Raw genomic sequence first — 57,671 nt, 5'->3', positions numbered from 1 at the left:
GCCCGGCACCATCGCCGCCAGCGGCGACAGAAATATTGCCAGCAGGAACAGCAGCCCGGTGATGACCGCCATCAGCCCGGTACGGCCGCCAATGGCAACGCCAGACGAACTCTCAATATAGGCTGTCACCGATGACGTACCCGCCAGCGCACCCGTGACGGAGCTGATGCTGTCCACATACAGCGCCTGCTTCATACGGGGAAAGGTGCCCTTTTCATCGGTCAGACCCGCTTTATCCGTTACGCCAATCAGCGTACCGGAGGAGTCAAACAGATTGACCAGCATAAAGGAGAAGATCACGCCTGCCATACCGATATTGAATGCGCCTTTGATATCCACCGCACCCGCCACCGCAGAGATTGACGGCGGCGGCGCAAAGAAACCGGTGAACCTGACATCTCCCAGCGCAAGCCCGATGCTGGTCGTGATCACAATCGAGACCAGCACCGCCGCGTGAATATTACGCGATGCCAGAATAGCGATAATGAAGAAGCCCAGCGCGCCCAGCAGCACACTGTGCGACGTTAAATCGCCGACGGCCACCAGCGTCTCCGCGTTTGGCACAATAATGCCGGCATTTTTCAGCCCCATCATCGCGATGAACAGGCCGATACCGGCGGTGATCCCGGTGCGCAGGCAGAGCGGAATATTGGCTATCATCCAGTAGCGCACGCGCAGCAACGTCAGGATCAGCAGCCCCAGCGCACCCCAGAAAATGGCGCCCATGCCTATCTGCCAGGAGTAGCCCATTGCACCCACCACCACAAATGCGAAAAAGGCGTTCAGGCCCATCGCGGGTGCCAGCGCAACCGGCAGGTTCGCTATCAGCCCCATCAGGATGCTGCCAAAGGCGGCAATCAGACAGGTAGTGACAAACACCGCCTGGGTATCCATACCGGCAGCGCCGAGGATCTGCGGGTTAACAAAGACGATATAAACCATCGTCAGAAAAGTGGTGAACCCGGCAATCACTTCGGTGCGTACCGTAGTCCCGTGTTCCTGCAGTTTAAACGTGCGCTGCAGCAGGCCCTGAGTCTTCATTTCGCTGTTCCGCTGAAAAATTTATCGCCGCGTATCCTATAGGCTTTATTGCGGTAAAACACGGAATTTTCGCAACCGGTTGCCTGCTGCTGCCTGTGGCAATCCAGGCTAGAGTAAAAGCTGAAGAGTTATCAGAAGGATAGTGGGCGATGACAGTGGAGTGTGTGTTCTTTGATTGTGACGGCACGCTGGTCGACAGCGAAATGATCTGCACGCAGGGCTATGTGAATACGTTTGCGCGCTACGGCATCACGCTGTCGCTGCAGCAAATGTTTGAGCGGTACAAAGGCGTGAAGCTTTACGACATTATTCGCGACATCAGCGAAGAGTATCATCAGGCGCTGCCGGTAGCAGAGGTGGAGCACGCCTATCGTATTGAAGTCGCGCGCCTGTTTGAGCAGGAGCTGCAGCCGATCGGCGGTGCACCGGAGCTGGTGGCGCGGATCCGCGTTCCGGTATGCGTGGTTTCTAACGGACCGGTAAAGAAAATGCAGCATTCGCTGGGTCTTACCGGCATGCTGCCGTGGTTTACCGAGCGCCTGTACAGCGGCTATGACATTCAGGCATGGAAACCCGATCCGCAGCTGATGTTCCACGCCGCAGAGCAGATGCAAGTGCCGATTGAACGCTGCATTCTGGTGGATGATTCCGAAGCGGGCGTTCGCGCCGGCATTGCTGCAGGTATTCCGGTGTTTTACTACTGCGCCGATGCGCATAATCCCGCAATTGATCATCCGCTGGTGACGCGGTTTGATGATATGGCGCAGCTGCCTGCGCTGTGGCAGGCGCGCGGCTGGGCGCTGTTATCAACCAACGAGGTTCTGTAGGGGGCGCCCCTGATATGCGGCGGCATTGCCTGATGAACCGGGGGCAGCGCCTGATACCAGGGCGGCATGAATGCCGCCCTGCAATGCCCCAGAAGAAGTTCGGCAGGGGGCGCATTTATGCGCCCCTGGTGTACGGCGGGCTATCAGCCTATCGCGCCCAGCGAATCCTCATTGCTTTGCTTCTTGGGCAGCAGAAACAGCGTGGCGAAAATATCCAGCAGATAAATCAGCGCCAGCAGCGTAATAGCGGCGGTGAAGGAAATTTGCGTAGCCAGCGCGCCAATCACCAGCGGACCAAAACCGCCGACGCCGCGCCCGAGATTAAACAGTACATTTTGCGCGGTAGCACGCGCCTGCGGCGGAAACGTATCGGAGATCAGCGCGCCATAGCCGCCAATCATGCCGTTAACAAACATGCCCATGATGGCGCCGGTAAACAGCATGACCGTCGGATCGCGCAGCTGCGCATAGACCACCACCATCACCACGGCACCGAACTGGTACAACAGAAAAATTTTCCAGCGCGCGAAGCGATCGGCCAGTACGCCAAACAGCCAGATACCCAGGGTCATGCCCACTACTGTCACCGCGGTCCACAGCCCCGATTTTGTCAGGCTGAAACCAAAGCTGGAGGAGAGATAGCTCGGCATCCAGATCATCAGACCGTAATAACCAAAGTTCTGTACCGAACAGAGGATAAAGATACCCAGGCTCGCTTTACGGGTGGCGCGGTCAGCAAACAGCAGCCTTATGCGGGCGGTAAACGAGAGGGCCGGTACGTTTTTCACCTCTCGTGTGAAGCTCTCCGGCTCTCCCATACTGCGCCGCAGCACGAATGAGAGCAGTGCCGGCAGCATACCCACCAGAAACATGCCGCGCCAGCCAATCACGCTGAGCAGCGGCGGCGTAATAAAGGCGGCCAGCAGCACGCCGAGCTGCCAGCCGATGCCGACCCAGGCCGATGCCCGGTTGCGCTTCTCCTGTGGCCAGGCTTCGGCGATCAGCGCCATACCGATACCAAACTCGCCGCCCAGTCCCACTCCGGCCAGCGTCCGGTACGCCAGCAGATCCCAGTAGCCCTGCGCCACCGCGCACAGGCCGGTAAACAGTGAAAACATCAGTATCGTTACGGTCAGGATACGGATCCGGCCAAAGCGATCGCTGAGGTGACCAAACAGAATACCGCCGATCACTGCACCAATCAGTGTCCAGGTCACCAGCGAGCCCGCCTGAGACGGGTCAAGCACCAGCGATACGCTGATGGCCGGCAGCATAAAACCGAGGATCAGCAGATCAAATCCATCCATGGCGTAGCCGCTGATTGCGGCCAGCATCGCTTTAGCCGGCGTGACGGCAGGTTTAGCAGAGCGGGAAAGGGACATAAAAGAGCACCTGGCGAAAAAAAGTGCGCCAAGTATAAAGAGCGGGCGGCGGAGTGACCAATCAGAAATGGTAATGGCTGCCGCACAGGCAGCCGGAGGAGAGGATCAGGCAGGGCGATTGCTGCCGTCGTCGCCGGAGAGCAGTTCATCCAGCCGGTCACCGCCAACGTGACGGAAATCCTGCCCTTTAACAAAATAGAAGATAATTTCGCAGATGTTCTGACAGCGATCGCCGATACGCTCGATCGCGCGCGCGCAGAACAGGGCGGTCAGCACGCTGGGGATCGTGCGCGGATCTTCCATCATGTAGGTCATCAGCTGGCGCACGATGCCTTCATACTCTTTATCCACTTTTTTATCTTCACGGTAGATGGTGATGGCAGCGCTGAGATCCATGCGCGCAAACGCATCCAGCACGTCATGCAGCATCTGCACCGTATGATGACCCAGCGACTCCAGACTGACCAGCAGCGGCAGATGCTGCTGACCAAACTTCTCCAGCGCGGTGCGGCTGATTTTTTCCGCCACGTCACCAATACGCTCCAGTTCAGAGATCGCTTTGATAATGGCCATTACCAGCCGCAGGTCGCTGGCGGTAGGCTGACGCTTGGCGATAATACGCACGCACGCCTCATCAATCTCTACCTCCATCATATTGACCTTCTGATCGCCTTCAATCACCCGGCGTGCCAGTTCCGCATCCTGATTATGCATGGCGGTAATGGCGTCGGTGAGCTGCTGCTCCACCATGCCGCCCATGATCATCACCTGCGTGCGAATATGCTCCAGCTCGGCATTAAACTGACCGGAGATATGTTTATTAAGATTTAAATTATCCATGAGTCTCTCCTGAATCAGCCGTAACGACCGGTGATGTAATCTTCAGTCTGCTTCTGTGCGGGTTTGGTAAACAGCGTATCGGTGTCGCTGAACTCAATCAGCTCGCCAAGATACATAAACGCCGTATGATCGGAGCAGCGGGCGGCCTGCTGCATATTGTGCGTCACTATCACCACGGTGTAATCCTGCTTAAGCTCGGTGATCAGCTCCTCAATGCGGCCGGTGGAGATCGGGTCCAGCGCCGAGCAGGGCTCATCCAGCAGCAGCACTTCCGGCCGGATAGCGATACCGCGCGCGATGCAGAGACGCTGCTGCTGCCCGCCGGAAAGACTGTAACCACTCTGATGAAGCTTGTCTTTGGTTTCGTTCCACAGCGCGGCTTTGGTCAGCGCCCACTGCACGCGCTCATCCATATCCGCGCGCGACAGCTTCTCAAACAGGCGCACGCCGAAGGCGATATTGTCATAAATTGACATCGGAAACGGCGTTGGCTTCTGAAATACCATGCCGACGCGCGCGCGCAGCAGGGCGATATCCTGGTGCGACGCGAGAATATTGTCGCCATCCAGCAGGATCTCACCTTCTGCGCGCTGCTCCGGGTAGAGCGAATACATTTTATTGAACGTACGCAGCAGCGTGGATTTACCGCAGCCCGACGGGCCGATAAACGCGGTGACCTGATTGCGGGCAATATCCAGGTTGATATCTTTCAGCGCGTGGAACTTACCATAATGAAAGTTCAGATTACGCACCTGGATTTTACCGGCAGAAGGGGTTGCCATACTCATTGCTCATCTCTCTTATACAGCGCCGCCAGAGCCGCGCCGGAAAATTAGTGTTTGCCTTTGGCGAAGATCATGCGGGCAACAATGTTCAGCAGCAGCACGCACAGCGTAATGATCAGCACGCCTGCCCACGCCAGGCTTTGCCATTCGGCAAACGGGCTCATGGCGAACTTGAAGATAGTGACCGGCAGGTTGGCCACCGGCTGCATCATGTCAGTGCTCCAGAACTGGTTGGAGAGCGCGGTAAACAGCAGCGGAGCGGTTTCACCTGCGATACGCGCAATCGCCAGCAGTACGCCGGTAATGATGCCGGAAACAGACGCTTTCAGCGTGATGGCTGAGATCATCTTCCACTTCGGTGTGCCCAGCGCGTATGCCGCTTCGCGCATGCTGTCCGGCACCAGCCGCAGCATATTCTCGGTGGTACGGATCACAATCGGGATCTGCAGCAGCGCCAGCGCCGCAACGCCTGCCCAGCCGGAGAAGTGCTGCATCTGTGATACCACAATGGTGTAGACAAACAGTCCGACCACGATAGAGGGCGCGGAGAGCAGAATGTCGTTGATAAAGCGGATCACCTCTGCCAGCCAGTTCTTACGGCCATACTCCGCCAGCCAGATCCCGGCCATAATGCCCAGCGGCGTACCGAAAAAGGTGGACCAGAAAATCAGCAGGCCGCTGCCCGCCAGCGCATTTGCCAGCCCGCCGCCGGCGGTGTTGGGCGGCGGCGTTGATTCGGTAAACAGCGACCAGCTCAGCCCGTCGATGCCTTTAGTCACCGTGGTGAACAGGATCCAGATCAGCCAGAAGAGGCCAAACGCCATGGTCAGCAGCGACAGCGTCAGGGCGATTTTATTTTTTGTACTGCGCCACGCCTGCATTTTGCGGCGCGAGGCTTCCAGCTCAGTACGGCTCTGCATTTCAATTGCGGTCATGAACGGGCCCCTTCACTTTTTGCCAGCCGCAGGATCATCAGCTTCGAGATCGCCAGGACGATAAAGGTGATCACAAACAGGATCAGACCCAGCTCCATCAGCGCAGCGACATGCACGCCCGATTCCGCTTCAGCAAACTCGTTAGCCAGCGCTGAGGTGATACTGTTGCCAGGCATAAACAGCGAAGCGCTGTCGAGCTGGTAGGTGTTACCGATAATAAAGGTCACCGCCATGGTCTCTCCCAGCGCCCGCCCCAGTCCCAGCATCACGCCACCGATGACGCCGTTTTTGGTAAACGGCAGCACGATACGCCAGATCACTTCCCAGGTTGTGCAGCCGATGCCATACGCGGACTCTTTCATCATCACCGGCGTCTGTTCAAAGACGTCGCGCATTACCGAGGCGATATAAGGAATGATCATAATCGCCAGGATGACGCCTGCGGCCAGGATACCGATACCAAACGCCGGGCCGGAGAACAGCGTGCCGACGATGGGAATGTTAGCGAGGACGTTGCCAACCGGCGTCTGAAAATATTCGGCAAACAGCGGCGCGAAGATAAACAGGCCCCACATGCCATAAACAATGCTCGGGATGGCCGCCAGCAGTTCAATGGCGGTGCCCAGCGGACGACGCAGCCAGCCGGGTGCCAGCTCGGTCAGAAACAGTGCGATCCCGAAGCTTACCGGTACCGCGATGATTAATGCGATCAGTGAGGTCACCAGCGTGCCGTAAATCGGCACCAGTGCGCCAAACTCTTCGTTTGGTGCATCCCAGGTTTTGGTCCAGAGAAAGGCGAAGCCAAACTTCTGAATGCTGGGCCAGGAGGAGACGATCAGGGAGACAATAATGCCACCCAGCAGCAGCAGGACAATCAGCGCAGAGAGTTTAACCAGCGCGCCAAAAATCATGTCGCCTTGCTTACCCGGTGCTTTGAATGCCGGCTTGGTAGCAGCCATAAAATTCTCGGTTCTCAGAGGATATGCAGGGCGACCAGGCGGCCGCCCCCGGGATACTCAGCCAGTAGCCGAGCCTGACAATGGCTTACTGCCAGAGCGCTTTGCCGCTGCTGTCTTTGATATTCGCTTTCCATGCCGCACGGATCTGCGTCACTACGCTCTCCGGCAGCGCTGCGTAATCCAGCGCCGTGGCGGTTTTGCTGCCGCCTTTATAGGCCCAGTCAAAGAACTTCAGCACTTCTGCGCCCTTCTCCGCATTAGCCTGATCTTTGTAAATCAGGATAAAGGTGGTGGAGGCGATCGGCCACGCGTCGTCACCTTTCTGGAACGTCAGGTCCTGAGCAAACGAGCTGCTCCAGTCAGCGCCTTTGGCGGCGTTGGCAAAGCTGCTTTCACTCGGGGCCACCGGCTTGCCATCCGCATCCAGCAGTTTGGTGTAGGTCAGGTTGTTCTGTTTCGCGTAGGCGTATTCGACATAGCCAATTGAACCCGGCAGACGCTGCACGAAAGCGGCCACGCCATCGTTGCCTTTACCGCCAAGGCCTGTTGGCCAGTTAACGGTGTTGCCTTTGCCTATTTTGCTTGCCCAGTCCGTGTTCACTTTGGTCAGATAGCTGGTAAACACAAAGGAGGTACCGGAGCCGTCAGCGCGGCGCACGACGTTGATATTGGTGTCAGGCAGTTTCAGGTTCGGGTTCAGCTTAGCGATCGCCGGATCGTTCCATTTTTTGATGGTGCCGAGGTAGATGTCACCTACGGTTTTGCCATCGAGCGTCAGCTCGCCCGACTTCACACCCGGAATGTTAACGGCCAGCACCACGCCACCGATAACGGTCGGGAACTGGAACAGGCCATTTTTCTGCAGATCTTCCTCTTTCATCGGCGCATCAGAAGCACCGAAATCCACGGTTTTTGCGATGATCTGCTTTACGCCACCCGAAGAGCCGATCCCCTGATAGTTGATTTTGCTACCGGTGGCCTGCTGATACTCTGCTGCCCACTTGGCATAAACCGGGGCCGGGAAGGTCCCGCCAGCGCCGGTCAGATCGGTGGCGGCAAACGCAGAAACTGCGCTGACGGCGAAAGTGGCGGCGAGGATTCGGGCTACGGTGCTACGCATCAGTGTCATGTTCCCTCCGGGGGAGTATAAATCAGGCTTAACGCCGTTTTAGTTGGAGTCAGTGATTGCTGCTGGAGGGAAAATAGGACAGTTTGATGACAGCGAAATGTACGAAATATGACAGTTTTATGACGAGGATAAAAACCGGGCGGGCCCGTTGCAGGCCCGCCCGGCTTAGCGATTACTCAACGGTAACCGATTTTGCCAGGTTACGCGGCTGGTCCACGTCGGTGCCTTTGATCAGCGCCACATGATAAGAGAGCATCTGCAGCGGCACGGTGTAGAAGATAGGGGCAATCACTTCCTCAACATGCGGCAGTGAAATGATTTTCATCCCTTCACTGTCGCTGAAACCCGCATCGCCATCGGCGAAGACATAGAGCAGGCCGCCGCGCGCGCGCACCTCTTCAATGTTGGATTTCAGCTTTTCCAGCAGCTCATTGTTAGGTGCGACCACGATCACCGGCATATCGGCATCGATCAGCGCCAGCGGGCCGTGCTTCAGCTCACCGGCCGCGTAGGCTTCGGCATGAATATAGGAGATCTCTTTGAGCTTAAGCGCGCCTTCCATGGCGATCGGGTACTGATCGCCGCGGCCAAGAAACAGCGCATGATGCTTGTCAGAGAAATCTTCTGCCAGGCTCTCGATGATCTTATCCTGCGCCAGCATCTGCTCAATACGGCTTGGCAGCGCCTGCAGCGCGTGCACAATCTCATGCTCCGTTTCCGGCTTCATGCCGTGCAGACGACCCAGTTTTGCCACCAGCATCAGCAGTACCGTCAGCTGCGTGGTAAAGGCTTTGGTGGAAGCCACGCCAATTTCCGTGCCCGCTTTGGTCATCAGCGCCAGATCGGATTCGCGCACCAGCGAAGAGCCGGCGACGTTACAGATAGCCAGTGAGCCAAGATAACCCAGCTCTTTGGAGAGGCGCAGCGCCGCCAGCGTATCGGCGGTTTCACCCGACTGCGACAGGGTGATCAGCAGGCTGTTTTTGCGAACTGCGGATTTGCGGTAGCGGAATTCAGAGGCGATCTCAACGTCACACGGGATATTCGCCAGTGATTCAAACCAGTAGCGCGATACCATACCGGAGTTGTAGGAGGTGCCGCAGGCGATGATCTGGATATGCTCTACTTTGCTCAGCAGCGACTCTGCATGCTCACCCAGTTCGCGCAGATCGACAATCCCGTCGTGGAAGCGGCCCGCCAGCGTATTTTTGATAGCGTTGGGCTGCTCGTAGATCTCTTTCTGCATATAGTGGCGATAGATACCTTTATCGCCCGCGTCATACTGCGCGTTTGATTCGATCTCCGCGCGCTGGACCTGATGGCCTTCGCGATCGATGATAGTGACTTCACGGCGGGTAACCTCGGCAATATCCCCCTCTTCCAGGTAAATAAAGCGGCGGGTAACCGGCAGCAGCGCCAGCTGATCGGATGCGATAAAGTTCTCGCCCACGCCACGGCCAATCACCAGCGGGCTGCCGGAGCGCGCGGCCACCAGCACCGACGGATCACGGCTGTCCATGATGACCATGCCGTAAGCACCGCGCAGCTGAGGGATCACGCGCAGAATAACCTCACGCAGCGTGCCGCCCTGCTTCTGCTCCCAGTGCACCAGATGCGCCACCACTTCGGTGTCCGTCTCGGAGGCAAAATGGTAGCCACGTTCGATCATTTGCGCGCGCAGCGGCTCATGGTTTTCGATAATGCCGTTATGCACCACGATGATCTGCTCTGAGACGTGCGGATGCGCATTTGCCTCAGAAGGTTCACCGTGCGTGGCCCAGCGGGTGTGGGCAATACCGGTACCGCCAATCAGCGGCTGCTGATCTGCGGCCTCCGCCAGATTAGCCACTTTGCCAACGCGACGCAGACGCGTCACGTGCCCCTGACGATCGACGACCGCCAGACCGGCTGAGTCATAACCGCGATACTCCAGACGACGCAGACCTTCCAGCAGGATCTCTGCAATGTCACGCTGCGCTACTGCTCCAACAATTCCACACATATTCGTTTCCTGACTTCATGGCTTTCGGCCATTGCGTTGTCATCTGACCTGATTTCCGGCTGCGCCGGTTCCCCGAGCCTTGTAGAGAGTGGGGATATCGTTATGGCACTGCTAAACGGGCCGATCTTTGCCGGCCCTTAAAATTTATTTTTTCTTCACCGGGCGCTGCCAGCCCGCTTTCTGCTGCTGTTCTTTGCGGTTGTAGACCAGATCGGCGGCGGTAACATCTTTCATCACCGTAGTACCGGCAGCGATAGTGGCGCCTGTGGCAACAGTGACCGGTGCCACCAGCTGCGTATCCGATCCCACAAAGACGTTATCGCCAATGATGGTTTTAAACTTGTTAGCGCCATCATAGTTGCAGGTAATAGTGCCGGCGCCGATGTTAACGCCCGCCCCTATTTCCGCATCACCCAGGTAGGAAAGATGGCCCGCTTTGGAGCCTTTGCCGAGCGTGGCCTTTTTCATTTCCACAAAGTTGCCGACGTGCGCCTGTTCAGCCAGTTCGCTGCCAGGACGCAGCCGGGCAAACGGCCCGACCGTGCAGGCGGCGGCCAGCGTCGCATCTTCGATGACAGAATAAGGGCTGATCTCACAGTCATCGCCCAGAACGCTGTTTTTGATCACGCAGCCGGCGCCAATTTTTACCCGGTTGCCCAGCGTGACATCACCTTCAATGATGACGCCGATATCAATTTCCACGTCGCGCCCGTGCGCCAGCGTACCACGCAGGTCAAAACGCGCCGGATCGCGCAGCATCACGCCCGCCAGCAGCAGTTTTTCCGCCTGCTCCTGCTGAAAAGTGCGCTCCAGCGTAGCCAGCTGCAGACGATTATTTACACCTTCCGTTTCACTGATACGCGCCGGATGAACGGTATTAATTACGCGGCCTTCCTGATGCGCCATCGCGATGATATCGGTGATATAGAACTCACCCTGTGCGTTATTGTTGTCGAGCTGTGCCAGCCAGCGCCGGAGATCGCCGCCGTTGGCTATCAGGATACCGGTATTGATCTCCTGAATAGCCAGCTGCTCAGGAGACGCATCTTTCTGCTCAATAATGCCGGTCACGGTCATATCTTCGCGCACGATGCGGCCGTAGCCGGTGGGGTTATCCAGCACCACGGTCAGCAGCCCGATGCCGCCTTCAGGTTTCGCCGCGCGCAGCTGCTGCAGCGTTGTCTGCGAGATAAGCGGGACATCGCCATACAGCATCAGAATATCTTCGTCATCCGCAAAGAAGGGCGCCGCCTGCTGCATGGCGTGCCCGGTACCGAGCTGTTCCGCCTGCAGCACCCAGTTCAGGGCGTTGTGCGCCAGCTTCTGCTGCAACAGTTCCCCCCCGTGACCATAGACCAGGTGAACCTGCCGGGCACCAAGCCCGGTGGCGGCATCAATAACATGCTGCACCATGGGTTTACCTGCCAGCGTGTGCAGAACTTTAGGCAGATCGGAATACATACGGGTGCCTTTGCCAGCGGCCAGGATCACCACACTCATTGCGCTTACAGACATAATTTTCCAGACTCAATTTAACTTTCGAAAGTGTAAGGTTTACCCCTGAGATTACTACATTTTTCTCATGGCGAAATTAGACAACCAGAGGAAAACGGAAAGGGGAGCCAGGGAGGGTGCATAACAACGGGTATGCCGGACGCCGCGCAAAAAAAATGCCAGCCCCGGAGGGCTGGCATTTCATGACGCATAAAGCCTGATTACATCGCTTTTTTGGTCAGCTCGATGACACGCAGTTTCGCGATAGCTTTCGCCAGCTCTGCAGAGGCCTGAGCATAGTCCACGTCGCCATGGCTGCTGTTCATGTGCTCTTCTGCTTTACGTTTCGCTTCCAGCGCGCGCGCTTCGTCAAGGTCTTCACCACGAATCGCGGTGTCGGCCAGAACGGTCGTGCTGCCCGGCTGTACTTCCAGCACGCCGCCGGAGAGGTAGATATACTCCTCGTCGCCGTGCTGCTTCACGATGCGAATCATGCCAGGCTTGATGGCGGTCAGCAGCGGGGCGTGGCCCGGGTGGATACCCAGCTCGCCTTCGCTACCTGACACCTGGATACGCTGTACCAGACCGGAGAACATCTGCTGCTCCGCGCTGACCACGTCCAGATGATAAGTCATAGCCATACCATTCCTCCCGGGAAACCGTTATTACAGTTTCTTCGCTTTTTCTACGGCTTCTTCGATAGCGCCGACCATGTAGAACGCCTGCTCTGGCAGGTGGTCAAATTCGCCTTCCATGATGCCTTTGAAACCACGAATGGTATCTTTCAGCGTCACGTATTTGCCCGGAGAACCGGTGAAGACTTCAGCAACGAAGAATGGCTGAGACAGGAAGCGCTGGATCTTACGCGCACGTGCCACCAGCAGTTTATCTTCTTCAGACAGCTCGTCCATACCGAGGATGGCGATGATGTCTTTCAGCTCCTGGTAACGCTGCAGCAGTGACTGTACGCCACGTGCGACGTCATAGTGCTCCTGACCCACGATCAGTGGATCCAGCTGACGGCTGGTAGAGTCCAGCGGGTCAACGGCCGGGTAGATACCCAGAGAGGCGATCTGACGGCTCAGCGTAACCGTTGAGTCTAAGTGAGCAAAGGTGGTTGCCGGAGACGGGTCAGTCAGGTCATCCGCAGGAACGTAAACGGCCTGTACGGAGGTGATTGAACCCGTCTTGGTGGAGGTAATACGCTCCTGCAGCACACCCATCTCTTCAGCCAGCGTTGGCTGATAACCTACCGCAGATGGCATACGACCCAGCAGTGCAGATACTTCAGTACCTGCCAGGGTATAACGGTAGATGTTGTCGATGAACAGCAGAACGTCACGACCTTCATCACGGAATTTTTCCGCCATGGTCAGACCGGTCAGTGCTACGCGCAGACGGTTACCCGGCGGCTCGTTCATCTGGCCATACACCAGCGCTACTTTATCGATAACGTTGGAGTCAGTCATTTCATGGTAGAAGTCGTTACCCTCACGAGTACGCTCACCAACACCAGCAAAGACCGAATAACCTGAGTGCTCAGCCGCGATGTTACGGATCAGCTCCATCATGTTTACGGTTTTACCTACGCCCGCACCACCGAACAGACCGACTTTACCGCCCTTAGCGAACGGACACATCAGGTCGATAACCTTGATGCCGGTTTCCAGCAGTTCCTGCGAGTTTGACTGCTCTTCATAAGAAGGCGCGGCGCGGTGAATAGAGGAGACCTCTACTGCGCTGCCATCTTCTTCTGTCAGGTCGCCTTTCATGTCGATAGGCTCGCCCAGCACGTTCATGATACGGCCAAGGGTCGCTTTACCAACCGGAACCTGAATAGGTTTTTTCAGATCGATTACTTCCAGACCGCGCTTCAGGCCGTCAGAAGAACCCATGGCGATAGTACGTACTACGCCACCACCCAGCTGCTGCTGAACTTCCAGCACCAGACGAGTATCACCATTCTTAACCTCGAGAGCGCTGTATACCTGTGGTACCGCGTCCTGAGGGAATTCGACGTCAACTACGGCGCCGATAATCTGGACAATCTTTCCAGCTGCCATCTTGAATCCTCTACCTAATACGAGAATATCCGGCCGCGCTCGGGCGACAGGATATATGCCTGGTTAAACCGCGGAGGCTCCCGAGACGATCTCGGTAAGTTCCTGGGTGATGCTGGCCTGACGAGCTTTGTTGTAGACCAACTGCAGCTCTTTGATCAGGTTTCCGCCGTTATCGGTTGCGGCTTTCATCGCTACCATACGCGCGGCCTGCTCACTGGCCAGGTTTTCCACCACACCCTGATAAACCTGCGATTCGACATAACGACGCAGCAGCGTATCGAGCAGCGCCTTCGGATCGGGTTCGTACAGGTAATCCCAGGTCTTCGCCTTCATCTCTTCTTCACCTTCCGCTGGCGGTAACGGCAGCAGTTGGGTAATGGTCGGAGTCTGAGACATGGTGTTGTTAAACTTGTTGCTGACGATATACAGCTTGTCGATACGGCCTTCATCGTAGGCCTGCAGCATGACTTTTACCGGACCGATCAAATCGGACAGCGCAGGCTTATCGCCCATGCCGGTAACCTGAGCCACGACGTTGCCACCGACTGAGCCGAAGAATGAAACGCCTTTTGAACCGACAATCGCCAGATCGCTCTGAACGCCTTTGTCTGCCCAGCCTTTCATTTCAGCCAGCAATTTTTTGAACAGGTTAATGTTCAAACCACCACAAAGCCCGCGGTCAGTCGAAACGACCAGGTAGCCGACGCGCTTAACGTCGCGCTCATCCAGGTAAGGGTGCTTGTATTCCAGATTGCCCAGTGCAAGGTGACCAATCACTTTGCGCATGGTATCTGCATACGGACGGCTGGCCGCCATGCGTTCCTGCGTTTTACGCATTTTGGAGGCGGCGACCATTTCCATCGCTTTGGTGATCTTCTGCGTATTTTTTACGCTTCCGATCTTGGTACGTATTTCTTTTGCGCCGGCCATTAGCTTCTCCTCAAAGCCTTGCGGCCTGTCTTTTCAGACAAGCCGCCAGACATTACCAGGACTGGGTTGCTTTAAACGTTTCGAGCAGGCCTTTCAGCTTCGCTTCGATATCGTTGTTGTAGTTACCCGCCTGGTTGATTTCAGCCATCAGCTCAGCGTGTTCGCGATCGGCGTACGCCAGCAGAGCGGCTTCAAAGCTGCCGATTTTCGCCAGTTCAACGTCGTTCAGGAAGCCGCGCTCAGCAGCAAACAGCACCAGACCCTGCTGCGCAACGGACATTGGCGCATACTGTTTCTGTTTCAGCAGCTCGGTCACTTTCTGACCGTGGCTCAGCTGTTTACGCGTTGCATCATCCAGATCGGATGCGAACTGAGAGAACGCTGCCAGTTCACGATACTGTGCCAGCGCGGTACGAATACCACCAGACAGTTTCTTGATGATCTTGGTCTGTGCAGCACCACCAACACGGGATACGGAGATACCCGGGTTAACGGCTGGACGGATACCGGAGTTGAACAGGTTCGACTCCAGGAAGATCTGACCATCAGTGATCGAGATAACGTTGGTCGGAACGAACGCAGAAACGTCACCAGCCTGGGTTTCAATGATTGGCAGCGCGGTCAGAGAACCGGTCTGGCCTTTCACAGCACCGTTGGTGAAACGCTCAACGTAGTCAGCGCTTACGCGTGATGCACGCTCCAGCAGACGAGAGTGGAGATAGAACACGTCGCCCGGGAATGCTTCACGGCCTGGTGGGCGGCGCAGCAGCAGGGAGATCTGACGGTAAGCGATAGCCTGCTTAGAGAGGTCATCGTAAACGATCAGCGCATCTTCACCGCGGTCGCGGAAGTATTCGCCCATGGCACAGCCAGCGTATGGAGACAGGTACTGCAGCGCAGCAGACTCCGATGCAGAAGCCACAACCACGATGGTGTTAGCCAGCGCGCCGTGCTCTTCCAGCTTGCGAACCACGTTAGAGATGGTTGACGCTTTCTGACCAATCGCAACGTAGACACACTTGATGCCTGAATCACGCTGGTTGATGATGGCGTCAATAGCCATTGCAGTCTTACCGGTCTGACGGTCACCGATGATCAGCTCACGCTGGCCACGGCCGATTGGAATCATCGCATCGACAGATTTGTAACCAGTCTGAACAGGCTGGTCAACAGACTGACGATCGATAACGCCTGGTGCAATCATTTCAACCGGCGAGAAGCCGTCGTTGTCGATTGCACCTTTACCGTCGATAGGTGCACCCAGGGTGTTCACCACGCGACCCAGCAGGCCACGGCCAACCGGTACTTCCAGAATACGACCGGTGCACTTAACCTTCATGCCTTCGGCAAGGTCAGCGTACGGGCCCATAACGACCGCACCAACCGAGTCGCGCTCGAGGTTCAGTGCGATAGCGTAACGGTTGCCCGGCAGGGCAATCATTTCACCCTGCATAACATCGGCCAGGCCGTGTACGCGGATGATACCGTCACTTACAGAAACAATAGTACCTTCGTTGTGAGCTTCACTCACGACATTGAACTGAGCAATGCGCTGCTTGATCAGTTCGCTGATTTCGGTGGAATTCAGTTGCATATGCTCCAGTCCCCTTAAGACTGCAAGACGTCTGCCAGACGGTCAAGACGGCCGCGCACGCTGCCATCAATCACCAGGTCACCCGCACGGATAACCACACCTGCCAATACAGACTTATCAATTTTGCAATTCAGCTTAACTTTGCGTGACAGACGTTTTTCCATCGCGGTGCTGATTTTGGTCAGCTGGCTGTCACTCAGCGCACTGGCGGAGATTACATCAACTTCGGCTGTCGCTTCATAAGCGTCACGCAGTTGAATAAATTGCTCCAGTACGTCTGGAAGCGCTGTCAAACGTCCGTTCTCCGCCATAACCTTGATCAGGTTCTGAGCGTGTTCATCAAGTTGATCACCACAGACTGCATTGAAAGAGGCAGATAACGCTTCAGGTGCTAAGGCACCGGAGAGTACTTCTGCCATCTGTTCGTTGCGAGCCACTTCTGCGGCAAACGCCAGCATGGTCTGCCAGCGTTCGATACTTTGATGCTCAACAGCAAAGTCAAAAGCTGCTTTGGCGTAGGGGCGAGCTACAGTAATCAGATCAGACATCAGCCCCTCCCTCCTTACAGTTCAGCGACCAGTTTATCAACGATGTCGCTGTTAGCAGCTTCATCCACGGAACGTTCGATGATTTTCTCGGCGCCAGCTAATGCCAGCAACGCGACCTGTTTACGCAGCTCTTCACGTGCACGTGAGCGCTCGGCTTCAATTTCTGCCTGCGCCTGAGTGACGATGCGGTTACGTTCAGTTTCAGCTTCAGTTTTGGCTTCGTCCAGAATCTGGGCACGGCGTTTGTTCGCCTGCTCGATAATGACCTGAGCTTCTTCCTTCGCTTTTTTCAGCTGGTCGGTCGCATTGGCCTGCGCGAGATCCAAATCTTTCTTCGCGCGTTCAGCAGAAGCAAGGCCTTCAGCAATTTCTTTCTGGCGCTTTTCGATGGCAGCCATGATCGGTGGCCATACGTACTTCATGCAGAACGCGACAAACAGGATGAACGCGATGGCCTGGCCGAGGATTGTTGCGTTAATGTTCACAGCACAATGCCTCTTATTAAGTTAACGTGCTCTGCCGCTATCATTGATAAACGGCAGAATCTGTTCCTCATCACACCAGGTGCCATGAGTGAACAATGGCTACAGGCTTTAGGCGACAGCAAACATCACGTAGAGACCCAGACCAACAGCGATCATCGGGATTGCATCCACCAGACCCATTACAACAAAGAACTGCGTACGCAGCAGAGGGATCAGATCCGGCTGACGCGCTGCGCCTTCCAGGAATTTACCTCCGAGGATGCCGATACCGATCGCAGCACCGATTGCCGCCAGACCCATCATCACAGCGGCAGCCATGTACAGCAGATCCATATTCAGGTTTTCCATGACAGTCTCCAGTTTGTTTCAGTTATGCTTAAGTTGTTGAGAAAAAAATCAATGTTCTTCAGATGCCATCGACAGATAGACAATCGTGAGGACCATGAAAATGAAAGCCTGCAGCGAAATAATCAGGATGTGGAAAATGGCCCATGGCACATTCAGCACCCACTGCGACCACCACGGCAGCAGACCGGCAATCAGGATAAAGATCAGCTCACCCGCATACATGTTGCCGAACAGTCGCAGACCGAGTGAAACCGGTTTTGACAGCAGGCTGACACCTTCAAGAATCAGGTTGATGGGGATGAAGATCGGGTGATTAAAAGGCTGCAGAGTCAGCTCTTTAGCAAAGCCGCCTACCCCTTTCATTTTGATGCTGTAGAACAGAATCAAAATAAATACGCCCAGCGCCATAGATAGCGTGATGTTCACGTCTGCTGACGGCACGACGCGCAGCGCCGGCAGGCCCAGATAGTGCTCACCAATAAACGGCAGCAAATCAATAGGCAGCAGATCCATGAAGTTCATCAGGAAGACCCAGACAAAAATTGTCAGAGCCAGCGGGGCGATAACTTTACTTTTACCGTGGTACATGTCGCGAACGTTGCTATCAACAAAGCCGACAACCAGCTCGATAGCCGCCTGCATTTTCCCTGGCACGCCGCTGGTGACGCTTTTCGCCACGCTGCGGAACAGCACAAGGAATAATACTCCCAGTGCAACAGAGAAAAACATGGAGTCCAGGTTTAACGTCCAGAATGTTGCTGGCGCGTCGTGTGCATTCACCAGCTCGAAAGTACGCAGGTCCATCTGAAGATGCGTCAGATGATGTCCTATGTATTCCTGCGGCGTTGAGATTTCTCCTGCGGCCATGATGCCTCTTACCCTTTGTTGTTAATTACAGCCGGTGCGACGATTTGCACCACCAGCACCGATAACCAGGTGATTGCGAGTGGCCAGAAGACCGCTCCGAACCCACCCAACGCCACAGCGAGAAAAATAACGGTGGCGAACACCTTAAGAACTTCACCCAGGGCGAAACTCCAGGCGACACGCCCTTTAGCCGGTGTTTGATCCTGCAGACGCCAGGCTAAAAACGTGAACAGTATGTTTGGCAGCCAGGCTGCCACACCACCCGCAATAGCAGAGGCGCCCCAGGTGACATCTTTCAGGGCAAACAGCGCACCGATTACGACAAACGTCACCAGCTGGACAACCAGAACGGCTCGGGCTAATTTCACACTGTAAAGAGACACTGACATGACGCTTAACTCTCCTGCCCCGAACGGGGTATGTCGCGTGTCGTATAAGACTGCCTTTGCCGTTTTGAGTCAAGCAGCAAAAGCCGTGCAAATTATACGGGCCGCACCTGCGATTTCAATCGCTAAGTAGCGAAAAGGTGAACAATTATTTAAATTTCTTTCTGAAGGGCTATTTTTCCAAAGATTCATAACCCGGAAAGCCATCAGCGACGTTGCCGTTTTCTGGCTAAAGCGTGATATAAAGCGTGCTGCAGATCACATAATAAACAACCAGACGCTGAAAAATTTACCAGAATGCATAATCCGCACTAATAATCAGGGCATGTTAACCATTTAAAATCATGGTGTTATAAATTTAAATCTGCTTCAGCTCACTCTTTTCCGATAAAAACATCCGGTTGACACTGCGGAAAGAATTAAAATCGAAATAATAATATTACGCCCGCCGATTTATTGCCGCGTCATATTTCCCTGCGTGATAATCGAAAGCAAAAAACAGCACTTATCATGTGACATTAGTGGCAATAAAATGTGAATTAATCGTTAAATGTAACAACGCTTTTCGGATAATTACGGCGAAGGATGTTAACGCCTTTCCCCTCCCCTGCCGAATAAAAGCGTTTGTCACCGCGCGTTCAACCGCTGTTTTTTTATTCAGCCCTGACGATAGTTCCGGTGCCAGAAGCTGAATAAAACCCTGCTTTTTGCAGGCTTATTGCTGCGAAATCACCACAAGATGACGCTCGCCTTCCAGTTCCGGAACGTGCAGGGCTTCAATTTTTTCTACGCTAAAGCCTGCTGGCAGCGAAGCGATCTCCTCATCCGGACGCACGCCTTTCAGCGCATAAAAGCGTCCATGAGTTCCGGGCAATGCGCGGCACCAGGTCAGCATATCTTCCAGCGAGGCAAATGCCCGGCTGATGACACCATCAAACGGTGGATCTGCCGGGAACTCTTCAACCCGGCTCTGGACCGGAGTAATGTTAGTGAGTCCTAACTCATGCTGTACCTGACGCAGAAAACGAACCCGCTTACCCAGGCTGTCCAGCAGCGTAAAATGCGCCTGCGGACGGACAATGGCCAGAGGAATGCCCGGCAGTCCTGGTCCGGTCCCTACATCAATAAAGCGCTCCCCCTGCAGATGCGGCTCTACCACCACGCTGTCGAGGATATGGCGTACCAGCATTTGATGCGGATCGCGCACTGAGGTCAGGTTATACGCTTTGTTCCACTTATGCAGCAGCTCCACATAGCCAACCAGCTGCTGTTTTTGTTGATCGGAGAGCGAAATATTTGCTGCGTCAAGCAGCCGGGAGAGTTTGTTAATCACAGCGAGGTTTCCGTTAACAGGGGCAGTCGAAGCTGCCCCGGTGGTCAGTCAGGCGCTTTTACGCAGCAGACCCTGTTTTTTGAGATAGATCAGCAGAATTGAGACCGCAGCTGGCGTGATGCCGGAAATACGCGATGCCTGGCCAATAGAGGTCGGCTTATGGTCGTTGAGCTTGGCGATCACTTCGTTTGACAGGCCATTAACCTGACGGTAATCGAGATCGACAGGCAGCAGCGTGTTCTCATTGCGCAACTGGCGATCTATCTCCTCCTGCTGACGCGCAATATAACCCTCATATTTAACCTGAATTTCAACCTGCTCGGCTGCCTGTTCATCAGGCAGTGCCGGACCATAGTCCGCCAGCGTCATCAGTCGGGCATAGGTTATCTCCGGACGACGCAGCAGATCCTCTGCGCTGGCTTCTTTTGTCAGCGGTGCGCTGATGATGCTGTTTACGTCAGCCACATTCTCTGACTTCGGATGCACCCACAGGCTGCGCAGACGCTGGCGCTCCTGCTCAATCGCCTCCAGCTTCTGGTTATAGCGCGTCCAGCGCGCATCATCGACCAGTCCCAGCTCACGGCCCGTTTCAGTCAGACGCAGATCGGCATTATCTTCGCGCAGCATCAGACGATACTCAGCGCGGGAGGTAAACATGCGGTATGGCTCTTTGGTACCCAGCGTGCAGAGGTCGTCGACCAGCACGCCGAGATAAGCCTGATCGCGGCGCGGTGCCCAGCCCTCTTTGTCCGCAGACTGCCGTGCAGCGTTAAGGCCAGCCAGCAGTCCCTGGGCTGCCGCTTCTTCATAACCGGTGGTGCCGTTGATCTGGCCGGCAAAGAAGAGACCGTGGATAAACTTGCTCTCCAGCGTGGGTTTCAGATCGCGCGGATCGAAGAAATCGTACTCGATAGCATAGCCAGGGCGCACAATGGTGGCGTTCTCCAGCCCTTTCATTGAACGGACAATCTGCATCTGTACATCAAAAGGCAGACTGGTTGAAATTCCGTTCGGGTAAATTTCATTGCTGGTCAGCCCTTCCGGCTCCAGGAAGATCTGGTGGGCGTTGCGATCGGCAAAGCGCATCACTTTATCTTCGATAGATGGGCAGTAACGCGGACCAATCCCCTCAATGACGCCCGCATACATCGGGCTGCGATCGAGATTATTACGGATCACATCATGCGTCTGTTCGTTGGTATAGGTGATCCAGCAGGGAACCTGCTGCGGATGCTGTGCCACGCTGCCCATAAACGAGAACACCGGCATCGGCGTATCACCGTGCTGTGGCGTCAGTACAGAGAAATCGATCGAACGCGCGTCAATGCGCGGTGGCGTACCGGTCTTGAGACGGTTGACGCGCAGCGGCAGCGCCCGCAGCCGTTTTGCCAGCGGAACAGAAGGCGGATCGCCGGCGCGTCCACCGCTGTAATTATCAAGACCGATATGAATTTTGCCATCGAGGAAGGTGCCAACGGTCAGCACCACGGTTTTAGCCCGGAATTTCAGTCCCATCTGCGTGACGGCACCTACCACCCGATCGTTTTCGACGATCAGATCGTCAACCGCCTGCTGGAAGATCATCAGGTTGGGCTGGTTCTCCAGCGCGGTGCGTACCGCCTGGCGGTACAGTACACGGTCTGCCTGAGCACGCGTAGCGCGCACCGCCGGACCTTTGCTGGCGTTTAGTATCCTAAACTGGATACCTGCCTGATCGATTGCCGTGGCCATCAGGCCGCCGAGGGCGTCCACTTCCTTTACCAGGTGTCCTTTCCCGATACCACCGATTGCCGGATTGCAGGACATCTGTCCCAGCGTGTCGATGTTATGCGTGAGTAACAGCGTCTGCTGACCCATTCGGGCGGCCGCCATAGCGGCTTCGGTACCCGCATGACCACCACCGATTACGATGACGTCAAAAGGATCTGGATAAAACATGAAGTGGGTCCTCGTTAAAGTTCAGACAGGGATCGTTGCCCTGGGCGGTGGATTCTACTGAAATTATGGTTCAGGCGAAAGCGGCGGATCCTGCGTGTTTATAGAAAGGATCTTTACTCTTTTATATGATCTTCTTGTTAGATCTCTTATTAGGATCGCCGGTTTCTGTGGATAACGTGGCAAACCCGTTATTTTACATCAGCCTGGGAAGGATCGTTTGCTGTGAAAGATCGGTGATCCTGATCCAAATAAGCTGGGATCAACTTTGCTGGTTATCCACAGATGAAAAAAGCATCAGCGGTTATTCTTGGGATAACTACCGGTTATACGCATGATTCAGGCTGGTTTATCCACAGGAGATCGGAAGGATCCGGAAGAAATACAGTGTAATCGTCTGGGGATCGTCACTATTTCCCGATCCCCTGCCGGTTATGATCCGTCAGATCTGCTCAATCCAGCCAGCGACCCAGGCTTCAGCGGCATCTTCCGGTATTTCATGCTCAAGCATGTCGATTTCCAGCCGTTCCCCGATGCGCGTTGCGCCCAGCGCGATCAGCTGAGCCTCCAGGGTTTTTATTGCGCCACAGAAAAGATCGTATTCGCGGTTGCCGATGCCTGCTGCGCCAAAGCGCACGGCGGAAAGATCGGGCTTTTCAGTCTGCAGCGCCTCATAAAAGGGCAGCAGATTGTCCGGCAATTCACCGGCGCCGTGTGTGGACGTTACCACCAGCCAGATACCCGAATCAGGCACCTCATCAAGCGCCGGGCCGTGCAGTACGCTGGTTTTGAAGCCCGCATCCTGCAGCTTCTCTTCTAAATGTTCTGCGACATATTCGGCACTGCCAAGGGTACTGCCGGTGATTAAGGTAATATCAGCCATGATCGTCTCCCGCACTAAAGGCAGGCATTGTACGCTGTGATCAAGCCGTGATCCACCTGTGGAAAACAGGGTTAATAAAAGAAAGCATCCGCCGACAGACCGGATACCGCGCCGGATCGCTGCTGCATAACTTTATGCACAGGCTGGTGCGGTTCAGGGCTTGATGGTACGCATGATCGGGTTTTGCAGCGAGATCAGCGTCTCAGTGGACTGGATCTCATCAATAGTCTGGATCTTGTTGATCAGCACCTGCTGCAGCGCATCGATAGATCGGCACATGACCTTAATAAAGATGCTGTAGTGACCGGTGGTATACCAGGCTTCAACCACCTCATCCAGCGCTTCAAGCTTGCTGAGCGCTGCCGGATAGTCTCGTGCGCTCTTCAGAATGATGCCAATAAAGCAGCAAACATCGAATCCCAGCTGGCGTGGATCGATTTCCACGCGCGTACCGAGAATAATGCCGGCCTGACGCATTTTCTCAACGCGGACATGAATAGTGCCGGGGCTAACATTGAACTGCTTTGCCAGCTCTGCGTAAGCCGTGCGGGCGTTCTCCAGCAGCGCATTGAGTATGCCGCGGTCGAGATTATCCAGTTGCAGATGTTCTGCCATCATCCTTCCTCTTAAATTCGTCTTCGCTGAACAGAGGTGAATGTGCAGGAATTTAGCGGGGCAGGCAAGATGCAGACTGCGGGCATGCCGCAGTCTGCACGCTTTTAGCGCTTACGCCAGAGCGTAAGCTGCGCCTGAGTATGCTGAAACTTGCGTGCGGTTTCGCGGATCACAAAGGGAACATCCTGCGGCGGCGCGATTTCATCAAACTCGTCGCGCAGAAGGCGCTGCAGTGCCTGGCAGGTGGTCAGCGCTTCGCCGTTTTCACGGATACCGCCCAGCCAGTTCTCTTTCGGCGTGAACTCCTCAAGCCAGGTGTAAGGTGAAGAGATCGCCAGCACGCCGCCCTGACGGATCATCGGTGCGATATCCTGCAGGAAACGCTTTGGCTGACGCAGACGATCAATCAGATTGGCGGCCAGCACCAGATCGTACCGATCCGGCTGCGGCTTCAGGTTGCAGGCGTCACCCTGAACGAATTGGATCCGCTCCGCCTGCTGCCGGTCCGTGCCGATCTCCTTCAGGCGCACCTGGCGATACGCCACCAGCTCGCCCTCCTCCGGTACCACGTAGCGGAAATCCTCACCGGAGGTGAGCTGCAGCGCCACGTCGATAAAGCGTGCGGAGTAGTCCATGCCGGTAACGGCAGCAAAGTGACGCGCCAGAGCAAAGCTGGCGCGACCGGTGGCACAGCCGATATCCAGCGCATGCTCGCGCTGATGGCAGTGCGGCAGCACCAGCTCAATCAGTTTTTCGGCATAATTTTCCACTCCGTAGTAGCCAGGCCCGTACTGGAAATCGAGATACTGCGACACCATGCCGTCGGTTTCATATGGGTTAAGCTGCATACTCTCCTGATGCGCTGACACCACGTAACGGAAGCCGGCATGCTGGAAAAAGTGGCGGCGAAACGCGTAGCGCGACGATTTTAACGCCTCATTACCGGTTGAGATCCAGCTGCCGCCTTTGATGATGGCATGCTTGCCGTCAAAGGTAGGCGTGGAAAAATCGTCATACAGCGGATGTACGCGAAATCCTTCAAAGCCATTGATGGGCGTGGTGGTCCACTGCCAGACGTTCCCCACCAGATCAAAGAACGCGCCCTGGGAAAAATGATCCACCGGACAGGAGGAGGCCCAGTACGCGAGATTGATATTACCGGGTGCCTGCTCCCAGTCTGGCTGATCGCCGCTGACCTGTTCGCGCAGCAGCATATATTCCGCCTCACATGGCAGCTGAATTGTCTTACCGCTTTTGTCTGCCAGCCAGCGGCAGAAGGCGGCCGCTTCCAGCTGATTAACTTCAGCCGGCCAGTCCCACGGCATCGGGACTTCCTGCGTCATCAGGCGCAGGCGCAGCGCGTCAGGTTGGGTGATATCACCGACCCAGAAAGCAGGCATCTGCGCCCCGGCAAATGTCCGCCAGCCCTCTCCCTCTTCATCCCACCAGCGCGCCGTCTGATAGCCACCGGCAGCGACAAACTGATAAAACTCCGCGTTGCTGACCAGCATTTTGCTGGCCTGGAAGGGGCCGAGCTCGGTTTTCTGATGGCCATACTCATTGTCCCAGCCATAAGTCTCATCCGTTTTTCCCTGCAGCACCGATCCACCCGCCAGCGCAATCAGACTGTTTTCCGGCACCGCGGCGCGATCGTGACGCGCCAGCGGGCAGGCAGGCCAGACGGGCTGCGGCTGCACCCACTCCAGCGGCAGCTGGCGGATCAGCACGCTGGAGGTTTCCAGATGGATGCGCTCATGCTCAATGCCCATCAGGATCACCCAGGCCGGACTCTCCCAGCCGATCGGCAGCTCAAGCGGCATCGTACAGATAAAATCAGTCACCAGCGCTTTCACTTTGCCGCGGTAGTCGCGCACTTCTGCCACACCGGGCCAGTCGTAGTGGGCGTCATTGAGATCGTCCCAGCTCATCTCATCCACACCAATCGCCATCATCGCCTCAATGCGCGCGTCAACACGCCGATCGAGATAGCGTCCAGCCATCAGCTTGTTGATATAGAAAGATGCGGTATGGCCAAAATAGAAAATCAGCGGATGGCGCAGCGAAATCGCTTTATTAAACCAGGCGCGCTCATCGCTCAGGCAGTCGAACAGGCTTTCATACAGCGTCCAGGTCTGAGTGAAATAGGCGAGCAGTTCGGCGCGTTTCTCTTCAGCGGTGCCACCGGAAAGGCGCAGGGTGCGGGTCGGAGCAGGCAGCTGGCAGGGCAGATCGGCGATTGTCACAGTGAACTCCATAAAGCTGAATAAACACAGCGGGTCATTCACTATAGCAAACAGGCGTGTCTGTCAGATGAATCAGCGCGTCCAGCGACGCAGCAGGCGGCTTTTCAGCCCGGTATCGAAGCGCCAGATATGATCGAAGATGCGCAGAATGCCGGGTTTGCCATGCGCTGACATCGCCACGGCGTGAAACCGCTGCTGCTGCATCCGCTGTCGCTGCTTTATGGTCTTAATCAGCTCTTCCGGCAGGCGCTGGGCGATAAAGTCCGACACGATCACCGCGTCTGCCTCCTGCCACTGGCTGCCTTCCATGCGCTGCACCACGGCACTCAGGCAGGCCGTCAGATCGGTACCGCCGCGAAAACGCTGGCTGAGGAAACGAATCGCCTGTTCAATGCCGTTATCGGCGGTCAGCTCATAGCCGACCACCTCATGGGCAAACAGCATAATGTAGCAGCGACGCCGATCTGCCAGGGCGATTTTCAGCAGCGCAAGGCAAAAGGCCTTGGCGCAGCGTTCATTAAACCCGCCCATAGAGCCGGACGTATCCACGCAGACAATAAACGGACCGCGCGGCTCTGTTTCATGCTGCTGATGGCTCACCGGCCGCAGCGCGGTTTTTTCGTGCCAGGCATCACCCTGCAGGCGATAGGTCAGCAGGCGTTTTTCTACCAGACGCCGGTAAAATTCCAGCTCCAGTTCACTGATACTGAGCGCGGCCAGTTCCGGCGGCAGCAGGCGCAGCACATCATCGCTCTGATGAATGCCGCTGACCTCTTCCGGCACGTTATCTGGCTCATGCACCAGCTGATGAAACGCTTCCAGCGGCGCATCGCGTGACGGCACCGATTTGGCTTCGCGGCTGCGGCCTAACTGCTGCGCCAGCTGCATCAGCTCCGGCTGCTGCGCCAGAAACGCACCATATTGCACAATTAGTGTGTAGTCGCCTGGCTGCAGCGAGGCTTTGCTGAGATCCCACAGCCGGCCGGCGGCGGCCTCATCTTCATCGCTCAGCACCGGCGCCAGCTGGCCGCTCAGCGCCATACGCTGCTGCAGTTCCGCCAACAGCCGTTCACGCTGCGCCTCCAGCAACGTTTCATTCAGCGTCAGCGTCTGCAGCGTCAGGCTCAGTCGCCAGCGCTGCAGGAACAGCCGGTGCTGCGCGTTGCTCAGTTCCGGGCCTTCATTATGCTGCAGCAGCATCCTGGCTTCGGTGAGAAAAGGGGATGGCAGCTTCTGCAGTTGCTCAAGGAGGTGCGGCAGCTGAGCGCTGAAATCACGGCTGCTGAGCAGCTGTAACCGCTCAAACAGCTGAAACTCCTGCGCCAGCACGGCGGGCACGGGCGTCGATCTCATCTGCCCGGCGATTTCAGCGCGCCAGCGCGGCAGATCGCGCAGCATCGCCTGCTTCATGCGGGGAAATTTTTCGAAAAACAGCGTCAGCTGCGGTGTGGCCAGCAGCGCCAGAATCAGCTCATCAATCAGCTCCGTTTCACCAATTGAGAGCAGTGTGCTGAGCGTCTCCAGCGAGATCATTTCCGCGCCTGTTTCAGCTGCTCGGCGACATCCTGCAGGCTGGTCTCAATGCGTGCCAGCCAGTCATCGCTGATAAACAGGCAGCGCTGATGCTGGCTGAACAGCGCCCGCTGCGCCCGCAGGCGGGCCTCAAGCGCATCATATTCATCAACGATTTCCGGCGGCAGCGCCTGCAGGCTCGCCGCTCCGGGCAGCGTCAGGCGCGCAGACTGCAGGCTGACATCGCGTAGCGTCAGGCAGTGATGGGTATCGACCACCAGATCGAGTGACTGTGCAAAGCCGATGCCGTTCAGCTTGCCGCGTATATCTCCGCCTTTCAGCAGCCACTGTACCAGGGCCTCACGGCTTACCACTATATGGCTGACCTGCATATCGTGCAGCGTCAGCGGCTGCTGCAGCATCAGGGTCAGCTGTTCGCCGGCAACCGACTCCGGCAGCTCATAATGTGGCTTACGGCTGAACATGCCGCTGTGTTTCTCCAGCGTCAGCGCCTGCGCCACGCTCTGCTGCTGCTGCAGTGCCAGACGCTGCGCATTGATCTGCTGCAGCCGGTGCAGCATCGCCTGCTGCTGCCAGGCGTGCTGCGTCATCAGCGCATCCATTTCCCGGTCCAGCAGCGTCATCGAAGCGATGTCGTGCCAGAGGCAATCTTTGAGCAGAACCAGATCGATAGGCGCAATCGCCGTGCGCCCGCTGTAAAAGGCGCTGGCCTGCAGCAGATGAATCGCTTTTTTCCAGCGGCGGTCAGAGATGTAGGGCGCATCCGGCAGGTTTTCCAGCTGCTGACGCAGCTGATAGATAAGCTCAAACACATCGTCAGGCAGCTTTACCTGACTGATGCCCTTTTGCCACTGCAGATACTCTTCATCGCTGATGCAGAGCGACTCCGCGACCGGATTGACGTTCTCATCCTGCTGGTGGGTCAGCATGCTGCGAAAATTTTGCTTCTCATGTACGTTATCGAGCCACAGGCGGATAAGCATGCGGTCATAGAGCGCTTCAAGGCCGCTGTCAGCTTCCGGCAGCTCGTTTGAGGCGGTCACCAGCAGACGCATCGGGATCGCCTCTTCGCAGTCGCCGTTCCGGAAGCGGCGTTCGTTAATGGCGGTCAGCAGCGTGTTCAGAATGGCCGGACCCGCTTTCCAGATCTCATCCAGAAAGACGATCTCCGCATCCGGCAGATAGCCTCTGGTCAGACGCTGATAGCGGCCCTCATCTTTCAGTGCCTGAATCGACAGCGGGCCAAACACCTCTTCCGGCGTGGAGAAACGGGTCATCAGATATTCAAACGCACGGGCGTGCTGGAAAGCATATTTAAGGCGACGGGCAATCAGGCTTTTGGCAATGCCGGGCGGGCCGAGCAGAAAAACGCTTTCGCCGCTTAACGCTGCCAGCAGGCAGAGGCGAATGGCATGGTGCCGTTCATACAGCCCTTTTTCCAGCGCATTACTCAGTCGGGAAATTCTTTCTGCCAACAGATGGGGTTGAGCCATAATCACATCATTGTTCTTCTGAACCTGGTGCCGTTACGGTCTGGCGAGCGCAATACTCTACTGTTTATCATGCTTGAATGCGTTGATAGCCGTCAGCTTTTTTGTTTCAGAAGGTTGTGGCAGCACAACGTGCGGTTTTCAGCCCGTTTTCTGCAGGATTTTCGGCGAAAAAGCAGAGTACGCTGCGTATTATCATCAGCGCTGTCTGTTGGTTTCTGCCAATTATGTGCATACTGTGCGCTTTTTGATGGCCTGAGTCGCAACGGCTCCAACACAAGACACCCTATGAGCTCGGATAAGAAACAGTCTCTTAGCGCCGTCACGCTGGCTGCAATCGGCGTGGTCTATGGCGACATTGGCACCAGCCCGCTGTATACCTTACGTGAATGCCTTTCCGGCCAGTTCGGCTTTGGCGTTGAACGCGAAGCGGTATTCGGCTTTTTATCGCTGATCTTCTGGCTGCTGATTCTGGTGGTTTCGCTGAAATATATCAGTTACGTCATGCGCGCGGACAATGCGGGTGAAGGCGGAATTCTGACGCTGATGTCGCTCGCGGGTCGTCACACCGGCGCGCGTGCCACAGCCGTTCTGGTGATCATGGGGCTGATCGGCGGCAGCTTCTTTTATGGTGAGGTGGTGATCACCCCGGCCGTATCCGTGCTCTCAGCGATTGAGGGACTGGAGATTGCCGCGCCCGGTCTCGACACCTGGATCGTCCCGCTGGCGATCGCCGTGCTGACGCTGCTGTTTATAATCCAGAAACAGGGCACCGGTATCGTAGGCAAGCTGTTTGCGCCGGTTATGCTGGTATGGTTTCTGGTGCTGGCCGTGCTGGGCGCGCGCAGCATCCTGAATAATCCTGATGTACTGCACGCGATGAATCCTTACTGGGCGCTGCACTTCTTTGTTCAGTATAAGTCGGTCTCCTTTTTTGCGCTGGGTGCGGTGGTACTGGCGATCACCGGCGTCGAAGCGCTTTATGCGGACATGGGACACTTCGGCAAATTTCCGATCCGTCTGGCGTGGTTTGTGGTGGTGCTGCCTTCGCTGGTGCTGAACTATTTTGGCCAGGGTGCGCTGCTGCTGGCGCATCCGGAAGCGATAAAGAACCCGTTTTTCCTGCTGGCACCGGACTGGATGCTGATCCCGATGCTGCTGCTCGCTACGCTGGCGACGGTTATCGCCTCACAGGCGGTGATCTCCGGCGTCTTTTCCCTGACGCGTCAGGCGGTGCGGCTCGGTTATCTGCCGCCGATGCGCATTGTTCACACCTCTGAAGAGGAGTCAGGACAGATCTACATTCCGGTCATTAACTGGCTGCTCTACGCCGCGGTGGTGATTGTGATTGTTGGTTTTGAGCACTCCAGTAATCTGGCGGCGGCCTACGGCATTGCCGTAACCGGCACTATGGTGCTGACGGCGATCCTCTGCGCCACGGTGGCGATTCAGAACTGGCACTGGAATCGCTATCTGGTCATGCTGATGCTGGCCGCGATGCTCTGCATTGATGTGTCGCTGTTCTCCGCTAACCTGATCAAAGTCTTCTCCGGCGGCTGGCTGCCGCTGACGCTGGCGCTGATGATGTTCATCATCATGACGACCTGGAAAAGTGAGCGCTTTCGTCTGCTGCGCCGCATGCATGAGCACGGCAATTCGCTCGATGCGATGATCGCTTCACTGGAGAAATCACCGCCGGTACGCGTATCGGGTACGGCGGTATATATGTCGCGTGCGCTGAACGTGATCCCTTTCGCGATGCTGCATAACCTCAAGCACAACAAAGTGCTGCATGAGCGCGTGGTGCTGCTGACGCTGCGTACGGAAGATTCACCCTATGTGCATAACGTACGCCGGGTCACCATTGAACAGCTGTCGCCTACGTTCTGGCGCGTGGTGGCGAGCTACGGCTGGCGCGAGACGCCAAACGTGGAGGAGATTTTTCACCGCTGCGGGCTGGAGGGGCTTAACTGCCGGATGATGGAGACCTCATTCTTTATGTCGCATGAATCGCTGATCATCGGTAAGCGGCCCTGGTATCTGCGCCTGCGCGGCAAACTGTTCCTGACGCTGCAGCGTAACGCGCTGCGCGCGCCGGATCAGTTTGAAATCCCGCCTAACCGTGTTATCGAGCTGGGTACGCAGGTCGAGATTTAGCGCCGCTGCGTTGCCGGATTAGCGTGATGCGCAGCCCCTGCGGCACGGCGTGACTGAAGTGCAGCTGCAGGTCGTGCAGCTGCGCAATATTTTTCACAATTGACAGCCCCAGGCCGCTGCCGCTCTGTGCCTGGCCGGGCGGACGCCAGAAGCGTTCGCCGAGCCGCGCCAGCTGCTCGTCCGATACGCCCGCACCATTGTCTTCAACCACTATGCTGTCCGTCTCCAGCCGCAGCGCTATCCGGCTCTGTGCCGGCGCATAGCGCAGCGCATTATCCAGCAGATTACGTATCATCAGGCCCAGCAGCAGCGGATGACCGTTCATCACCGGCGCGGCATCGCTGGTCAGTGTTATCTCTGTCTGCTGCGCGGCGGCCTGCGGCAGATGTTCAGCGACCAGCGCCTGCAGCAGCGGGAGCAGCGCGACCGGCTGAAATTCACTGCGCAGATCGTCCGCTTCAACGCGCGACAGCGTCAGCAGCTGATCCACCAGCCGGGTCGCACGGATAATACCGCTATCGAGCTGCTGCAGCGCCCGCCGTCGCACCTGCTCATCATCTTCGGCCAGCTGGATCACCTCACTTTGCACGCGCAGGGCAGCCAGCGGGCTGCGCAGTTCATGGGCGGCATCGGAGGTGAAGCGACGCTCGCGCTGTACCAGCTGCGCCGTGCGTCCGAAGAGATCGTTGAGCGCCGCTACCAGCGGCTGTACCTCACGCGGCAGATGCGTAACCGGCAGCGTGGTCGCGTCATCCGGCGCACGCTGCTGCAGCCGGTGCGCCAGCTGCTTCAGCGGCCGCAGTTCATACCACACCAGCAAGAGCAGCAGCAGCAGCATAAACGGCATCGCGACAAGCCACGGCAGCAGGGCGGCGGACGCCAGATCGAGCGTCATATCATCCCGGTACTCCTGCTCCTGCCCCACTACCACGCGATACTGTTTATCGGGTGACGTCAGCCAGAGCAGACGCCAGCGCTCATCGTCGTCACGCAGCTGCCCGTCACGAAAGCCGTCGCGTCGCGTATCGAATGATAACCCGCGCCCGTTCTCGCCGTCGTTGAGCAGCGGCGTACCGTCGGTGCGGAACACCGCAAATGCCAGGGCGTCATCATCCTGATCGCCGCGGTGATGGCGTAAAAGGGTTTTGGTTTTCGGTAATGCTGCGTGATGCAGGCTGGTGGGGTCGAGCGCCAGCAGCCGTTTGGCAAACAGCATCTGCTGGGTATCAAACAGTTCATTAACCGTATCGCGCGTCTGCTGCCACGCGCTCCAGCCGGCGCTGGCACCGCACAGCAGGATCAGCAGCACAAAGCCGATCGCCAGCCGGACAAACAGGCTCATTCTGCCGCTCCCAGCGTATAGCCAATACCGTGCACGGTGCGGATAAACTGACTGCCCAGCTTTTTGCGCAGATGATGAATATGCACCTCAACCGCGTTGCTGGAGACATCGTCATCCCAGCTGTAGAGCTTCTCTTCAAGCTGGCTGCGCGTCAGCACCTGCGCCGGATGACGCAGAAACAGCTCCAGCAGCGCCAGTTCGCGGCTTTTCAGTTCAAGCGGTTCGCCATTGAGCAGAACGCTGTGGCTGGCGGGCTGCATGACAACATTGCCGTGCCGCAGCTCAGGCTGCAGCTGACCATGCCGGCGGCGGATCAGCGCCTGCAGGCGCGCAGCCACTTCGGTAAGGGCGAACGGTTTGCAGAGATAGTCATCGGCGCCCAGCTGTAAACCCTGTACGCGCTGGTCCAGCGCGTCGCGTGCGGTCAGGATCAGCACCGGAATATCCGCGCCTGCAGCGCGCCACTGGCGCAGGATATCCAGCCCGTCGCGTTCCGGCAGCGACAGATCCAGCACCACCGCATCCCAGGGCGCCGCGCTCAGCGCCTGGCAGCCCGCTTCGCCGGATATAAACCAGTCGACGCTGAATCCCAGTTTCGTCAGGCCAACCTTTAGCCCATCACCAATCAGCGTGTCATCTTCAATCAACAGAATGCGCATTGTGCTCTCCCCCGGCTACAGGCGAGTTATACGAAGCCAGCCAGGCCTTGTACAGGGCAGCGGCGCAATTTTCAGCTATTTTTCACGCAACGGCAAAAAACAGCGCGCCTTAAGATCCTGTTAAGAACTCTCTGGTCTACTGCTGATATTCCACCTGTTCACAGAAATGAGGTAACTAATGAAAACACGTGTCGCATTACTGACCCTGATTGCCCTGGCCACCGCACCGGTACTTGCTGCGCCGCAGGGCGGCTTTATGGATCCCGCTGCGCCAGCCGCACAAAGTAATCAGGCGGGCGGTTTTAAAGCGGGCGAAGCCAGCGTCGTGACGGTAAAACAGGCTGAAGAGATGAAAGATGACAGCTGGATCACCGTGCGCGGGACGCTGGAAAAGCAGACTGGCGATGAAGATTATCTGTTCCGCGACAGCAGCGGCACGATGAAAGTGGAAATCGACCACAAGCGCTGGAACGGCGTGACTATTACGCCAAAAGATCGCGTTGAACTGACGGGTGAGCTGGATAAAGATTTCAATGCCACTGAGCTTGATGTGAAACAGGTTCGCAAACTGCCATAACGCTGTTGTGAAGCCACTGTCTGAGTGGCTTCATTCATTCTGATGGGACCATATCATTATGTTCCCTGCCTCTCTGCACTCTCTTACCCAAATTTTTCCGGCTGACAGCGAAACGTTTCGATGGCGATCACACTTCCGTGATGGTGTCGTTGCGTTACTATGCTGCTTTTATACACTGCTCCACAGCGAAACGTTTCGCTGTGGAGTGGATGAAATGAAAAAAGGTCGCCTGTTACACGCTGAACTCTCTCATGTGATTGCCCGCCTCGGGCATACCGATACGCTGACTATTGCGGACGCGGGCCTGCCTGTTCCGCACGGCCCCCGGCGTATTGACCTGGCGTTAACGCCCGGTACGCCCGGATTTTTACAGGTTGTGGAGGTGGTCACACAGGAGATGCAGGTAGAAAGCGCCCTGATTGCGGAGGAGATAAAAGAACATAATCCGCAGCTTCACAGCCAGCTGCTCGCCGTGCTCGAAGCGTTGCAACAGCACCAGGGGAATAGCATCACCGTCCGTTACATCAGTCATGAACAGTTCAAACAACAGACGCAGTGCAGCCAGGCGGTCATTCGCAGCGGAGAGTGTTCTCCGTATGCGAATGTCATCCTGAGCGCCGGCGTCACCTTCTGAGGCCGCTATGCAACCCTTACTGCAACTTAAAGGAATCGAAAAGTCGTTTCCTGGCGTAAAGGCGCTGAATGGTGCCTCGCTGGCGGTCTACCCGGGGCGCGTTATGGCGCTGGTAGGCGAAAACGGGGCCGGTAAATCCACCATGATGAAGGTGCTGACCGGCATCTACACCATGGACGCTGGCTCGCTGCAGTGGCTGGGTGAACCTGTTGCCTTCTCCGGCCCAAAGGCGTCGCAGGAGGCAGGCATCGGCATTATTCATCAGGAGCTTAATCTGATCCCGCAGCTGAGCGTGGCGGAGAATATTTTCCTGGGCCGGGAGTTTATAAACCGGTTTGGCCGTATCGACTGGAAAAAGATGCATCGTGAGGCAGAGGCGCTGCTTAAGCGTCTTAACCTGCGTTTCAGCAGCCACAAACTGGTGGGCGATCTCTCAATTGGCGATCAGCAGATGGTAGAGATTGCCAAAGTACTGAGTTTTGAATCACGCGTCATCATTATGGATGAGCCGACGGATGCGCTGACGGATACCGAAACGCTGTCGCTGTTTCACGTTATTAACGAACTGAAAGCGCAGGGGTGCGGCATTGTCTATATCTCGCACCGTATGAAAGAAATTTTTGAGATCTGCGATGACGTAACCGTATTTCGTGACGGGCAGTTTATTGCCGAACGCGCCGTCAGCGATCTGAGCGAAGAGCAGCTGATTGAGATGATGGTGGGACGCAAGCTGGAAGATCAATATCCCCATCTCGATCAATCGCCCGGTGAAATCCGTCTGCAGGTTGAAAAGCTCTGTGGTTCAGGCGTGGAGGATGTCAGCTTTACCCTGCGCAAAGGTGAAATTCTGGGGATTTCAGGGCTGATGGGGGCCGGGCGAACGGAGCTGATGAAAGTGCTCTATGGCGCCCTGCCGCGCCGCAGCGGCAGCGTCACGCTCAATGGCCGTACCGTGACCGTACGTTCGCCGCAGGAGGGGCTCGCCAGCGGTATCGTTTATATCTCTGAAGATCGTAAGCGCGACGGACTGGTGCTCGGAATGTCGGTAAAAGAGAACATGTCGCTGACGGCGCTGCGCTATTTCAGCCACGCCGGCGGTAACCTGAAACATGCGGAAGAGCAGCTGGCGGTAGGCGATTTTATCCGCCTGTTCAATGTAAAGACGCCCTCAATGATGCAGCCAATTGGCCTGCTCTCCGGCGGTAATCAGCAAAAGGTGGCGATTGCCCGCGGCCTGATGACCCGTCCGGACGTGCTGATCCTGGATGAACCCACGCGCGGTGTCGATGTAGGTGCCAAAAAAGAGATTTATCAGTTAATTAATCAGTTCAAAGCGGAAGGGCTGAGCATCATTCTGGTGTCATCGGAAATGCCGGAAGTGCTGGGCATGAGCGATCGCATTCTGGTGATGCATGAAGGCCATATCAGTGGCGAATTTTCCCGCGAGCAGGCTACCCAGGAATCCCTGATGGCGGCGGCGGTCGGTAAGCAACACAGCGAGGATTTAGTCGTATGAGTACCCAAACCCTACCCGCCAGCCGCCGCTGGTTCAGCAAAAGCTGGCTGCTGGAGCAGAAGTCACTGATTGCGCTGATTGTGCTGATCGCCGTGGTCGCCAGCCAGAGCCCGAACTTCTTTACGCTGGCCAACATGTTCAACATTCTGCAGCAGACCTCGGTCAACGCCATTATGGCGGTGGGGATGACGCTGGTGATCCTGACGTCAGGCATCGACCTGTCAGTGGGATCGCTGCTGGCGCTTACCGGTGCGGTTGCCGCGTCTATTGTCGGCATGGAGGTCAATGCGCTGGTTGCCGTTGCCGCTTCCCTGGCGCTGGGCGCGTTTATTGGCGGCATCACCGGCGTGATAGTTGCGCGCGGCAGGGTGCAGGCGTTTATCGCCACGCTGGTGATGATGCTGCTGCTGCGCGGCGTCACCATGGTTTACACCGACGGCAGTCCGGTGAATACCGGCTTCAGTGAAAACGCCGATCTGTTTGGCTGGTTCGGTATCGGTCGTCCGCTGGGGATCCCGACGCCGGTATGGCTGATGGCGCTGGTGTTTGCGCTGGCGTGGTACATGCTGCACCACACGCGTCTGGGCCGCTATATCTATGCGCTGGGCGGTAATGAGGCCGCTACCCGGCTATCAGGCATCAGCGTTAACCGCGTCAAAATTACCGTTTATGCGCTGAGCGGCCTGCTGGCGGCGCTGGCGGGCACGATTGAAGTCGCCCGCCTCTCATCAGCACAGCCTACGGCTGGCACCGGTTATGAACTGGATGCGATTGCTGCAGTGGTACTGGGCGGCACCAGCCTGGCAGGTGGTAAAGGCCGTATTATGGGTACGCTGATTGGCGCGCTGATTCTGGGCTTCCTGAATAATGGCCTGAACCTGATGGGCGTATCTTCCTACTACCAGATGATTGTTAAAGCCGTCGTGATTTTACTGGCGGTGCTGGTAGATAACAAAAGCAGTAAATAACTCTGACCCTCACACAGGATCCTGTAAATGAAAAAATTAACTGCACTGGCCGTCATTCTTGGTGCCACCCTGAGTGCCGGCGCAATGGCCAAGGATACGATTGCGCTGGTGGTTTCTACCCTCAATAACCCCTTCTTTGTCTCGCTTAAAGATGGCGCTCAGAAAGAAGCGGACAAGCTTGGCTACAACCTGGTGGTGCTGGACTCCCAGAACAACCCGGCAAAAGAGCTGGCTAACGTGCAGGATCTGACCGTTCGCGGCACTAAGCTGCTGCTGATCAACCCGACAGATTCCGACGCTGTTGGCAACGCCGTAAAAATGGCTAACCAGGCAAATATCCCGGTGATCACGCTGGACCGTATGGCAGCACAGGGCAAGGTAGTGAGCCACGTCGCCTCTGACAACCGCTTTGGCGGTAAAATGGCGGGCGATTTTATTGCGAAAAAAGTGGGTGACGGCGCAAAAATCATTGAGCTGCAGGGCATCGCCGGCACATCAGCCGCACGCGAGCGCGGTGAAGGTTTCAAGCAGGCCGCTGATGCGCACAAATTTGCTATTCTTGCCAGTCAGCCGGCTGACTTCGATCGTACTAAAGGGCTGAACGTGATGCAGAACCTGCTGCAGGCGCATCCGGATGTGCAGGCGGTGTTTGCACAAAACGATGAGATGGCGCTGGGTGCGCTGCGTGCGCTGCAGACCGCCGGTAAAACCGATGTGCTGGTGGTTGGATTTGATGGTACGGCTGACGGCGTGAAAGCGGTAGAGTCCGGTAAACTGACCGCAACCGTGGCGCAGATGCCGGATAAGATTGGTATGATTGGCGTGGATACCGCAGACAAAGTGCTGAAAGGTGAAAAAGTGCAGGCGATCAACCCGGTTGACCTGAAACTCGTCACTAAATAAAACCAAAGAAAAGCGTGGCCTCGCGTCACCCTCAGGGTGACGCAACTTCCTGGATCTCTCCCTATGAGTAAATGCGCAAAACTGGCGGTAATGGGCAGCATCAACGCCGATCATATCCTGAACCTGAGTCACTTCCCGCGCCCCGGTGAAACCGTTATCGGTAAGGCGTATCAGATTGAGTTTGGCGGCAAAGGCGCTAATCAGGCGGTGGCAGCCGGACGCGCGGGTGCTGATATCGCCTTTATCGCCTGTGTAGGTGGCGATGACACGGGCGAACGCATCTGTGAACAGCTGCAGCGCGACAATATTGATATCACGCCGGTTGAAGCCATCCCGTCAGAGGCAACCGGCGTGGCGATGATCTTCGTCAACGGTGAAGGTGAAAACAACATCGGCATTTATGCCGGCGCGAACGCCGCGCTGACGCCAGACTCTGTACGGCGTCATCAGCAGGTGATCGCTGACGCTGAGGCGCTGCTGATGCAGCTGGAATCCCCGCTGGAAAGCGTGCTGACGGCAGCGCAGCTTGCGCGACAGCACGGCACGCAGGTGATCCTCAATCCGGCCCCTGCGACCAGGCTGACGGATGAATTGCTGGCACAGATTGACATCATTACGCCTAACGAAACCGAAGCGGAGATCCTGACCGGGATTGCCGTTTCCAGTGACGCTGAGGCCGCACAGGCAGCGCAGGTGCTGCATGCCAAAGGGATCCGCACCGTGCTGATTACGCTGGGGCGGCGCGGCGTATGGCTGAGCGAACAGGGTAACGGCGAGCGCATTCCTGGTTTTAACGTACAGGCCGTTGACACCATTGCCGCAGGTGACACCTTCAACGGTGCTTTTATTACCGCGCGGCTGGAAGGCATGACGATGCATGATGCGGTACGGTTTGCGCATGCGGCAGCGGCGATTGCCGTGACGCGGCCCGGCGCTCAGCCTGCTGTACCGTGGCGCCGCGAAATCGACGCTTTCCTGCAGCAACAGGAATAAGCGCTTGGCTACCATGAAAGATGTTGCCCGTCAGGCGGGCGTCTCCACCTCTACCGTTTCGCATGTGATCAATAACAATCGCTTTGTCAGCGAGCAGGTGCGCGAAAAGGTTGAACAGGCCATCCGTGAGCTGAACTATGCCCCTTCGGCGCTGGCGCGCAGCCTGAAGATCAGGCAGACGCGTACTATCGGTATGTTACTGACGGCCAGCAGCAACCCTTTCTATGCTGAGGTCGTGCGCGGCGTGGAAAACAGCTGTTACGAACGCGGCTATAGCCTGATCCTGTGCAATACCGAAGGGGATGAAGAGCGCATGAATCGCAGCCTGGAAACGCTGATGCAAAAGCGCGTGGATGGCCTGCTGCTGATGTGCACGGAGACGCATCTGCCTTCGGCTGAGATCCTGAATCGTTATCCCTCGGTGCCGATGGTAATGATGGACTGGGCACCGTTTGAGGGACGGGGCGATATCATTCAGGATAATGCCTTACTGGGCGGCGAAATGGCGACCCGCCATCTGATTGAACGAGGCTACCGGCGTATTGCCTGTATTGCGGGACCGCAGGACAAAACGCCGGCGCGACTTCGTCTTGAAGGCTTTCATAAAGCGATGGCGGCGCACGGTTTAACGGTACCTGATGGGTATGTGGTTGACGGCGACTTTGAGTTCCAGGGCGGATTCAATGCCATGACGCAGCTGCTGGCGCTGGAGCCGGTACCGGAGGCGGTGTTTACCAGTAACGATGCGATGGCCGTTGGCGTCTATCACGCGTTGTATCAGGCGGGCCTGCAGGTACCGCAGGATATTGCGGTTATGGGATATGACAACATCGAATTGGCCCGCTATCTGACACCGCCGCTGACCACGGTACATCAGCCAAAAGATGAGCTGGGCGAGCTGGCTATCGATACATTGATTCACCGCATGGGCGCGCCCGACGCCAGTCAGCAAACGCTGGTGCTGACGCCGGAGCTGGTGGAACGCGGTTCTGTTTAAGCCGCTTTCTTTTTCTTTTCCCGGTTGGCGATCAGGTTACGGCCGTCGCCGGGCCGCAGTAACAGAAACGCGGCGGCAGACAGCACGGTAATGACGCCCATCGTCAGAAACGTAGCGTGGAACTGCTGCACGGTCGTACTTTCAAAATCCTGGTAAAAGCGCAGCACCGCCGCGCTGACCGCAACACCAAAGCTGATAGAAACCTGCTGCGTTACCGCCAGTACGCTGTTGCCACCGCTGGCGTTGTCATCATTCAGATCGGCCAGCGTAATCGTGTTCATCGCGGTGAACTGCGTTGACATCGCCATGCCCAGCACAAACAGCGCTATCAGCAGCATAACTGCGCCCTCACCCGGTGACTGTAGCGAGAAGCTGGCGATCAGGATGCCAATAATGATAGTAATGCCCACCAGGGTGCGACGATAGCCAAAACGGCGCAGCACCTGCGTCACCGTCGATTTAGCCAGCAGCGAGCCAATGGCCGTAGGTCCCATCATGCAACCTGCAATAATAGCCGGATAGCCGAAGCCCACCTGGAGCATCAGCGGCATCAGAAAGGGAATACAGCCGGTGCCGAGGCGCGCCGCAATATTGCCGAGAATGCCGACAGAAAAGGTGCGGGTGCGGAACATCGGCAGGCCGATCAGCGGTGCGGGATGGCGCCGCGCATGCAGTATATAAAGAAGCAGCAGTGCAAAGCCGCCAAACAGCACCAGCAGCGCCTGCCATGACGCAACAATGCGCTCGCCGAACAGCTCAATGCCCACTGAGATCAGCACCAGCCCCAGACCGAAAAGAAGAAAGCCGGTAAAATCGAAGCGGCGTTTTGGCGTGGTGAAATCCGGCATATATTTGCGCGCGTAAAAAATGCCGGCAATACCGATGGGAATATTGATCAGGAAAATCCAGTGCCAGCTGGCGTAGGTTACCAGCAGGCCTCCCAGCATTGGTCCGAGGATAGGGCCGACCAGGCCCGGCATTGTCACGAAATTAAGCACCGGCAGCAGTTCACTGCGCGGATAGGCACGCAGCAGAGCCAGACGCGCCACCGGCATCATCATGGCACCGCCCACGCCCTGCACAATGCGTGACACCACCAGAATAGTCAGCGAGCCCGACAGGGCGCAGGCCAGCGATCCCAGCGTAAACAGTGAAACGGCAATAATAAAAATACGGCGCGTGCCAAACCGGTCGGCCAGCCAGCCGCTGACGGGTATCAGCATAGCGACAGTCAGGGTATAGCTGATAACGGCGGACTGCATAGCAAGGGGGGAGCGTTCAAGGCTGGTGGCAATGGCCGGCAGCGCTGTATTAAGAATGGTTGCGTCGAGTGCCTGCATAAAAAACGCCATTGCGGCTATCCACGGCAAGCCAGCCATACTGCGCGCAGAACGAATCATCGAAAATCCTTCTATTGGTGGTGCTGGCAAACAGCATTATCAGAAAAGAATAGCATTGCAGTTACAGGCGATGACGTTGATTTGTGCCTCTTACGAGGCCATTTTGGCCATTAATTGGTCATATAATGCCTGCTTTTAGCGCTTTCGCTCAAAAAAGAGACGCTCAGCTATTTTTTTGCAATAAACACTTGTCACCCGGCGAGAACTCCCTATAATGCGCCACCACTGAGACGGCAAAGCGGCAACGCAGACGGACTCAGCAGGGCGTGAAGCGATTCACCCCGCCGGAGAAAACGCTGAAAAAAGTGGTTGACTCCGGAGGAGGAAAGCGTAATATACGCCACCTCGCAGCAGACGCCTGAGGCGCTGGCTGCACCGCTCTTTAACAATTTATCAGACAATCTGTGTGGGCACTCGCAGGATTGATATCACAAGCCTACGGGCTTTAAAAAATATCAAGTCTTTGCTGAGTGAACACGTAATTCATTACGAAGTTTAATTCACAGAGCACCGCTTAACTTGTTTAAGCAAATCAAACTTAAATTGAAGAGTTTGATCATGGCTCAGATTGAACGCTGGCGGCAGGCCTAACACATGCAAGTCGGACGGTAGCACAGGGGAGCTTGCTCCCCGGGTGACGAGTGGCGGACGGGTGAGTAATGTCTGGGAAACTGCCCGGTGGAGGGGGATAACTACTGGAAACGGTAGCTAATACCGCATAACGTCTTCGGACCAAAGTGGGGGATCTTCGGACCTCACGCCACCGGATGTGCCCAGATGGGATTAGCTAGTAGGTGGGGTAACGGCTCACCTAGGCGACGATCCCTAGCTGGTCTGAGAGGATGACCAGCCACACTGGAACTGAGACACGGTCCAGACTCCTACGGGAGGCAGCAGTGGGGAATATTGCACAATGGGCGCAAGCCTGATGCAGCCATGCCGCGTGTATGAAGAAGGCCTTCGGGTTGTAAAGTACTTTCAGCGGGGAGGAAGGCGGTGAGGTTAATAACCTCGCCGATTGACGTTACCCGCAGAAGAAGCACCGGCTAACTCCGTGCCAGCAGCCGCGGTAATACGGAGGGTGCAAGCGTTAATCGGAATTACTGGGCGTAAAGCGCACGCAGGCGGTCTGTTAAGTCAGATGTGAAATCCCCGGGCTTAACCTGGGAACTGCATTTGAAACTGGCAGGCTTGAGTCTCGTAGAGGGGGGTAGAATTCCAGGTGTAGCGGTGAAATGCGTAGAGATCTGGAGGAATACCGGTGGCGAAGGCGGCCCCCTGGACGAAGACTGACGCTCAGGTGCGAAAGCGTGGGGAGCAAACAGGATTAGATACCCTGGTAGTCCACGCCGTAAACGATGTCGACTTGGAGGCTGTTCCCCTGAGGAGTGGCTTCCGGAGCTAACGCGTTAAGTCGACCGCCTGGGGAGTACGGCCGCAAGGTTAAAACTCAAATGAATTGACGGGGGCCCGCACAAGCGGTGGAGCATGTGGTTTAATTCGATGCAACGCGAAGAACCTTACCTGGCCTTGACATCCAGAGAACTTAGCAGAGATGCTTCGGTGCCTTCGGGAACTCTGAGACAGGTGCTGCATGGCTGTCGTCAGCTCGTGTTGTGAAATGTTGGGTTAAGTCCCGCAACGAGCGCAACCCTTATCCTTTGTTGCCAGCGGGTGATGCCGGGAACTCAAAGGAGACTGCCGGTGATAAACCGGAGGAAGGTGGGGATGACGTCAAGTCATCATGGCCCTTACGGCCAGGGCTACACACGTGCTACAATGGCGCATACAAAGAGAAGCGACCTCGCGAGAGCAAGCGGACCTCATAAAGTGCGTCGTAGTCCGGATCGGAGTCTGCAACTCGACTCCGTGAAGTCGGAATCGCTAGTAATCGTAGATCAGAATGCTACGGTGAATACGTTCCCGGGCCTTGTACACACCGCCCGTCACACCATGGGAGTGGGTTGCAAAAGAAGTAGGTAGCTTAACCTCCGGGAGGGCGCTTACCACTTTGTGATTCATGACTGGGGTGAAGTCGTAACAAGGTAACCGTAGGGGAACCTGCGGTTGGATCACCTCCTTACCTGAAGATACCTTCCCGCGAAGTGCTCACACAGATTGTCTGATAGAAAGTAATGAGCAAGACGGCTGCGAAGTCGCGACACGATGTGTCCCCTTCGTCTAGCGGTTAGGACTCCGCCCTTTCACGGCGGCAACAGGGGTTCGAATCCCCTAGGGGACGCCACTTGCTTGGTGACAGGTGAAAGGTGTCTCCACAGTATCTCAAAACCGGCTTGCGAGTCGCGTTTGAGATATTTGCTCTTTAACAATCCGGAACAAGCTGAAAATTTGAAACGACCGCGTCGTATTCGTTCTCCGTAATAAGAACGATGCGCGATGCGGCCGGGTCTCAAGATTATCGCGATTCACAGCGTTCAAAACGCCTGTGGGTTGTGAGGTTAAGCGACCAAGCGTACACGGTGGATGCCCTGGCAGTCAGAGGCGATGAAGGACGTGCTAATCTGCGAAAAGCGCCGGCAAGGTGATATGAACCGCTACAGCCGGCGATGTCCGAATGGGGAAACCCGGTGCACCCAGTGCATCATCGCAGCATGAATACATAGTGCTGCGAGGCGAACCGGGGGAACTGAAACATCTAAGTACCCCGAGGAAAAGAAATCAACCGAGATTCCCCCAGTAGCGGCGAGCGAACGGGGAGCAGCCCAGAGCCTGAATCAGCTTGTGCGTTAGTGGAAGCGTCTGGAAAGGCGCGCGATACCGGGTGACAGCCCCGTACACGAAAACGCACTTGCTGTGAGCTCGAAGAGTAGGGCGGGACACGTGGTATCCTGTCTGAATATGGGGGGACCATCCTCCAAGGCTAAATACTCCTGACTGACCGATAGTGAACCAGTACCGTGAGGGAAAGGCGAAAAGAACCCCGGCGAGGGGAGTGAAACAGAACCTGAAACCGTGTACGTACAAGCAGTGGGAGCCTTCTTTATGGGGGTGACTGCGTACCTTTTGTATAATGGGTCAGCGACTTATATTCTGTAGCAAGGTTAACCGCATAGGGGAGCCGTAGGGAAACCGAGTCTTAACCGGGCGCTAAGTTGCAGGGTATAGACCCGAAACCCGGTGATCTAGCCATGGGCAGGTTGAAGGTTGGGTAACACTAACTGGAGGACCGAACCGACTAATGTTGAAAAATTAGCGGATGACCTGTGGCTGGGGGTGAAAGGCCAATCAAACCGGGAGATAGCTGGTTCTCCCCGAAAGCTATTTAGGTAGCGCCTCGTGAACTCATCTCCGGGGGTAGAGCACTGTTTCGGCTAGGGGGCCATCCCGGCTTACCAACCCGATGCAAACTGCGAATACCGGAGAATGTTATCACGGGAGACACACGGCGGGTGCTAACGTCCGTCGTGAAGAGGGAAACAACCCAGACCGCCAGCTAAGGTCCCAAAGTCATGGTTAAGTGGGAAACGATGTGGGAAGGCACAGACAGCCAGGATGTTGGCTTAGAAGCAGCCATCATTTAAAGAAAGCGTAATAGCTCACTGGTCGAGTCGGCCTGCGCGGAAGATGTAACGGGGCTAAACCATGCACCGAAGCTGCGGCAGCGACGCTTGCGTCGCTGGGTAGGGGAGCGTTCTGTAAGCCGCAGAAGGTGGCCTGTGAGGGCTGCTGGAGGTATCAGAAGTGCGAATGCTGACATAAGTAACGATAAAGCGGGTGAAAAGCCCGCTCGCCGGAAGACCAAGGGTTCCTGTCCAACGTTAATCGGGGCAGGGTGAGTCGACCCCTAAGGCGAGGCCGAAAGGCGTAGTCGATGGGAAGCAGGTTAATATTCCTGCACTTGGTGTTGCTGCGAAGGGGGGACGGAGAAGGCTAGGTTATCCGGGCGACGGTTGTCCCGGTTTAAGCGTGCAGGTGTGAAGACCAGGCAAATCCGGTCTTCTTTAACACTGAGGCGTGACGACGAGGCTCTACGGAGCCGAAGTAACTGATGCCCTGCTTCCAGGAAAAGCCTCTAAGCTCCAGGCAACACGAAATCGTACCCCAAACCGACACAGGTGGTCAGGTAGAGAATACCAAGGCGCTTGAGAGAACTCGGGTGAAGGAACTAGGCAAAATGGTGCCGTAACTTCGGGAGAAGGCACGCTGGCGCGTAGGTGGAGGGACTTGCTCCCCGAGCCGAGGCCAGTCGAAGATACCAGCTGGCTGCAACTGTTTATTAAAAACACAGCACTGTGCAAACACGAAAGTGGACGTATACGGTGTGACGCCTGCCCGGTGCCGGAAGGTTAATTGATGGGGTTATCCGCAAGGAGAAGCTCTTGATCGAAGCCCCGGTAAACGGCGGCCGTAACTATAACGGTCCTAAGGTAGCGAAATTCCTTGTCGGGTAAGTTCCGACCTGCACGAATGGCGTAATGATGGCCAGGCTGTCTCCACCCGAGACTCAGTGAAATTGAAATCGCTGTGAAGATGCAGTGTACCCGCGGCAAGACGGAAAGACCCCGTGAACCTTTACTACAGCTTGACACTGAACATTGAGCCTTGATGTGTAGGATAGGTGGGAGGCTTTGAAGCGCGGACGCCAGTCCGCGTGGAGCCATCCTTGAAATACCACCCTTTAACGTTTGATGTTCTAACGTGGGCCCGTTATCCGGGCTGCGGACAGTGTCTGGTGGGTAGTTTGACTGGGGCGGTCTCCTCCCAAAGCGTAACGGAGGAGCACGAAGGTTGGCTAATCCTGGTCGGACATCAGGAGGTTAGTGCAATGGCATAAGCCAGCTTGACTGCGAGAGTGACGGCTCGAGCAGGTGCGAAAGCAGGTCATAGTGATCCGGTGGTTCTGAATGGAAGGGCCATCGCTCAACGGATAAAAGGTACTCCGGGGATAACAGGCTGATACCGCCCAAGAGTTCATATCGACGGCGGTGTTTGGCACCTCGATGTCGGCTCATCACATCCTGGGGCTGAAGTAGGTCCCAAGGGTACGGCTGTTCGCCGTTTAAAGTGGTACGCGAGCTGGGTTTAGAACGTCGTGAGACAGTTCGGTCCCTATCTGCCGTGGGCGCTGGAGAATTGAGGGGGGTTGCTCCTAGTACGAGAGGACCGGAGTGAACGCACCGCTGGTGTTCGGGTTGTCACGCCAGTGGCACTGCCCGGTAGCTAAGTGCGGAAAAGATAAGTGCTGAAAGCATCTAAGCACGAAACTTGCCCCGAGATGAGTTCTCCCTGGCTCCCTGAGAGCCCTGAAGGGACGTTGAAGACGACGACGTTGATAGGCCGGGTGTGTAAGCGCAGCGATGCGTTGAGCTAACCGGTACTAATGACCCGTGAGGCTTAACCTTACAACGCCAGAGGCGTTTTGAGAGACCCGATTTTCAGCTTGTTTTGCCGGATAACAGAATTTGCCTGGCGGCCACAGCGCGGCGGTCCCACCTGACCCCATGCCGAACTCAGAAGTGAAACGCCGTAGCGCCGATGGTAGTGTGGGGCCTCCCCATGCGAGAGTAGGGAACTGCCAGGCATCCATCAAGTAAGAGAGCCCTGAACACGCGTTCAGGGCTTTTTTACGTCCGCAGAAAGCTCAGGAATGCGTAAAAGTTAACCTTTTTTCAGCCAGCTGACGATAAAGTCTGCGATGTGATCAGGCTGATTGATATCCAGCAGCGGCAGATCCAGCGCCAGTGCTTCATCGCTGGCTACGGCAATAACATATTCATCCAGCAACTCTTCTGCCTCACCTTTTACACCACGCCGCCACAGTGCAATTTTTGTCACTTTCTCATCCCTGAATCCTTCAACCAGTATCAGATCCAGCGCTGCGCTGTTCATCTGTGCTGCCAGATGTTGCAGAGAGGCGGGTTCATCAGGCGTTTCACACATCAGCGCCCAGCGCCGCTCGCTGGCAACCATCACCTGATCGGCGCCCGCTTTACGTAAAACGTAGCTGTCCTTGCCTGGCGTATCGATCTCCAGCTGATGATGAGAATGTTTGATCAAACCGGTCCGCACACCGCGCTGTTTTAATAGCGGTATCAGCGATTTAAGCAGTGTGGTCTTGCCGGTACCGCTCCACGCGGCAATGGCGAGTAGAGGTACGTCCATTATTCTTCCTGCTCCTGTGCCAGATCGTCTGCTGTATTAATATTGCGAAACACCCTCTCATCCTCCTCAAACAACACTGCATGACCGCCGCTGGCACGCAAAAACTGCATCAGACGCCGTTCGCCGCGAGCGAGATAGGTGGCAAGTTCATCAGCCAGCGCCCGGTTAAGCAGAGCCAGCACCGGATGATCGCGCATGGCTGACCTGACCCAGACCGCCGGCGCTTCTGCGCGCTGTTGCCACAGCCGCAGAACGAAATCCTGAGGTATATAGGGTGTATCACAGGCGCAGAAAACGACCCACTCACTCTGGCTATGGCGTAACCCGCTCAGCATACCTGCCAGCGGTCCGGGCCAGTCAGGTAATGTGTCGGTTATCACCTTACAGCCGCTTAACTGATATTGATCAAGGTGCCGGTTAGCGCTGATCAGCACACTATCTACCTGTGGCTGCAGTCGCTGCAGAACATGCTGATAAAGAGGCTGATTGTGCAGCTGCACCAGCCCCTTATCACGGCCTCCCATACGACTACCCTGGCCGCCTGCCAGAATAACGCCGGTAAATACGGGCATGGTTGTCTCCTTTAATGAACCCGTGCAGTGTAAAGCAGTGTGATGAGGGATCCGCTATGAAAAACCATCGTCTTAACGAACTGATTGCGCTTCTGCAGCCTGCCTGGCAGCAGGAGCCAGAATGTCACCTGCTGGCCTTTTTACACAAGCTGGCGCAGGAGGCGGGCTTTCATGGCCCGTTAAGTGAATTACGCGACGACATATTGATTTACCATCTCAAAATGCGTGATGCCGACAGCACGACAGAAATACCCGGTATCAGAAAAGATTACGAAGCAGACTTTAAAACGGCACTGTTACGCGCACGCGGTGTGATCAAGGCTGACGAGTAGTGCTATCCTTGCGCATCTACTGCAAAGGTAACATACAGGGCCGAAAATGAACGACGCTGCCTTTAATTTTCATACGCTGGATCCGGATGCCATCCTCGATGCTTTATGGGATACCGGGCTGCGGGTGGAGTCAGGCTTAACGGCACTGAACAGCTACGAAAACCGCGTTTACCAGTTCAGCGATGATGAAAACCGGCGCTACGTCGCTAAGTTCTATCGTCCGCAGCGCTGGAGCCGGGAACAGATCCTTGAAGAGCATGCGCTGTCGCTGGATCTGCTGAATGACGACGTGCCGGTAGCGGCACCGCTTACGCTACAGGGCAGCACGCTTAACCAGCATGCCGGATTTATGTTTGCCGTGTTTCCCAGCGTTGGCGGTCGTCAGTATGAAACGGATAACGAAGAACAGATGGAGTGGACAGGACGTTTCCTCGGCCGCATGCATCAGACCGGCTGCCGTAAACCTTTTGTCCGGCGTCCGACGCTGGGTCTTGAGGAGTATATCCTGCAGCCACAGCAGACGCTGGCGCACAGCGAGCTGGTGCCAGCAAGGCTTAAAGAGAGCTTACTGAAGGCGCTGGATAGCCTTTTTATCACGCTGCAGCAGAGCTGGCATACAAAGTGGCAGCCGCTGCGCCTGCACGGTGACTGTCATCCGGGCAATATTTTGTGGCGCGACGGCCCGATGTTTGTTGATCTGGATGACGCGCGCACCGGTCCGGCCGTGCAGGATCTCTGGATGCTGATAAACGGCGACCGGCAGGAGCAGCGCATTCAGTGGGATATCCTGATAGAGGCGTATAACGAGTTCGGTGATTTCGATTTACATGAATTGACACTGATTGAGTCTTTACGCGCCATGCGCATGGTTTATTATCTGGCCTGGGTCGTACGCCGCTGGCAGGATCCCGCTTTTCCGCGTGCGTTTCCCTGGATGACTGACGAGGATTTCTGGCGCCGGCAGATTGCCCTCCTGATTGAGCAGGAGCGACTGTTGCACGAACCCCCATTACGGCTTGGTCCGCAATTTTAATAACGTACTCAGGAGATAGGTTAACAATGAAAAAAATCTGGCTTGCGCTGGCGGGAATGCTGCTGGCATTTAGCGTATCAGCGGCGCAGTTCACCGACGGTAAACAGTATGTCACGCTGCAGAAACCGGTGGCAGGTGAACCGCAGGTCATGGAGTTCTTCTCCTTTTTCTGCCCGCACTGCTATCAGTTTGAACGTGTTTATCACGTCAGCGACGCGGTAAAGAAGAACCTGCCGGCTGAGACCAAAGTAACAAAATATCACGTCGATTTTCTCGGCGGTGATTTAGGCCCGGTGGTCACGCATGCCTGGGCAGTGGCCATGGCGCTGGGCGTGGAAAGCAAAGTTACCGCACCGATTTTTGATGGCATTCAGAAAACGCAAACCATCACCGATCCGGCCAGCCTGAAAGAAACCTTTATTAAAGCAGCAGGGATCTCAGCTGGCGATTATGACGCTGCCTGGAACAGCTTTGCGGTGAAAGCGCTGGTTGCGCAGCAGCAGAAAGCGGCTTCTGATGTTAATCTGCAGGGCGTTCCGGCTATTTTCGTCAACGGCAAATATATGGTTAATAACGGCGGTCTCGACACCAGCTCTATGGAGAATTTTGTCGCCGATTATGCCAACGTGGTTAAGTTCCTGGCTGACAAGCAGTAACGCGCCACCCTTAAACGCTGGCAACGCCAGCGTTTTTTATTTCTTCACCCTCATTTATTCTTTTTCCTGCCTGCGCTCTGTAGTGATATCCACATGGACGATCGCGTTTTCAAAATCGCGTTCTGCGTCACGGCAACTTATTAACCTGTTGTAAATAAATAGTTATTATCTGCTTATTATTTTTCTCATGCTAAAAAAATAGCGCCTTATGAAATTTGCGCACAAAGTTATCCACAGAAAGATCGTTGCGATCCACGTTTGATAACCGTGAAAAAAAGCCCCTCTCTCCCGTGTTCATTCAACATTTTTCTCAGGTTGTGGCATCCTTATAAGCCTGAATCTCGCAACGAAGAAACCTTAACACTATGGCGAAAATCGCAGAAAATCCCCTGATTCTGGTAGACGGATCCTCTTATCTCTACCGTGCATATCATGCCTTTCCGCCACTGACCAACAGCGCGGGCGAACCTACCGGCGCGATGTATGGTGTGCTCAACATGCTGAAAAGTCTGTTGATGCAGTATCAGCCCAGCCATGTGGCTGTGGTCTTCGATGCGAAAGGAAAAACCTTCCGCGACGAACTGTTTGAACACTACAAATCTCATCGTCCGCCGATGCCTGACGATCTGCGTGCGCAGATAGCACCGCTGCATGAGATGGTAAAAGCGATGGGGCTGCCGCTGCTGGCTGTATCGGGCGTGGAGGCAGACGATGTTATCGGTACGCTGGCACTGGAAGCGGGCAAACAGGGGCGCAGCGTACTGATCAGTACCGGTGATAAAGATATGGCGCAGCTGGTCACGCCAGAGATCACACTGATCAATACCATGAGCAATACCGTACTGGGACCGGAAGAGGTTGAAGAGAAATATGGTGTGCCGCCGGCACTGATCATCGATTTTCTGGCGATGATGGGCGACAGCTCCGATAACATTCCCGGCGTACCCGGCGTGGGAGAGAAGACCGCACAGGCGCTGCTGCAGGGGCTGGGTGGTATGCACGCCATTTATGACAATCTCGATAAAGTGTCCGGTCTGTCATTCCGCGGCGCGAAAACCATGGCGGCTAAACTCGAACAGAACCGCGATGTGGCCTTTCTCTCTTACCAGCTGGCGACCATTAAAACCGATGTGCCACTGGAGGTCAGTTACGATCAACTGACGGTAAACCAGCCTGACGTTGAGACGCTGCAGACGCTGTTTGCCCGCTTTGAATTCCGGCGCTGGCAGGCCGATCTGCAGGAAGGTAAGTGGCTGCAGGGTAAAAAGAGTAATGTGCAGGCGCAGAGCGCTCTGGCTGATGAGCCTGAGGCTGCGGAAGCTACCAGCGTGCTCTCCGCGGACGGGTATGTCACTATCCTTGATGAGGCAACCTTTAGCGCCTGGCTCGATAAGCTGAAGCAGGCTGAGGTGTTTGCATTCGATCTCGAAACGGATTCACTCGATACGCTTAGCGCCACCATTGTCGGTATCGCGTTTGCTGTCGCCCCAGGGGAGGCTGCCTACCTGCCGGTTGCGCATGACTATCTGGACGCACCCGATCAGCTCGATCGCACTGACGTGCTGACGAAATTAAAGCCGTTGCTGGAGGATGAACGCGCGGCGAAAGTGGGGCAGAACCTGAAATACGATCGCGGCGTGCTGAAAAATTACGGTATTGAGCTGCGCGGCATCCGGTTTGACACCATGCTGGAGTCCTACTGCCTGAACAGCGTTGGCGGCAAGCATGATATGGATAGCCTCTCTGCGCGCTGGCTGAATCACAAGACGGTCACGTTCACAGAGATCGCCGGCAAAGGTAAAAATCAGCTCACGTTTAACCAAATCGCGCTGGAACAGGCGGCACACTATGCGGCAGAAGATGCCGATGTGACGCTGCAGCTGCATCAGCAGATGTGGCCAAAACTGGAGCAGGAAGCGGGCCCGAAACAGGTCTTTACCGATATCGAAATGCCTCTGGTTACGGTGATTTCGCGCATTGAGCGTAACGGTGTGCTTATCGATCAGAATATCCTCGCCAGACATTCGCAGGAGCTGACGACCCGCCTCTCTGAGCTGGAACTGAAGGCGCATGAACTGGCGGGAGAGCCGTTTAACCTCTCTTCCACCAAACAGCTGCAGACCATCCTGTTTGAAAAGCAGGGCATCAAGCCCACGAAAAAGACGCCGGGCGGCGCGCCCTCAACCAGTGAAGAGGTGCTGGCCGAGCTGGCGCTTGATTATCCGCTGCCAAAAGTCATCCTGGAACATCGCGGGCTGTCGAAGCTGAAATCTACCTACACCGATAAACTGCCGCAGATGATCAATCCGGTCTCAGGACGCGTTCACACCTCTTATCATCAGGCGGTCACGGCGACCGGCCGGCTCTCCTCAACCGATCCGAACCTGCAGAACATTCCGGTTCGCAACGAAGAAGGGCGCCGGATCCGTCAGGCCTTTGTCGCCGGTGCAGATAAACGCATTGTTGCTGCGGACTATTCTCAGATTGAGCTGCGCATCATGGCGCATCTGTCGCAGGATAAAGGTCTGCTGGAGGCCTTTGCGCAGGGAGAAGATATTCACCGCGCCACGGCAGCGGAAGTGTTTGGTGCCCCGCTGGAAAAGGTCTCAGCTGAGCAGCGCCGCAGCGCCAAAGCGATTAACTTCGGCCTGATTTACGGCATGAGTGCGTTTGGCCTCTCGCGTCAGCTGAACATCGGTGCCGGTGAAGCGAAGAAATATATGGATCTCTACTTCGAACGCTATCCGGGCGTACTGCGCTATATGGAAAAGACCCGCGATCAGGCGGCGTCTAAAGGTTACGTAGAGACGCTGGACGGGCGTCGTCTGTGGCTGCCGGATATCAAATCCAGCAACGCTATCCGCCGCAAAGCCGCTGAGCGGGCGGCCATTAATGCGCCGATGCAGGGCACTGCAGCGGATATCATCAAGCGGGCGATGATTGCCGTGGATGGCTGGCTGCAGCAGCAGAACAGTGATGATGTGAAGATGATCATGCAGGTACACGATGAACTGGTATTTGAGATCCATAAAGACGCGGTAGAGAGCGCCAGCGAGAAAATCCGTCAGCTGATGGAGAGCAGTATGTCGCTGGATGTGCCGCTGCTGGTGGAAGTGGGTGTCGGTGATAACTGGGATCAGGCGCACTGATCTAACTCGCTGCCTGTTAAACATTTTTTTGGAAATTAAACTACAGCCGCTGTGCGAAAGTGTGACGGAGCTGGTAAAAATTATGTCAAAAGCTGAAATTGGATCACAAAAAATCCTTTGTCGGTCAGAAAAAATCAGGTAAAGTTCGTCGCGTAGGGTACAGAGGTAAGATGTTCTATCTTTCAGACCTTTTACTTCACGTAATCGGATTTGGCTGAATATTTAGCCGCCCCAGTCAGTTATGACTGGGGCGTTTTTTATTGGGCTTTTTTCACCCGGCAACGCTGCCGTTACTCAGCCGGCTGGTTATCTGCGTCACCTTCACGGGCCGGCTCAAGTTCGCTGAACCAGGTATCCAGTTTCTGACGCACCTTGTCCACGCCCAGCTTTTTCAGCGAAGAGAACATCTCAACCTGCACGTCGCCCATAAAGCCCAGCGCGGCTTCGCGCACCATGTTGAGCTGCGCTTTACGTGCGCCAGAGGCGAGCTTGTCCGCTTTGGTCAGCAGCACCAGTACCGGAATATTGCTGCTTACGGCCCACTCAATCATCTGCTGATCGAGATCTTTAAGCGGATGGCGAATATCCATCAGCACCACCAGCCCTTTCAGCGCCTGCCGCTTCTGCAGATACTCTGCCAGCGCACGCTGCCATTTACGTTTCATCTCCTCAGGCACTTCGGCATAGCCGTAGCCGGGCAGATCCACCAGACGTTTGCCTTCAACCACTTCAAACAGGTTGATAAGCTGAGTGCGCCCCGGCGTTTTACTGGTGCGCGCCAGACTTTTCTGGTTGGTCAGGGTATTAAGCGCACTGGATTTGCCTGCATTTGAGCGCCCGGCAAAGGCTACTTCAATACCCGTGTCGGCCGGCAGATGACGGATATCTGGCGCACTGAGCATGAAGTGAGTGATGTGATAATTCAAAGCAGACAAAATAGACTCCAGCTGATAGATACGGACTAATGGCGCTGATTATACCTGTTATGGCGCAAAAGTACCCGACAGCCGTAGCCCTGACAAATCGTGTAAGAGATCGCCGATTTTTGCTGCCAGTTTTAGCTTAAAAATAAAAAGTTCAATATTTTTTTATTATTATAATACAATGAATTGCGCATTATTTTGCTCTTTTCCCTTTAAAAAAGAGCGAGATCTTACTTGTTGATTTGGCACTTTCGTCTACATTTGGTGTCAGTGCAAGGCAGCACCCATCAGGATGATGCGCTCAGGAGTGTCCGGAAGACCAGGAGCATGGCAGGAGTACGATTCAGGCAGGAATCGGGAATGGACAGGGATTACTCGCAGGAGCGATATGGCGACGGAGCGACCGGGACGTTGAGAGCCGTAAAGGATTTATTCAGAGTTTCCTTCGTACGAAGGTGCGAAATAAGGCGATAGCAAAAGCTATCGCCTTTTTTCTTTGTCTGCTTTCTGCTAGATTTCGCCGCAATTCTATACTGAACTCACCAGGCATCACTGAGACCGGACATCATGAAGCAACCTGCACCCGCCCAGCGTGGCAAACCCGCTGCTAAAGCCAAACGTAAATCGCGTGAAGAACTGAATCAGGAAGCGCGCGATCGTAAACGCGATAAAAAGCATAGCGGCCATAAATCGGGCAGCCGCACCAGCCCGACGGCGCAGAGCAGCGGCAGCGCACAGACTAAAAAAAGCAGCGATGCCCGCATTGGCAGCAAAAAACCGGTGGCGCTGGTGGCTGACGGCAAAACGCAGCCCGTGACAAAAGCGGCACCTCAGCCCAAAGCGAAAGCGCAGAAAGTACGCCTGACGCCTGAAGAGGAGCTGGCGAAGCTGGAGAACGATGAACGTCTCGACACGCTGCTCGATCGCCTGGAAAAAGGCGAGACGCTGAGCGGTGAAGACCAGGCGTGGCTGGATGAGACGCTGGACCGCATCGATGAGCTGATGGAAACGCTGGGGATCGCGCTGGATGATGACGCCGAAGATGAACAGGCTGAAGAAGATATGATGCGCCTGCTGAAAGGGCAGTAATCCCGTTACCGGACGGCATGCGCCGTATCGCATGCCGCGCTGAACAGGTATTCGACAATGTTTTGGCCTGGATCAATTTTAGCGCTGCTGCTCACATGTTATATCCTCTGGTTATTGTTTAAACTACGCCGCCTGTCGCGCCTGAAGTCGCGTTTACGGCGGCGTTCTCTTCACCGCTTCACTGACCCTTCTGCGCGACCTTTCCGGACCACACGCCACCGAAAGAGGTAAGCATGACCGCGCAGCAGATAGAATGGGATCAGCAGCTGGTGGAGAAATACAGCGGCTCAGGCCCGCGTTATACCTCCTATCCTACCGCGCCGGAATTCAGCGAAACTTTTCGCGCCGCAGATTTTGAGCAGGCTGCTACCCGTTATCCTCACCGGCCGCTCTCTCTTTACGTGCATATCCCGTTCTGCCACAAACTGTGTTACTTCTGCGGCTGCAATAAAATAGTGACGCGCCAGCGGCAAAAAGCTGATCGCTATCTGAATGCGCTGGCGCAGGAGATTGCCTGTCGTGCTCCGCTGTTTGCCGGTCGCCGGGTGACACAGCTGCACTGGGGCGGTGGCACGCCGACCTTTCTTGACGGAGCGCAGATAAGCCGGCTGATGGCGCTGCTGCGGCATCACTTCGCGATAACGGATGATGCTGAAATGTCGATCGAAATCGATCCGCGTGAGATCGCGCCGGCCACGATCGATCATCTGCGGACGGAAGGATTCAACCGTCTGAGCATCGGGATCCAGGATTTTGATCGGGCGGTGCAGGCGCGCATTAACCGGATACAGGATGAAGCGGCCATTGGTGCGCTGGTAAAGCGCGCGCGCGAACAGGGTTTTCGTTCGGTCAGTTTCGATCTGATCTACGGTCTGCCGCTGCAGAGTGCGGAACGGTTTGCGCTGACGCTGCAGCGGGTGATCGCGCTCGCTCCCGACCGTCTGAGCCTGTTCAGCTATGCGCATATGCCGGCGCTGTTTGCGGCACAGCGCAAAATCAAAGCAGCAGACCTGCCTGACGGCGCGCAAAAGCTGCTGATCCTGCAGCAGAGCATTGCCACACTGACCGCCGCAGGTTACCGGTTTATCGGGATGGACCACTTCGCCCGGCCGGATGATGACCTGGCGATCGCACAGCGCAGCGGTCTGCTGCACCGCAATTTTCAGGGCTACACCACGCACGGTGAGAGCGATCTGCTGGGGCTGGGCGTATCTGCCATCAGCATGCTGGGCGACAGCTATGCGCAGAACCGGAAAGCGCTGAATGAGTGGTATGCAGGGGTGGAACAGCAGGGTAGCGCGCTGTGGCGCGGATTAACGCTGACGGAGGACGATCGTCTGCGGCGTGAGGTGATTAAACAGCTTATCTGCAACTTCACGCTCGATTTTGCCGCCGTGGAGGCGCAGTGGCCGATCGTGTTTGAGGACTATTTTGCCGACGATCTGGCACAGCTGGCTCCGCTGGTGGCGGAGGGGCTGGTTTGCTATGAGAGGCGGCGTATAACGGCGACCGGACGCGGTCGTCTGCTGATCCGCTCTGTCTGCATGTGTTTCGATCGCTACCTGCGGCAGAAAAGCCGCCAGCAGCACTATTCCCGGATCATCTGAATAACAAAGGGAGCATACGCTCCCTTGCTATTAACTGAACAGGCTCGCCGTAATGGCGCATACCATAGCAGCCAGCGCAGTCTGCGGCGAATGGGCCACCGCGCTGCCAATGGCTGCCAGATTATGCGCTATTGTCAGCATGACAGATTGCAGCATGATACTTCTCTCCCGATTACCGCGAATATCATACTCACCGGTAACGGTCTGTACAGCCTGTGCGTGCAAAAAATCAGCAGAAGCGCCGCTGATGTCGCAGCGTTACTCCATGCCCAGCTCTTTAAGTTTGCGCGTCAGCGTATTGCGCCCCCAGCCAAGCAGGCGTGCCGCTTCCTGTTTATGCCCCTGGGTGTGACGCAGCGCCGTGGTCAGCAGCGTACGCTCCATCTCCGGCTGCGCTTCAGATAACAGGTTCTGATGACCGGAACGCAGCGCGCGATCGGCCCACTGCGCCAGCAGCGTGGCCCAGCTGTCCGGCAGCGACTGCACCGGACTGTCAGGCGTGGCGGATTCAAACAGCTCCGGCGGCAGATCCTGAATCAGCACTTCCTGACCGGCGGCCATGACCGTCAGCCAGCGGCAGGTGTTCTCCAGCTGGCGCACGTTGCCCGACCAGTGCAGGCGGGTCAGCGCCGTTTCCGTTTCCGGATGCAGGATTTTAGCCTCAACGCCCAGCTCGCGTGCGGCAACCTGCAGGAAGTAGCGTGCCAGACGCGGAATATCTTCGCGGCGCTCACGCAGCGGCGGAAGATGTACCCGAATGACATTGAGGCGGTGGAACAGATCCTCACGGAATTTGCCTTCCTGCACGCGCAGCTCAAGGTTCTGATGCGTGGCGGCAATAATGCGCACGTCCACTTTTACCGGCGCGTAGCCGCCCACGCGATAGAACTGACCGTCTGCCAGCACGCGCAGCAGACGCGTCTGCACATCCAGCGGCATATCGCCAATCTCATCAAGAAACAGCGTGCCGCCATCAGCCTGTTCAAAGCGCCCCTGACGGATCTGATTGGCGCCGGTAAACGCGCCTTTTTCATGCCCGAACAGTTCAGATTCAATCAGGTCTTTCGGGATCGCCGCCATATTCAGCGCGATAAAAGGCGCCTTGGCGCGCGGGCTGTGGCGGTGCAGCGCATGCGCGACCAGCTCTTTACCGGTTCCCGACTCACCGTTAATCAGCACGCTGATGGAGGAGCGTGACAGACGGCCAATAATACGGAACACATCCTGCATCGCCGGCGCTTCGCCGATGATGTCGGTTGTCGGGCCGCTGACGGGCTGATTGCGCGGCTGCTGCTGCTCCTGATAGTGGCTGATGGCGCGCTCGACCAGCGCTACCGCCTCATCGATATCAAACGGCTTGGGCAGATAATCAAATGCGCCCTGCTGATAGGCAC

The 57,671-nt window shown here is 56.0% G+C and carries 49 protein-coding genes, 1 tRNA gene and 3 rRNA genes (2 of these 53 running past the window's edge); 20 read left to right on the top strand and 33 right to left on the bottom strand.

The window, feature by feature from the left end; all coding sequences use genetic code 11:
* Positions 1 to 1,041: the 5' portion of an NCS2 family permease gene (locus tag LAC65_RS16070; protein WP_039381465.1), read on the bottom strand. Its footprint begins 273 nt before the window's first position; only the first 1,041 of its 1,314 coding nucleotides appear in the window; it begins with the start codon at positions 1,039 to 1,041; the stop codon falls past the left edge of the window.
* A 149-nt stretch (positions 1,042 to 1,190) separates the two neighbouring features.
* Between LAC65_RS16070 and yieH the strand changes: the two genes are divergently transcribed.
* Entirely contained in the window at positions 1,191 to 1,868 is a 678-nt protein-coding gene (gene yieH, locus LAC65_RS16065; protein WP_039381461.1) for a 6-phosphogluconate phosphatase, read from the top strand.
* Positions 1,869 to 2,011: 143 nt separating this feature from the next.
* Here yieH and LAC65_RS16060 read toward each other — a convergent pair whose 3' ends face one another.
* The 24 genes from LAC65_RS16060 to ravA all read right to left on the bottom strand — a co-directional run bounded on the left by LAC65_RS16060 (position 2,012) and on the right by ravA (position 28,650).
* Positions 2,012 to 3,250 carry an MFS transporter gene (locus tag LAC65_RS16060; RefSeq protein WP_039381458.1) on the bottom strand — a complete coding sequence of 413 codons (1,239 nt, stop codon included), beginning with the start codon at positions 3,248 to 3,250 and terminating at the stop codon, positions 2,012 to 2,014.
* A gap of 105 nt (positions 3,251 to 3,355) precedes the next feature.
* A complete protein-coding gene (gene phoU, locus LAC65_RS16055) occupies positions 3,356 to 4,090 on the bottom strand; it encodes a phosphate signaling complex protein PhoU (protein ID WP_039381456.1) in 735 nt (244 codons plus the stop codon).
* 14 nt (positions 4,091 to 4,104) lie between these two features.
* Positions 4,105 to 4,878 carry a phosphate ABC transporter ATP-binding protein PstB gene (pstB, locus tag LAC65_RS16050; protein WP_039381453.1) on the bottom strand — a complete coding sequence of 258 codons (774 nt, stop codon included), beginning with the start codon at positions 4,876 to 4,878 and terminating at the stop codon, positions 4,105 to 4,107.
* A 44-nt stretch (positions 4,879 to 4,922) separates the two neighbouring features.
* Positions 4,923 to 5,810: a phosphate ABC transporter permease PstA gene (pstA, locus tag LAC65_RS16045; protein ID WP_039381450.1), complete on the bottom strand. Its 888-nt coding sequence runs from the start codon at positions 5,808 to 5,810 to the stop codon at positions 4,923 to 4,925.
* Positions 5,807 to 6,769 carry a phosphate ABC transporter permease PstC gene (gene pstC / locus LAC65_RS16040; RefSeq protein ID WP_039381448.1) on the bottom strand — a complete coding sequence of 321 codons (963 nt, stop codon included), beginning with the start codon at positions 6,767 to 6,769 and terminating at the stop codon, positions 5,807 to 5,809. Before pstC ends, pstA begins: the two co-directional genes overlap by 4 nt.
* 85 nt (positions 6,770 to 6,854) lie before the next feature.
* On the bottom strand, positions 6,855 to 7,898 hold the full coding sequence (gene pstS / locus LAC65_RS16035; protein ID WP_039381445.1) for a phosphate ABC transporter substrate-binding protein PstS: 1,044 nt from the start codon (positions 7,896 to 7,898) through the stop codon (positions 6,855 to 6,857).
* A 172-nt stretch (positions 7,899 to 8,070) separates the two neighbouring features.
* Positions 8,071 to 9,900, bottom strand: coding sequence for a glutamine--fructose-6-phosphate transaminase (isomerizing) (glmS, locus tag LAC65_RS16030; protein WP_039381443.1), 1,830 nt, complete (start codon positions 9,898 to 9,900; stop codon positions 8,071 to 8,073).
* 144 nt (positions 9,901 to 10,044) lie between these two features.
* Positions 10,045 to 11,415: a bifunctional UDP-N-acetylglucosamine diphosphorylase/glucosamine-1-phosphate N-acetyltransferase GlmU gene (gene glmU, locus LAC65_RS16025; protein WP_039381439.1), complete on the bottom strand. Its 1,371-nt coding sequence runs from the start codon at positions 11,413 to 11,415 to the stop codon at positions 10,045 to 10,047.
* Between the two features lie 200 nt (positions 11,416 to 11,615).
* Positions 11,616 to 12,035 carry a F0F1 ATP synthase subunit epsilon gene (locus LAC65_RS16020; RefSeq protein ID WP_039381436.1) on the bottom strand — a complete coding sequence of 140 codons (420 nt, stop codon included), beginning with the start codon at positions 12,033 to 12,035 and terminating at the stop codon, positions 11,616 to 11,618.
* Positions 12,036 to 12,059: 24 nt separating this feature from the next.
* Complete coding sequence (gene atpD, locus LAC65_RS16015; RefSeq protein ID WP_039381434.1) at positions 12,060 to 13,457, bottom strand: F0F1 ATP synthase subunit beta; 1,398 nt, start codon at positions 13,455 to 13,457, stop codon at positions 12,060 to 12,062.
* Between the two features lie 63 nt (positions 13,458 to 13,520).
* Complete coding sequence (gene atpG / locus LAC65_RS16010; RefSeq protein ID WP_039381430.1) at positions 13,521 to 14,387, bottom strand: F0F1 ATP synthase subunit gamma; 867 nt, start codon at positions 14,385 to 14,387, stop codon at positions 13,521 to 13,523.
* Between the two features lie 52 nt (positions 14,388 to 14,439).
* Positions 14,440 to 15,981, bottom strand: coding sequence for a F0F1 ATP synthase subunit alpha (gene atpA / locus LAC65_RS16005; protein WP_039381427.1), 1,542 nt, complete (start codon positions 15,979 to 15,981; stop codon positions 14,440 to 14,442).
* 14 nt (positions 15,982 to 15,995) lie between these two features.
* Positions 15,996 to 16,529 (bottom strand): F0F1 ATP synthase subunit delta, encoded by a 534-nt coding sequence (gene atpH, locus LAC65_RS16000; protein WP_039381423.1) that lies wholly within the window; start codon positions 16,527 to 16,529, stop codon positions 15,996 to 15,998.
* Between the two features lie 14 nt (positions 16,530 to 16,543).
* Positions 16,544 to 17,014, bottom strand: coding sequence for a F0F1 ATP synthase subunit B (gene atpF / locus LAC65_RS15995; protein WP_039381418.1), 471 nt, complete (start codon positions 17,012 to 17,014; stop codon positions 16,544 to 16,546).
* Positions 17,015 to 17,122: 108 nt separating this feature from the next.
* Positions 17,123 to 17,362: a F0F1 ATP synthase subunit C gene (atpE, locus tag LAC65_RS15990; RefSeq protein WP_003849523.1), complete on the bottom strand. Its 240-nt coding sequence runs from the start codon at positions 17,360 to 17,362 to the stop codon at positions 17,123 to 17,125.
* 48 nt (positions 17,363 to 17,410) lie between these two features.
* Entirely contained in the window at positions 17,411 to 18,229 is an 819-nt protein-coding gene (atpB, locus tag LAC65_RS15985) for a F0F1 ATP synthase subunit A (protein ID WP_039381416.1), read from the bottom strand.
* A gap of 8 nt (positions 18,230 to 18,237) precedes the next feature.
* Entirely contained in the window at positions 18,238 to 18,618 is a 381-nt protein-coding gene (gene atpI / locus LAC65_RS15980; RefSeq protein WP_039381414.1) for a F0F1 ATP synthase subunit I, read from the bottom strand.
* A gap of 712 nt (positions 18,619 to 19,330) precedes the next feature.
* Positions 19,331 to 19,948: a 16S rRNA (guanine(527)-N(7))-methyltransferase RsmG gene (gene rsmG, locus LAC65_RS15975; RefSeq protein ID WP_039381412.1), complete on the bottom strand. Its 618-nt coding sequence runs from the start codon at positions 19,946 to 19,948 to the stop codon at positions 19,331 to 19,333.
* A 48-nt stretch (positions 19,949 to 19,996) separates the two neighbouring features.
* Positions 19,997 to 21,886, bottom strand: a complete 1,890-nt coding sequence (gene mnmG, locus LAC65_RS15970; RefSeq protein ID WP_039381409.1) for a tRNA uridine-5-carboxymethylaminomethyl(34) synthesis enzyme MnmG — start codon at positions 21,884 to 21,886, stop codon at positions 19,997 to 19,999.
* A 439-nt stretch (positions 21,887 to 22,325) separates the two neighbouring features.
* On the bottom strand, positions 22,326 to 22,766 hold the full coding sequence (gene mioC / locus LAC65_RS15965; protein ID WP_039381406.1) for an FMN-binding protein MioC: 441 nt from the start codon (positions 22,764 to 22,766) through the stop codon (positions 22,326 to 22,328).
* A gap of 153 nt (positions 22,767 to 22,919) precedes the next feature.
* Complete coding sequence (gene asnC / locus LAC65_RS15960; RefSeq protein ID WP_039381403.1) at positions 22,920 to 23,381, bottom strand: transcriptional regulator AsnC; 462 nt, start codon at positions 23,379 to 23,381, stop codon at positions 22,920 to 22,922.
* A gap of 104 nt (positions 23,382 to 23,485) precedes the next feature.
* Complete coding sequence (gene ovoA, locus LAC65_RS15955; RefSeq protein WP_039381398.1) at positions 23,486 to 25,624, bottom strand: 5-histidylcysteine sulfoxide synthase; 2,139 nt, start codon at positions 25,622 to 25,624, stop codon at positions 23,486 to 23,488.
* Between the two features lie 72 nt (positions 25,625 to 25,696).
* Complete coding sequence (viaA, locus tag LAC65_RS15950; protein ID WP_039381394.1) at positions 25,697 to 27,157, bottom strand: ATPase RavA stimulator ViaA; 1,461 nt, start codon at positions 27,155 to 27,157, stop codon at positions 25,697 to 25,699.
* On the bottom strand, positions 27,154 to 28,650 hold the full coding sequence (ravA, locus tag LAC65_RS15945; RefSeq protein WP_039385671.1) for an ATPase RavA: 1,497 nt from the start codon (positions 28,648 to 28,650) through the stop codon (positions 27,154 to 27,156). The genes viaA and ravA overlap by 4 nt, the downstream gene beginning before the upstream one ends.
* A 285-nt stretch (positions 28,651 to 28,935) precedes the next feature.
* On the opposite strand from ravA, the gene kup reads away from it, so the two are divergent.
* Positions 28,936 to 30,804, top strand: a complete 1,869-nt coding sequence (gene kup / locus LAC65_RS15940) for a low affinity potassium transporter Kup (protein ID WP_039381392.1) — start codon at positions 28,936 to 28,938, stop codon at positions 30,802 to 30,804.
* Here kup and qseC read toward each other — a convergent pair.
* Together qseC and qseB are read right to left on the bottom strand one after the other, a co-directional pair.
* Entirely contained in the window at positions 30,773 to 32,146 is a 1,374-nt protein-coding gene (qseC, locus tag LAC65_RS15935) for a quorum sensing histidine kinase QseC (RefSeq protein WP_039381388.1), read from the bottom strand. The two genes, kup and qseC, sit on opposite strands and share 32 nt — an antisense overlap.
* The gene (gene qseB, locus LAC65_RS15930) at positions 32,143 to 32,805 is read right to left on the bottom strand and encodes a quorum sensing response regulator transcription factor QseB (protein WP_039381386.1); all 663 of its coding nucleotides are present in this window, start codon (positions 32,803 to 32,805) and stop codon (positions 32,143 to 32,145) included. The genes qseC and qseB overlap by 4 nt, the downstream gene beginning before the upstream one ends.
* A gap of 178 nt (positions 32,806 to 32,983) precedes the next feature.
* Here qseB and LAC65_RS15925 point away from each other — a divergent pair, with 178 nt between their 5' ends.
* The 7 genes from LAC65_RS15925 (at position 32,984) to rbsR (ending at position 39,393) form a co-directional block, all read left to right on the top strand.
* Positions 32,984 to 33,382 (top strand): YgiW/YdeI family stress tolerance OB fold protein, encoded by a 399-nt coding sequence (locus LAC65_RS15925; protein ID WP_039381384.1) that lies wholly within the window; start codon positions 32,984 to 32,986, stop codon positions 33,380 to 33,382.
* A 214-nt stretch (positions 33,383 to 33,596) separates the two neighbouring features.
* Complete coding sequence (gene rbsD, locus LAC65_RS15920) at positions 33,597 to 34,016, top strand: D-ribose pyranase (protein WP_039381382.1); 420 nt, start codon at positions 33,597 to 33,599, stop codon at positions 34,014 to 34,016.
* A 7-nt stretch (positions 34,017 to 34,023) separates the two neighbouring features.
* Complete coding sequence (gene rbsA / locus LAC65_RS15915) at positions 34,024 to 35,532, top strand: ribose ABC transporter ATP-binding protein RbsA (RefSeq protein WP_039381380.1); 1,509 nt, start codon at positions 34,024 to 34,026, stop codon at positions 35,530 to 35,532.
* Positions 35,529 to 36,500 (top strand): ribose ABC transporter permease, encoded by a 972-nt coding sequence (gene rbsC, locus LAC65_RS15910; RefSeq protein ID WP_039381378.1) that lies wholly within the window; start codon positions 35,529 to 35,531, stop codon positions 36,498 to 36,500. Before rbsA ends, rbsC begins: the two co-directional genes overlap by 4 nt.
* Before the next feature lie 27 nt (positions 36,501 to 36,527).
* Positions 36,528 to 37,403, top strand: coding sequence for a ribose ABC transporter substrate-binding protein RbsB (rbsB, locus tag LAC65_RS15905; RefSeq protein WP_039381376.1), 876 nt, complete (start codon positions 36,528 to 36,530; stop codon positions 37,401 to 37,403).
* Between the two features lie 63 nt (positions 37,404 to 37,466).
* Positions 37,467 to 38,396 (top strand): ribokinase, encoded by a 930-nt coding sequence (gene rbsK, locus LAC65_RS15900; protein WP_039381374.1) that lies wholly within the window; start codon positions 37,467 to 37,469, stop codon positions 38,394 to 38,396.
* A 13-nt stretch (positions 38,397 to 38,409) separates the two neighbouring features.
* The gene (gene rbsR / locus LAC65_RS15895) at positions 38,410 to 39,393 is read left to right on the top strand and encodes a ribose operon transcriptional repressor RbsR (RefSeq protein ID WP_039381369.1); all 984 of its coding nucleotides are present in this window, start codon (positions 38,410 to 38,412) and stop codon (positions 39,391 to 39,393) included.
* Here the strand turns inward: rbsR and mdtD are convergent.
* Positions 39,390 to 40,793 carry a multidrug transporter subunit MdtD gene (gene mdtD / locus LAC65_RS15890; RefSeq protein WP_071668266.1) on the bottom strand — a complete coding sequence of 468 codons (1,404 nt, stop codon included), beginning with the start codon at positions 40,791 to 40,793 and terminating at the stop codon, positions 39,390 to 39,392. The two genes, rbsR and mdtD, sit on opposite strands and share 4 nt — an antisense overlap.
* A 540-nt stretch (positions 40,794 to 41,333) precedes the next feature.
* Between mdtD and LAC65_RS15885 the strand changes: the two genes are divergently transcribed.
* The 4 genes from LAC65_RS15885 to rrf all read left to right on the top strand — a co-directional run bounded on the left by LAC65_RS15885 (position 41,334) and on the right by rrf (position 46,335).
* A 16S ribosomal RNA gene (locus LAC65_RS15885) occupies positions 41,334 to 42,876 on the top strand.
* An 87-nt stretch (positions 42,877 to 42,963) separates the two neighbouring features.
* Positions 42,964 to 43,038: transfer RNA gene (locus LAC65_RS15880), tRNA-Glu, on the top strand.
* A 212-nt stretch (positions 43,039 to 43,250) separates the two neighbouring features.
* A 23S ribosomal RNA gene (locus LAC65_RS15875) occupies positions 43,251 to 46,156 on the top strand.
* Positions 46,157 to 46,219: 63 nt separating this feature from the next.
* Positions 46,220 to 46,335, top strand: a 5S ribosomal RNA gene (gene rrf / locus LAC65_RS15870).
* The 16S, 23S and 5S rRNA genes sit together here with 1 tRNA gene alongside, the layout of an rRNA operon.
* A gap of 77 nt (positions 46,336 to 46,412) precedes the next feature.
* On the opposite strand, the gene mobB is transcribed toward rrf, so the two are convergent.
* Both mobB and mobA read right to left on the bottom strand, forming a co-directional pair.
* Positions 46,413 to 46,916, bottom strand: coding sequence for a molybdopterin-guanine dinucleotide biosynthesis protein MobB (gene mobB / locus LAC65_RS15865; RefSeq protein ID WP_039381365.1), 504 nt, complete (start codon positions 46,914 to 46,916; stop codon positions 46,413 to 46,415).
* Positions 46,916 to 47,488 carry a molybdenum cofactor guanylyltransferase MobA gene (mobA, locus tag LAC65_RS15860; protein WP_039381363.1) on the bottom strand — a complete coding sequence of 191 codons (573 nt, stop codon included), beginning with the start codon at positions 47,486 to 47,488 and terminating at the stop codon, positions 46,916 to 46,918. The genes mobB and mobA overlap by 1 nt, the downstream gene beginning before the upstream one ends.
* A 56-nt stretch (positions 47,489 to 47,544) precedes the next feature.
* Here mobA and LAC65_RS15855 point away from each other — a divergent pair, with 56 nt between their 5' ends.
* The 5 genes from LAC65_RS15855 (at position 47,545) to spfP (ending at position 52,876) form a co-directional block, all read left to right on the top strand.
* The gene (locus tag LAC65_RS15855; protein WP_039381361.1) at positions 47,545 to 47,820 is read left to right on the top strand and encodes a YihD family protein; all 276 of its coding nucleotides are present in this window, start codon (positions 47,545 to 47,547) and stop codon (positions 47,818 to 47,820) included.
* 46 nt (positions 47,821 to 47,866) lie between these two features.
* A complete protein-coding gene (locus LAC65_RS15850) occupies positions 47,867 to 48,853 on the top strand; it encodes a serine/threonine protein kinase (protein WP_039381359.1) in 987 nt (328 codons plus the stop codon).
* 26 nt (positions 48,854 to 48,879) lie between these two features.
* Positions 48,880 to 49,509, top strand: a complete 630-nt coding sequence (gene dsbA, locus LAC65_RS15845) for a thiol:disulfide interchange protein DsbA (RefSeq protein WP_224144795.1) — start codon at positions 48,880 to 48,882, stop codon at positions 49,507 to 49,509.
* A 365-nt stretch (positions 49,510 to 49,874) separates the two neighbouring features.
* Positions 49,875 to 52,658, top strand: a complete 2,784-nt coding sequence (gene polA, locus LAC65_RS15840; RefSeq protein WP_039381355.1) for a DNA polymerase I — start codon at positions 49,875 to 49,877, stop codon at positions 52,656 to 52,658.
* A gap of 170 nt (positions 52,659 to 52,828) precedes the next feature.
* Positions 52,829 to 52,876: a small protein SpfP gene (spfP, locus tag LAC65_RS18325; protein WP_071892919.1), complete on the top strand. Its 48-nt coding sequence runs from the start codon at positions 52,829 to 52,831 to the stop codon at positions 52,874 to 52,876.
* 72 nt (positions 52,877 to 52,948) lie between these two features.
* Here spfP and yihA read toward each other — a convergent pair whose 3' ends face one another.
* Positions 52,949 to 53,593 (bottom strand): ribosome biogenesis GTP-binding protein YihA/YsxC, encoded by a 645-nt coding sequence (gene yihA, locus LAC65_RS15835; protein WP_039381353.1) that lies wholly within the window; start codon positions 53,591 to 53,593, stop codon positions 52,949 to 52,951.
* A 555-nt stretch (positions 53,594 to 54,148) separates the two neighbouring features.
* On the opposite strand from yihA, the gene yihI reads away from it, so the two are divergent.
* On the top strand, positions 54,149 to 54,670 hold the full coding sequence (yihI, locus tag LAC65_RS15830) for a Der GTPase-activating protein YihI (RefSeq protein WP_039381350.1): 522 nt from the start codon (positions 54,149 to 54,151) through the stop codon (positions 54,668 to 54,670).
* 233 nt (positions 54,671 to 54,903) lie between these two features.
* Positions 54,904 to 56,277, top strand: a complete 1,374-nt coding sequence (gene hemN / locus LAC65_RS15825) for an oxygen-independent coproporphyrinogen III oxidase (protein WP_039381347.1) — start codon at positions 54,904 to 54,906, stop codon at positions 56,275 to 56,277.
* Positions 56,278 to 56,307: 30 nt separating this feature from the next.
* Here the strand turns inward: hemN and LAC65_RS15820 are convergent, their stop codons facing one another.
* Positions 56,308 to 56,433: a YshB family small membrane protein gene (locus tag LAC65_RS15820; protein ID WP_144380248.1), complete on the bottom strand. Its 126-nt coding sequence runs from the start codon at positions 56,431 to 56,433 to the stop codon at positions 56,308 to 56,310.
* Between the two features lie 102 nt (positions 56,434 to 56,535).
* Positions 56,536 to 57,671, bottom strand: partial view of a nitrogen regulation protein NR(I) gene (glnG, locus tag LAC65_RS15815; RefSeq protein WP_039381345.1) — the 3' portion only. It continues 274 nt past the right edge of the window; the window shows 1,136 of its 1,410 coding nt (coding positions 275–1,410); its start codon lies off the right edge, out of view; it ends in the stop codon at positions 56,536 to 56,538.

The organism is Pantoea eucrina, from assembly GCF_020079945.1.
Taxonomy (GTDB): Bacteria; Pseudomonadota; Gammaproteobacteria; order Enterobacterales; family Enterobacteriaceae; genus Pantoea; species Pantoea eucrina.
Note: the sequence above shows the minus strand (reverse complement) of the source record. Positions and strands in the feature narration are given on the sequence as shown.

What these genes read in the sequence shown, in the direction of transcription:
- yieH (WP_039381461.1), top strand. Translation starts at nt 1,191, where the DNA reads ATGACAGTGGAGTGTGTGTTCTTTGATTGTGACGGCACGCTGGTCGAC.
- LAC65_RS16060 (WP_039381458.1), bottom strand. Translation starts at nt 3,250, where the DNA reads ATGTCCCTTTCCCGCTCTGCTAAACCTGCCGTCACGCCGGCTAAAGCG.
- phoU (WP_039381456.1), bottom strand. Translation starts at nt 4,090, where the DNA reads ATGGATAATTTAAATCTTAATAAACATATCTCCGGTCAGTTTAATGCC.
- pstB (WP_039381453.1), bottom strand. Translation starts at nt 4,878, where the DNA reads ATGAGTATGGCAACCCCTTCTGCCGGTAAAATCCAGGTGCGTAATCTG.
- pstA (WP_039381450.1), bottom strand. Translation starts at nt 5,810, where the DNA reads ATGACCGCAATTGAAATGCAGAGCCGTACTGAGCTGGAAGCCTCGCGC.
- pstC (WP_039381448.1), bottom strand. Translation starts at nt 6,769, where the DNA reads ATGGCTGCTACCAAGCCGGCATTCAAAGCACCGGGTAAGCAAGGCGAC.
- pstS (WP_039381445.1), bottom strand. Translation starts at nt 7,898, where the DNA reads ATGACACTGATGCGTAGCACCGTAGCCCGAATCCTCGCCGCCACTTTC.
- glmS (WP_039381443.1), bottom strand. Translation starts at nt 9,900, where the DNA reads ATGTGTGGAATTGTTGGAGCAGTAGCGCAGCGTGACATTGCAGAGATC.
- glmU (WP_039381439.1), bottom strand. Translation starts at nt 11,415, where the DNA reads ATGTCTGTAAGCGCAATGAGTGTGGTGATCCTGGCCGCTGGCAAAGGC.
- LAC65_RS16020 (WP_039381436.1), bottom strand. Translation starts at nt 12,035, where the DNA reads ATGGCTATGACTTATCATCTGGACGTGGTCAGCGCGGAGCAGCAGATG.
- atpD (WP_039381434.1), bottom strand. Translation starts at nt 13,457, where the DNA reads ATGGCAGCTGGAAAGATTGTCCAGATTATCGGCGCCGTAGTTGACGTC.
- atpG (WP_039381430.1), bottom strand. Translation starts at nt 14,387, where the DNA reads ATGGCCGGCGCAAAAGAAATACGTACCAAGATCGGAAGCGTAAAAAAT.
- atpA (WP_039381427.1), bottom strand. Translation starts at nt 15,981, where the DNA reads ATGCAACTGAATTCCACCGAAATCAGCGAACTGATCAAGCAGCGCATT.
- atpH (WP_039381423.1), bottom strand. Translation starts at nt 16,529, where the DNA reads ATGTCTGATCTGATTACTGTAGCTCGCCCCTACGCCAAAGCAGCTTTT.
- atpE (WP_003849523.1), bottom strand. Translation starts at nt 17,362, where the DNA reads ATGGAAAACCTGAATATGGATCTGCTGTACATGGCTGCCGCTGTGATG.
- atpB (WP_039381416.1), bottom strand. Translation starts at nt 18,229, where the DNA reads ATGGCCGCAGGAGAAATCTCAACGCCGCAGGAATACATAGGACATCAT.
- atpI (WP_039381414.1), bottom strand. Translation starts at nt 18,618, where the DNA reads ATGTCAGTGTCTCTTTACAGTGTGAAATTAGCCCGAGCCGTTCTGGTT.
- mnmG (WP_039381409.1), bottom strand. Translation starts at nt 21,886, where the DNA reads ATGTTTTATCCAGATCCTTTTGACGTCATCGTAATCGGTGGTGGTCAT.
- mioC (WP_039381406.1), bottom strand. Translation starts at nt 22,766, where the DNA reads ATGGCTGATATTACCTTAATCACCGGCAGTACCCTTGGCAGTGCCGAA.
- asnC (WP_039381403.1), bottom strand. Translation starts at nt 23,381, where the DNA reads ATGGCAGAACATCTGCAACTGGATAATCTCGACCGCGGCATACTCAAT.
- viaA (WP_039381394.1), bottom strand. Translation starts at nt 27,157, where the DNA reads ATGATCTCGCTGGAGACGCTCAGCACACTGCTCTCAATTGGTGAAACG.
- ravA (WP_039385671.1), bottom strand. Translation starts at nt 28,650, where the DNA reads ATGGCTCAACCCCATCTGTTGGCAGAAAGAATTTCCCGACTGAGTAAT.
- kup (WP_039381392.1), top strand. Translation starts at nt 28,936, where the DNA reads ATGAGCTCGGATAAGAAACAGTCTCTTAGCGCCGTCACGCTGGCTGCA.
- qseC (WP_039381388.1), bottom strand. Translation starts at nt 32,146, where the DNA reads ATGAGCCTGTTTGTCCGGCTGGCGATCGGCTTTGTGCTGCTGATCCTG.
- qseB (WP_039381386.1), bottom strand. Translation starts at nt 32,805, where the DNA reads ATGCGCATTCTGTTGATTGAAGATGACACGCTGATTGGTGATGGGCTA.
- LAC65_RS15925 (WP_039381384.1), top strand. Translation starts at nt 32,984, where the DNA reads ATGAAAACACGTGTCGCATTACTGACCCTGATTGCCCTGGCCACCGCA.
- rbsD (WP_039381382.1), top strand. Translation starts at nt 33,597, where the DNA reads ATGAAAAAAGGTCGCCTGTTACACGCTGAACTCTCTCATGTGATTGCC.
- rbsA (WP_039381380.1), top strand. Translation starts at nt 34,024, where the DNA reads ATGCAACCCTTACTGCAACTTAAAGGAATCGAAAAGTCGTTTCCTGGC.
- rbsC (WP_039381378.1), top strand. Translation starts at nt 35,529, where the DNA reads ATGAGTACCCAAACCCTACCCGCCAGCCGCCGCTGGTTCAGCAAAAGC.
- rbsB (WP_039381376.1), top strand. Translation starts at nt 36,528, where the DNA reads ATGAAAAAATTAACTGCACTGGCCGTCATTCTTGGTGCCACCCTGAGT.
- rbsK (WP_039381374.1), top strand. Translation starts at nt 37,467, where the DNA reads ATGAGTAAATGCGCAAAACTGGCGGTAATGGGCAGCATCAACGCCGAT.
- rbsR (WP_039381369.1), top strand. Translation starts at nt 38,410, where the DNA reads ATGAAAGATGTTGCCCGTCAGGCGGGCGTCTCCACCTCTACCGTTTCG.
- mdtD (WP_071668266.1), bottom strand. Translation starts at nt 40,793, where the DNA reads ATGATTCGTTCTGCGCGCAGTATGGCTGGCTTGCCGTGGATAGCCGCA.
- mobB (WP_039381365.1), bottom strand. Translation starts at nt 46,916, where the DNA reads ATGGACGTACCTCTACTCGCCATTGCCGCGTGGAGCGGTACCGGCAAG.
- mobA (WP_039381363.1), bottom strand. Translation starts at nt 47,488, where the DNA reads ATGCCCGTATTTACCGGCGTTATTCTGGCAGGCGGCCAGGGTAGTCGT.
- LAC65_RS15855 (WP_039381361.1), top strand. Translation starts at nt 47,545, where the DNA reads ATGAAAAACCATCGTCTTAACGAACTGATTGCGCTTCTGCAGCCTGCC.
- LAC65_RS15850 (WP_039381359.1), top strand. Translation starts at nt 47,867, where the DNA reads ATGAACGACGCTGCCTTTAATTTTCATACGCTGGATCCGGATGCCATC.
- dsbA (WP_224144795.1), top strand. Translation starts at nt 48,880, where the DNA reads ATGAAAAAAATCTGGCTTGCGCTGGCGGGAATGCTGCTGGCATTTAGC.
- polA (WP_039381355.1), top strand. Translation starts at nt 49,875, where the DNA reads ATGGCGAAAATCGCAGAAAATCCCCTGATTCTGGTAGACGGATCCTCT.
- yihI (WP_039381350.1), top strand. Translation starts at nt 54,149, where the DNA reads ATGAAGCAACCTGCACCCGCCCAGCGTGGCAAACCCGCTGCTAAAGCC.
- hemN (WP_039381347.1), top strand. Translation starts at nt 54,904, where the DNA reads ATGACCGCGCAGCAGATAGAATGGGATCAGCAGCTGGTGGAGAAATAC.
- LAC65_RS15820 (WP_144380248.1), bottom strand. Translation starts at nt 56,433, where the DNA reads ATGCTGCAATCTGTCATGCTGACAATAGCGCATAATCTGGCAGCCATT.